Raw genomic sequence first — 54,325 nt, 5'->3', positions numbered from 1 at the left:
GGTGATCAGTGGGAACAAGCTGGTCGAGCGTCACCATCTCGAGAGCTGTCTGGTCGGGGCCGGGCTTCTTCAACATCAAAACAGTGAATCAAAAACCCCCGGCTAACGCCAGGGGTTTGTCAGCAGTCTGAAGGGCGCCCCACGGCGTCCTTTTTTGATTCAGGATCCTTAAAGTATAGAGAATTCGAACAGATTAGCGGCCTGTATTATCTCGCCTTTCGAGACACTCCATGACGACATCGGCCGCCGCCGCGCTCTGGCAACGATCATCGGGCAGGCGCATCAGATGATCCAGATCCCCGAACGCCTCGATCTGCTCCCGCCTTGCCTCGCTGTCGGTCAGAAGGTCGGCGACCACCGGTTCCAGCCGATCCGCATTGACCTCATCATCCAGGAACTCGGGAACCACATTCCGGCCGAGGATGATGTTGGGCAGGACCATCGAAGTGGCGCTGACGATCTGGACGACCTTATTGAGGTCCTTCAGCCGCCGGTAAAACCAGTCGAGCTTGTAGCAGATCGCCATGGGTACGCCGGCAAGCGCCAGTTCCAGGGAAACGGTACCCGATGCCGCCAGGGCCGCATGGGCCCTGCGAAAGGCGGCATGCTTTGCCTCCTCGCCCAGGACGATTTCCGGCTTGACCGGCCAGTCGGCAACATCGCGCCTGATCCGCTCGACCATGTGCGGAACCGCTGGAAGCAGCACTTCGAGGTCTTTGAACCGTGCGGCAAGCCGCGAAACCGTGCTTCCGAAATCCGCCAGAAGGCGATCGACCTCGCTGCCGCGGCTCCCGGGCAGAACCAGCAGCACCTTTTTCTCAGACGAGACCGGCGTCCGTTCGCCGTCCTTCGGACGGAATCGATCCACCCGCTCGATGATTGGATGGCCGACGTAGTGGGTCCGAGGCCCACCGAGCCGCTCGTGAACCTCCGGCTCGAAAGGCAGAAGCGCGAGCAACTCATCCACGTAGACGCTCATCTTGCGCGCCCGTCCGGACCGCCACGCCCAAACCGACGGCGAGACATAGCCGATGATCGGAATATCCGGCGCACGCTTGCGCACCCGTTTGGCGACGTTGTGGGTGAAATCGGGACTGTCGATAATAATCAGCACATCCGGTTTCGCAGCGATCACGCCGGCCACCGTCTGGTAGACCCTTTTGACGATCATCGGCAGCCGGGCAAGAACAGCGGTCATCCCCATGACGGCAATGTCCGACATGTCGAAGAAGCTTTTGAAACCGGCAGCTTTCATCCGCTCGCCGCCGACGCCGCAATAGGTGACCGTGTCACCAAGGCGGCCCTTCAACGCCAGAATAAGCTCGGATCCAAGCAGATCCCCGGACTCTTCCCCCACGACAATACAAATGGTTCTGGGACGGGGCGACACGGAAGACATCAAGACCTGCTCCTCAGCCCTTTTCCGGCCGCTCGATGCCGTAGATAAAAAGACCGGCCTCGTCGGCTTTGCGGACGGTCGCTTCCTGATCGGCGATCAGGGCGCGTCCGGCTTCGACGGCAATGCCCGCGAGACCTGCAGCAGATGCCAATTCGATGGTTCTGGGGCCGACGGTCGGCAAATCCACCCTGAGGTCCTGGCTCGGCTTGGCTGCCTTGACCAGCACGCCGGCAGCACCCTTGGACCGGATCCGTCCGTTCGCACGCAGAACCGCACAGCGTTCCAGCATCGCATCAGTCCCCTCGGCCCCCTCAAGCGCCACCACCCGGCCGCCGACGGCTACCGCCGCCTGACCGATATCCAGTTCGCCGAGCCGTTCGGTCGCCTTGAACGCCAGCTCCATATCTTCCAGAGCGCTATTTGAGGGTGACACCTTGCCCAGAACGCCCAAGCCGGCCAAAAGTTCAGGTGCGATATCCGTCATGCCGACCACCTCAAATCCTTCCGCTTCAAACAGTCCGATTACCTTGGAAAGCAGGCTGTCATCGCCCCCCATAAGCGCTCTGACGATCTTAGGCAGAAGCCTGAGGGTTCCGGCATCCCCGAACACGGACGCAAAATCCGGACGCCTGGAAATTCCGCCGATCAGCAGCAATCTGGAACATCCGTGCCGTTTCAATGTCTTAAGCAGACGCCCGATCTCTCCCCATCCCAATTCCGCGACGGAGCGCGCCAGGGTCTCCGGGTCCGCTTCGCCCTTGATAGCGACGGTCACCGGCGTAAGCCCTTTTTGTGTGAGAAGATCGGCCACCTGATGCGGCAACGCCCCGTTTCCCGCGACAAGACCGACGCGGGTATCAGGCGGCACGACTGCATTGGACGGCGACGCCATAAGCGTCTCAGTCCCCGCTGCGTGGCGTGCAGAACCGTCGGTCTTCCTTGTCCAGAATGAAATCGGTGACGATCTTCACCAACGGCGCGTCCGGATATGCCTGTGCCATGTCCTGGGCCCGTTCCCTCAACGTGCCTTCCTCGCTTTCGAAAAGCGTCTTGTAGGCGGCTCTGAGCGCATGGATCTGTTCACGCGGGAAGTTCTTTCGCTTCAAGCCGATCAGGTTCAATCCCGCCAGACGGGCCCTGTCACCGATCACCGAACCGAACGGAATAACATCGAACTCGACGCCGGTCATACCACCGACAATCGCCCCGGTTCCGATCCGGCTCCACTGGCGGACGGCGCTCAGGCCGCCGAGGATAACGTAATCTGCCAATTCGACGTGACCGGCGAGCGTCGCATTGTTCGCCAGAATGGCATGATCGCCCACCATGCAGTCATGGCCCACATGAGCGCCCATCATGAACAGGCAATTGTCGCCGACCCTGGTCAGCCCACCGCCGCCGGCCGTACCCGGATTCATGGTGACGTGTTCGCGGATCTGATTGTTGGAACCGATCTCCAGATAGGTTTCCTCGCCCGCATATTTCAGATCCTGCGGTTTGTGACCGATGCTGGCGAACGGGAATATATGCGTACCTGCGCCGATTGTCGTATGACCGGCGACGACCACATGGGCTTCCAGGCGAACGCCGTCACCCAGCTTCACGTGGGGCCCGATTATGCAATAGGGTCCTATTTCGACACCATCGCCCAGCTTGGCGCCGTCTTCAACGATCGCCGTTGGATGTATCTCAGCCATCCGTCCTCACGCGTCCACGAGCATTGCGCTGATTTCCGCTTCTGCGACCTTCGCACCATCAACCTTGGCGACCGCCTGGAACTTCCAGATGTTGGACCGCTGCTTGATTTTCTGGACGTGAAAGTGAACCTGGTCGCCCGGAATGACCGGCTTGCGGAACTTCGCATTATCGATGGTCATGAAGTAGACCAGCTGCGGAGGGGTGCCGTCGCCCCGGGAATCCACGCAGATTGCGCCGGCCGTCTGCGCCATGGCCTCGATCAGCAGGACACCCGGCATAACGGGCTGTCCTGGAAAATGTCCGGTAAAATGCGGCTCGTTGATCGTGACGTTCTTGATGCCGATGGCGCTGTTGTCGCCGTCGATCTCGATGATCTTGTCGACCAGCAGAAACGGATACCGATGCGGCAACATCTCCATGATCCGCATGATGTCGGCACTACCGAGTTCCGTCTTCTCAGTTTGTTCCATTCGTCAGCCCCTTGAGCGACACAAAGCGCCCAGTTTAATCTCTATCTTGACAAACCTTTAAGACCCGCCGCCCCGCTCCGCAAGCTTGCGTAACGCGGCCATCTCGCGGAACCATTGCTTTACCGGCTTTGCAGGCGTCCCGCCGTAGCGCCCGCCGGCAGGCACATCCTCGCCAACGACGCTAACCGCGGCAATCTGGGCACCCATTCCGATGCGTACGTGCCCGCGCACCCCGGTCTGTCCGCCGATCGCTACAAAATCTTCCAGGCTGCAGCTTCCGGAAAGTCCAACCTGGGAAACAAGGACACAGTGCCGTCCGATAATGACATTGTGTCCGATCTGGACCTGATTATCGATCCGGGTCCCCTCACCGACAATCGTATCCCGGTTAGCCCCCCGGTCGATGGTGGTGTTCGCGCCAATCTCCACATTGTCCTGGATAACCACGCGGCCGACCTGCGGAACCTTCAGATGTCCACCGGCACCCATCGCGTAGCCGAAACCGTCCTGGCCAATACACACCCCGGGATGCAGGTAGACACGATCGCCCAGAATGGCGTGCTGCAGCGTTGAATTGGCCCCAATGACGCAATCCCGCCCAATCGTGCAGCCCGGGCCGATGACCGCATTGGGCAATATGGCGGTACCCGAACCGATCTGTACCCCTGCACCGATCACAACTCCGGATCCCACAGCAACCCCTTCTTCCAACACCGCGGACGGGTCAATGGAGGCGCGATCGGAAATCCCCTGAAACCCTGCTGGCTTCGGAACCATTGCATCCGGATACAATTGAGCCAGAACCTTGGCCCAGGAACGATAGGCATCTTTCGACACCAGAATGGCGACACCTTCCGGCACCTTGTCCACGTGCTTGCGGGCGATGATGCAGGCGCCAGCCCGGGTCTCGCTCAATTTGTCGAGATAAGCGGTATTGTCGAAAAAGACGAGCACGCCATCATCGGCATCCTCGATCGGCCCCACGCCCGCGATCAACCGCCCGGGCGTCCCGCGAATAAGCTCCGCTTCCGCCCATTCAGCGATTTTTTCGAGTGAGACCGGCTCTACCGGAGGAAAAAAGACGGGATCGGACATGGGTTTTGGCTCCCCTGAGCATCAGGCACCAATAGCAAACGGCCGCCGGCAATGCGGCGGCCGTAGAGGGTTTGTCACGCGGTACGTTAGAAGCGGGTCCCGCCGCTCAGGCGGAACACCTGCGTCTTGTCCACGCTGTTTTTCGCGAGCGGCCATGCGAAATCCGCCTTCAAAGGACCGAACGGAGACCGCCACCTGAGACCGACACCGACGGAAGCCCGAAGATCGAAGTCATTCGAATTCACGGAAGACGCGTTGTTGTTAACCAGGTTCACCAGTCCGGAGTCCGCATCCCAAAGCGCACCGGCATCGGAGAAGACCGCGGTGCTCAGGCCGAACTCCTGGGGAACGCCCGGGAACGGGAACGTAGCCTCAGCCGTTGCGGCGAAGAACAGCTGACCGCCGATCGCGTCGCCGGTGACAGCGTCACGCGGACCGATCCCCTGATTTTCAAAGCCACGAACCAGATTCCCGCCCAGCATAAACTGTTCAGGCACCCGCAGACGGTCGCTGCCCAGAGCCGTGATGTGACCGCCGGTGACCTTGAGGGCACCAACGATGCCCTGATCCGGCAGGATTTCCTTGAAGTACTTAACGTCGGCCGTGCTCTTGATGTAGAAGGAATCGCCACCGAGGCCCGCGAATTCCTGTCCGGCGGCGGCATAAATCCCGTCGGTCGGATCGAGGTTGTTGTCGAGCGTCGTATAGATGAACCGGTAGCCGGCAAGAGACGTCAGGTTTGTCCCAAGCGAGTCACAGATCGCGATCGAAAGGCCGCTGCCTGCGCAGTTCGCAATGCCCGTAGCCTTGTTGTCAGGGTCTTTCAGATCGGTCTGATAGATCTTGTAGAACAACCGAAGCGTCAACTCGTCTTCGCGAAGCGGAAGCGAGAACCCGAAGCCACCACCCGTGGTCGTTTCGTCATAGGCACGGTAGTCGTTGCTGTCATTGACAAGCTTGTAGAGGTCAAGGTCGAGACCGATCCGGCGACCAAGGAAGAACGGCTCCTTGAACGCAAACTGGTAGCTCTGCGTATCGGCGCCCATGCCGACACCGAGCTTCACATACTGCCCGCGACCCAGGAAGTTCTTTTCCGAAATCGAGACATCGCCGATGACGCCGTCGCTCGTGGAGTAGCCCACACCGAAGGAAACTTCCCCGGTCGGCTTTTCCTCAACATTGACATTGATGACGACACGGTCCGGCGCGCTGCCAGGAGATGTCGTAATCGCCACACGCTCGAAGAAGCCGAGGTTTTTCAAACGGCGTTCCGCCTTGTCGATGAGCGCCCGGTTGTAGGCATCACCTTCCACGATATCGAATTCGCGGCGAATAACATATTCGCGGGTACGGTCGTTGCCGATCACATTGATCCGCTCGACATAGGCGCGTGGGCCTTCCTCGATATAGTACGTGAGCGAAATCGTCTTGTTTTCGTAGTCACGAGAGCCGCGGGGACGAACCTGCGCAAACGCATAGCCGTCTTCGGAAATCTTGATCGTGAGATCCTCGACGGTCTGCTCCACACGCAGAGAATTGTAGGTATCTCCCGAATGGGTGCGCAACTGAGACCGCAGGGCCTCCGGATCCACAGCGGAAAGGGACGAAACGACCTCAACATCCGCAATCTTGTATTTCTCACCTTCCTCAACGGTAAAGGTCACATGAAACACATTGTTTTCGCGGTCGAGATCAGCGGTCGCCGAAACGATATAGAAATCGGCGTAGCCCTTCTTGTGGTAGAACTGCCGCAGCAGTTCCTGATCCTGTGCCAGGCGATCGGGATCGTAGGTATCGGTCGACCGAAGCCAGCTGAGAAGCCCGCTCTGACGGGTCCGAATCACGTCACGCAGCTTCCCGTCGCTGAACGCATGGTTGCCGATGAACGTGATCCGTTCGACACCGGTCTTCTTGCCTTCGTTGATTTCAAAAACGAGATCGACCCGGTTGTTGCCGCGATCGATGATCTCCGGATTAACGGACGCGCCGTAGCGACCGGACCGGCGATAGGCCTCCAGAATGTTCTGAACGTCGGCCTGGACCTTCGCGCGGGTCAGCATCGTGCGCTCGGAAGACCGGACAGCCGTCTTCAGCGCATCGTCGTTGATCTTCTTGTTCCCCTCGAAAGACACCCGATTAATGATCGGGTTTTCCGTCACGTTGACGACAACAGTGCCGCCCTGGGGAACGATCTTTACATCTGCAAACAGACCGGTCGCAAAAAGCGCCTTGAGAGATTCGTCGATATCCGCAGGGCCATAGGAACGCCCGACGGAAATAGTCAAATAACTCAGTACGGTCTCGGTCTCGATCCGCGTATTTCCGCGCACCACAATATTGCGCGCGACTGCCGCTTCTGCCGATGTAACCGAAAGCGGCCCGTATGCATTGGGTAGAACGGCGCCGGTGCAAAACACGGCTGCCGCTAGCAATACGGCACGAGTGAATTTCTGCAATCGCTGCATAAGTGCGCTATGCCTTTGTCTTTTTTGTCCTGTGCGAAAAGCCACAGGCCACCCCAGAATCTCTAGAACCGAAATCGTTTTACAGTCTTTTGCCGATTACGCAACAGTCCCTGACAGGCAAAACAGATTTCAATTGAATGCGTTGCGTGGATGCCACGGACCGCCCGCCCTACAAGCGCGTCAGATGCAGCACGTCGTTCCAGGTGGCAAAAACCATCAGAAGTAGAACGATGGCAATCCCGATCCGGAACCCGATATCCTGGACCCTTTCGCTGAGCGGCTTTCCCCGAACCGCTTCCGCGGCGTAAAACACCAGATGTCCGCCGTCCAGCATCGGCACCGGCATCAGGTTCAAGAGGCCGATACTGACCGACAGGATCGCTGCCAGGGAAAACAGGGGAATGATCCCCTGGGTTGCAACCTGACCGGAGACCTGCGCTACGCGGATCGGCCCACCGAGCTGATCTGCCGATTCCCGACCGGAAATCACGCCCCAGATATAATCGAGCGTTCGGGAAGCGATATAGTAAGTTTCCTTGGTCCCTTCGGTAACCGCCGAAACCGGCCCGAATTTCTCGTGAATCAGGTCGTCTTCCTGCACGCTGCGCGAAACGCCCAGAAGACCGATACGCTGCACGTTCCCAAAACGATCCTTCAGTTCGCGGTACTGCGGAGTGACCGTCAGGGTCACGGTTTCGTCCCCCCGTTTCACATCCAGAATCAGCGGCACGTTCGCACTGACGGACACGATGCGCTGAAGGTCGGAAAACGTGGCGATTTCATCCCCATCGACGGAAACGATCAGATCGCCCGGTTTCAGGCCACCGACGGCGGCCGCACTGTCGGGCTGAACGACATCCACAACCGGTGCTGCAACAATTCGCCCGAAGAGCATGAAAATCGTAGCGAAAATCGCAATGGACAAGATGAAATTCGCGATTGGCCCGGCCGCCACCACGGCCGCACGCTGCCAGACCGGCTTGGCTATGAATGCCCCGGCGCGTTCTTCCGCAGGCATGGCCTCGATTCGCTCCCAGTCAGGCACGCTGGCCGCATTTTCATCGCCGGCAAATTTCACATAGCCGCCGAGCGGAATAAGCGACAAACGCCACCGGGTCCCCTTCTTGTCGGTTCGTCCGAAAAGCTCCCGCCCGAACCCGACGGAAAACGCATCCACCTTCACGCCGCACCAGCGGGCGACCAGAAAATGGCCGAGCTCATGAAAGAAAACGACGATCGTCAGAACAAACAGAAACGGCACGATATAGCCAACCACAAGTCCGAAGGCCGAGGAAAGAAGTTCCATTGAGAGTTCCTGTTGTGATGCGCGTGCGCCCGATACGGATATAGTCAGACTAGCAGATTACGAGATTACGGCACGTTAATGGTGGGAATTCGAATTTCCCCAAAACGGGACCGCCGACAGAGCAGCTTTATCGCCCGCCGTGTTCGGCAATCCAATCGGCACAAATGACACGTGCCTCCGCATCCAGTGCCATGACCGTTTCCACACTGTCGGGCTGACCGAGCCGGTCGGCGGCTTCGAGCCGGTTGATTGTCGCCTCGACAGCCACCGGAATGTCCGGAAAGCGCAGACGTCGGTCCAAAAAGGCGCTGACGGCGATTTCATCTGCGGCGTTGAGGGCGCAGGTCGCTCCGCCGCCGCGTTTTAAAGATGACAGCGCCAGTCCGAGCGCGGGAAAGCGAACCGGGTCGGGCTTCTCAAAGGTGAGCGAACCGATTTCGGCCAGATCGAGCCGCTTGAGCGGCACCGACATCCGTTTCGGCCAGGCGAGGCAATGGGCAATAGGGGTCCGCATGTCAGGGGACCCCATCTGTGCCAGCAGAGAACCATCGGCATATTGCACCAGCCCGTGCACGACCGATTGGGGATGAACGAGCACCCCCAATTGGTCCTCTTCGACCGGGAACAGATGAAAAGCCTCGATCACTTCGAATCCCTTGTTCATCAAGGTGGCACTGTCGATGGTGATCCGTTGCCCCATTTCCCAATTGGGATGTTTAAGGGCCTGTTCCGGCGTGATCCCCGCCATGTCCTCCAGGTGGGTCGTCCGGAAAGGTCCGCCGGAGGCCGTCAGGATGACCTTCTCCACTTCGCGACGGTTTTCGGGCTCGAAGACCTGGAAGATGGCATTGTGTTCACTGTCGACCGGAAGAAGCGTTGCGCCAATACGCCGGACCCTGTCCATGAAAAGGTCTCCGGCGGAAACCAGACACTCCTTGTTGGCAAGGGCGATCACCCTGCCCGGCTTGATGGCAGCAAGGGTCGGGACCAGCCCTGCAGCGCCCACGATGCCGGCAACAACCATGTCTGCCGGACGTTCAACGGCTTCCAGAACGGCCTGGCTTCCGGCCGAAACGGCAATACCGCTTCCCGACAGGGCCTGCACCAGTGCGGGACCATGCGCCTCATTGGCCAGAACGGCGGATTCGGCATTCACCAGACGGGCCAGGCGCGCCAGTTCGTCCGCATTGTTGTTGGAAACAAGCGCAACCACCTTGAACCGCTCAGGGTTGCGCGCGACGAGGTCAAGCGTGCTTTTCCCGATCGAGCCCGTCGCACCCAGCACGATCAGGCGCATCGGATTTGTCGTGCCATTCATTTCCATGTCCATCGGTGAGGACGAGGCCGCGTCCATGAAACAGGTCCCTTAGCCAAGCGCGAGGCCGGAAATCGGATCCGCGAAGCTCCCGCCGAACACAAATCCAAGCGCAACAGCCGCGATTGCCGCGGCAACCAACCCGTCGACCCGATCCATGATGCCGCCGTGCCCCGGAATGAGATGACTGGAATCCTTTACGTCGAAACGCCGTTTGACACCGGATTCCAGGAGATCCCCCAATTGCGAGACGATCGACAAGACGGCCGCGAGCAGAGCCCAGTTGAAAAGATCGGCCTTCCCGGCAATCGCTACCGTACCCAGGCCGAGCAAAACCGCGCAGACCAACCCGCCGATGGCACCGGACCAGGTCTTGTTCGGAGAAATTTTTTTCCACAGCTTCGGCCCACCAAGGCTCCTGCCGGTGAAATAAGCCGCAATATCGGTCGCCCAGACCAAGACAAGCAGGAAAAACAGGAATGCCAGACCTTGCTCCCCGCCCCTGATGACAAGCAGCGCATAGAGGGCCAGCCCCGCATATACTACACCTTCGGCCGCCCAACGTCCTGTCCGGCTAAACCCGCTCAGGCCGTAGACGACAAGCGCTCCAACTACGGGACACGCCAGGGAGAGACCGGGATATCCGAAGTGATAGCCAAGCGCGATCCCGACGAGCACCAGATATCCGGCAACCCCGTGCGGCGTCCGAAGACCGGTTCCCGTCATTGCGAACCATTCGTGCAAAAAAAGGATGGCAGCCACCAGCGCAAGCATGCCGAATGCAGGACCGCCTAACCATGCAAGGCCAAGGACGATAGGTCCAAGAACAGCTGCAGAAAGCACCCTTAATTTCAAATCGGACTTGTTTTTCGGGCCCTTGTCCGCCGTGGCCCCTTCCTGACCGGGCATCTTAGAGTGCTTTGGCGGCCAAGCCACCGAACCGGCGCTCGCGTCCCATGAAGTCCGACAGGGCCTGATCGAACGCCGCCTCGTCGAAATCGGGCCAATGGACCGGTGAAAAATGGAACTCCGAATAGGCAGCCTGCCACATCAGGAAATTCGATAGCCTGAGTTCACCACTGGTGCGGATAATGAGATCCGGATCCGGAAGATCCGCCGTATCGAGCCGGCTTGCGATCGCCTTCTCGTCGATATCTTCCGGGGCCAGCCGGCCGGAGGCAACCTCCTCCGCAAGTTGGCGGACCGATCGGGTGATTTCGTCGCGCGATCCATAGTTGAACGCGACGACAAGGGTCATGCCTGTGTTGTTTTTGGTCAGTTCTTCCGCCTCGACCAGCAACGCGCGGATACCGGGTTCCAGCGTAAGCCGATCCCCGATCACCTTGATCCTGACATTGGCATTATGGATTTCAGTAAGGTCACGCTGAACGAAACGGCGCAGGAGCCCCATCAGGAAGCTGACTTCCGGCTGCGGACGGCTCCAGTTTTCCGAAGAGAAACTGTAGATCGTCAAATAGCGAATACCGGTTTGGGCCGCGTGCCGGATCGTGCGGCGCAACGCTTCCAATCCATGACGATGGCCTTCGGTGCGCGGCAATCCCCTGGCCGTTGCCCAACGGCCATTCCCGTCCATGATCAAAGCGACATGGCGCGGCAAGGAACCGGCTGCCGAATCGGTCGCCGTATCCTCGGATTCTCGATCGGGACTGATCGTCATGAGAGACCCTGCTTTCAGCCGATGCGCATCAGACCTGGGAGATTTCCTGTTCTTTTTTCTCCAGCATCGCATCGACCTCGCCGATCATGCTGTCCGTCAGCTTCTGGACTTCATCAGATGCGACCCGGCTATCGTCCTGGCTGATATCACCGTCTTTTTCCAGCTTCTTCGCCGTATCCATTCCGTCCCTGCGCACGTGGCGAATGGCGACCTTGGCCTGCTCGGCGTATTTATGCGCAACCTTGATCAGCTCCTGGCGCCGTTCCTGGTTCAGTTCCGGGATCGGCAGGCGCAGCAACTGGCCATCGACGACCGGATTGAGGCCAAGGTTCGATTCGCGGATCGCCTTTTCAACGGCAGAGACCATGCCCTTGTCCCAGACCTGGACCGCGACCATGCGCGGCTCGGGCACGCTGACGGTCGCAACCTGGTTGATTGGCATGGTCTGCCCGTAGGCCTCAACGTTGATCGGATCCATCATGCTGGCGGAGGCGCGGCCCGTGCGCAGCCCAGCGAATTCGGTTTTCAGGACCGACAAAGCGCCCTGCATGCGGCGCTGTAAATCGTCCAGGTCAATACCTTCTACGGGCATATTGTCCTCACTTCATTCTAATTTGTTCGTTTTAATAGACTCTCAGCCGGCGCCAAGATGGCACACTCGCGCCGAAACACAAGGGGCAGGCCGCGGCTAAAAGGGAAAACTATCAGCCGCCGACAACCGTGTAAGTACCGGTTTCCTGCAAAACACTGACCAGGGCACCCGGGGTGTGAATGGAAAAGACGATTACGGGAATGGAATTGTCACGCGCAAGAGCGATGGCCGTGGTGTCCATGACCTTCAGATCGCGCTGGATCACTTCCTCATAGCCGAGGGTATCGTAGCGTACGGCATCCGGATTGATCTTCGGATCTTCGGAATAAACGCCGTCGACCTGCGTGCCTTTCAAGAAGGCATCGCATTTCATCTCCGCAGCCCGCAGGGCCGCACCTGAATCGGTCGTGAAGAACGGGTTACCCGTGCCGCCCGCAAAGACGATCACGTCACCGTCTTCCATGTAACGCTCGGCGACACGCTGGGTGAACGTCTCGCAAATGGAAGGAACCGGAACGGCGGAGAGCACCCGAGCCTGCACTTTCAGCCGGCGCAGGGCATCGGCGATCGTCAGGCTGTTCATGATGGTCGCCAGCATGCCCATGTGGTCGCCGGTGACCCGGTTGCCGCCCTTGGCGGCCACGGCCACGCCACGGAAGATGTTACCACCGCCCACAACGACCCCGACCTGGGCGCCCAGAGCCACCGCATCGGCTATTTCCTTCGCGATCCGCTGCACGATGGCCGGATCGATACCGAAGGACTGGTTCCCCATAAGAGCCTCCCCAGACAGCTTCAGAAGCACGCGTTTCCAGCGGAGCGGATTGGTCATGGCGGAACCCTATTTCTTGTTGTGGCCTCTCAAAAAAAAGCGCCGGTCAATGCCGGCGCTTTTCGAACTTACTGCCCGGTGGCTGCTGCCACCTCTGCGGCGAAGTCTTGCTCTTCCTTCTCGATCCCCTCGCCGAGGGCGAAGCGGACGAAACCGGTCAGCTTGACGGGCGTGCCAAGTTCCTTGGCCATCGCCTCGACAGCCTGTTCGACCGTCTTGTCCGGATCGATCACGAAGGCCTGTTTAACCAGCGTGACTTCTTCATAGAACTTGCGCAGGCGACCTTCCACCATCTTTTCGATGATGTTTTCCGGCTTGCCGGATTCGCGCGCCTGTTCGGAGAACACGCTCCGCTCACGCTCCACGACTGCCGGGTCGAGCTCGTCGGTATTCAGAGCCAGCGGGCTGGTTGCGGCAACATGCATCGCGATCTGACGGCCAAGGCCGTTCAGTTTGTCCTTGTCGCCGGAAGATTCCAGAGCGACCAGAACGCCGATCTTGCCGAGACCGTCGGAAACCGCACCGTGAACATAGGTGGCAACGACGCCTTCGGAGACAGACAGCATGGCCGTCCGGCGAAGGGTCATGTTCTCACCGATTGTCGCGATCGCATCGGTGATCGCATCGGCTACGGATTTACCGTCGATCGTGGCGGCGTTGACCGCGTCCAGCGAACCATCGGTCGCCACCGCGACACCGGCCACGTTCTTGACCAGGTCCTGGAACCCTTCGTTACGGGCAACGAAGTCCGTTTCGGAGTTCAGTTCGATCACGGCAGCCTTGGTACCTTCAGCGGCGACGCCGACCAGGCCTTCAGCGGCAACACGACCGGCCTTCTTGGCCGCCTTTGCCAGGCCCTTGGTGCGCAGCCAGTCAATGGCGGCTTCCATATCGCCACCCGACTCGGTCAAGGCGGTCTTGCAGTCCATCATGCCAGCGCCGGATTTCTCGCGGAGCTCTTTTACCATCGCAGCGGTAATGCTCATCGATTGCCTCGTGCATGGGGGGTTATTGATACGGCCCGGTGTAACGGTAAATCACCCGTGCCTTTATGACGGGACTGCAACGAATTGCAGCCCCCTCTGCGAATTCAACAGATTTCTGCCGCCGGCATTACAGCGGCAAAACAATCAAGCCTGAGCGGCTGTTTCTTCGGCCGGAGCTTCTTCTGCAGCAACGGCTTCTTCAGCTTCGGTTTCTGCCAGAGCTTCCTCAACCGGAGCCTCTTCCGCAGCACCGACATCCATGCCGGAAGCACCCTGAGCGCGGGAAATGCCGTCGATGGCAGAACGCGCGATCAGATCGCAGTAGAGGGTGATGGCGCGACCGGCGTCATCGTTGCCCGGCACCGGATAGGAGATGCCTTCCGGATTGGAATTCGAATCGAGGATAGCCGCGACCGGAATGCCCAGACGGCGGGCTTCCTGGATGGCAATCGCTTCACGGTTGGTATCGATCACGAAGATCAGGTCCGGGATACCGCCCATGTCCTTGATGCCGCCGAGGTTGCGCTCGAGCTTCTCACGCTCGCGGTCCATGAACAGGCGCTCTTTCTTGGTCAGAGCGTTCGCTGCGTCGGAATTGAGCGTTTCTTCGAGCTTGCGCAGGCGCTGGATCGACTGGGAAATGGTCTTCCAGTTGGTCAGCATGCCGCCGAGCCAGCGGGCGTTGACGAAATACTGCGCGGAGTTGCGCGCAGCGGTCGCCACGGCGTCCTGTGCCTGACGCTTGGTGCCGACGATCAGAACGCGGCCACCACCGGCAACTGTATCGCTGACGGCCTTCAGGGCCTGATGCAGCAGCGGGACGGTCTGGGCAAGGTCGATGATGTGAACGTCATTGCGGACACCGAAGATGTACTGGCCCATGCGCGGGTTCCAGCGGTGCTTCTGGTGGCCGAAGTGAACGCCAGCTTCCAAGAGCTGACGCATGTTGATATCGGGCAGAGCCATGGCCCTTAAACTCCTGATTTTCCGGTTTAACCTCCGCAAGAGGATTTGGACCGAAGGCGCTTCCAGTGAGAAGCTCCAGACGATCACCGGATGGAAGGCCGATAAGCTCGGTTTCCGCCCCTTGCGTGTGGAATGGGCGCCTTATAGTTGGACCGCTTCGTGAATTCAAGGCCTGGAGAGCAGTTTTTCGCGCTTTGTTCGCTGTCAGGAAGCGCGCGCCAGCTGCCACGGATGGACAGCGCATGCCGATATTCCATTCCCGCACGATCCGGCCGGACATCATTGCCCCCGCATGGCAGCTGGTCTACCACGACAGGCGAACCTCACCACCTCTTCCGGCAAGGGTACTGAACTTGACCACAAAAGGCATCAACCACCTCGGCCTGACCGTCCGGGATCTGGATCAGACGACGTCATTTTTCACCGATTTGCTCGGATGGACATTGCTAGGCCGGGACGACAGCTATCCGCGAACGACCGTGTCGGACGGGTATTGCCGTTTCACCCTCTGGCAGGCCGACCGATCCCGGTCCATGACGGAATTCAACCGCAAGACCAACATCGGCCTCCATCACGTCGCCCTCGAGGTCGCCACGAAAGAAGACCTGTTGGAGGTGGCGGACAAGGTGCGCCGCTGGCCCGGCATCGTCATGGAATTCGAACCTGAACCGCTGGGGGACGGACCGCGTATGCACATGATGTTTGCCGAACCCGGCGGGATCCGGGTGGAAATCATCTGGCCGGCCGGCCAATAACCCGCCCTAGATCTTAATTTCGTAAACCCAAGGAAGGCTGTCCAGCCTGTGCCGAAGGATGGGGCTTTGAAGAACGCTGGGGAGTAGGACTATATGGCAGACCGGTTCAATGCTGGACAGATTTGGAGGACGCAAGGACGGCCGCAGGACGGAGACGCGCATATCCTGATCTTGGCAATTACCGACAACAATGTGGTCGGGCCAATCTATTCGACCGCATTAACTGGAGTGCGTATTCGCAATCCCAGAATGGAAGGCGGCTTGCAAACGGTATTGCCGCACGTTCCCGTAACTGAAGAGATGCTGAGAGCCGCCGCGACCGAACTGGTAGCAAGCGATGGGCCAACTGCCGATCATCCTGATTTCTCGGAATCCTATTTGGAGTTCCGCGAGCTCTATGACCTTGGGGAAGCAGGGGTCTTCACGCTAACTTTCCCCGAGATTGTCGACTTAGTTGAAAAAGCGACCGCTTCTACTGAAACTTAGGCATTGCTCGTCATTGGCATTCTGAGGCTAACCTCGGCTTCTCATGCTGCTTCGAGGCTCTGGCTACCTTCTGTTTTGCAGAAAAAAATAAGAAAAACAGAACGCACGATCCGGTACGGCTTCACGCCATCTGCACGTCGGTGACGCCGGGAACCGCCTTGAGCGCTCCGGCGATTTCCGGCGACAGGCGGAACTTGCCCGGCAGCTTGACCTCGACTTCGCGCGCACCGTTATCGAGAAGCACAACGACGGTGACTTCCCCCTCGCCGCGCACCTGCAGATGCCTGCGCAGGCTTTCCACCGGACGCTCGTCCCGCAGGAACACCCGCATGCTCTTCTGCAGCCGGGTAACCACCTTCTCTATCGGATCGACCTGCTCGATGCGGATCGAGGGTTCATCGTCGCGCATGTCCGCGCCAACCAGCAAAACCACGGATCGGCCCGGCTCAAGCTGATCGCGGAACTGTTCCAGCTTCTCCTTGAAGAGCAGGCCTTCATATTGGCCGGTGGCGTCCGACAGACGCACGATGCCCATCCGGCTGCCGGTGCGGGTCTTGCGTTCCTGCTTGGACAGCACCGTTCCGGCCAACCGTCCGGCCGATGCGCCCTTCTTCACGGCTTCGGCGAATTTCGCCCAGGGCTGCACCCGCATCTTTTCCATGAGCGGCCCGAAATCATCGAGCGGATGCGCCGACAGGTAGAACCCGATGGCGGCGTGTTCTCGCTGGAGCCTTTCCTCTCCGCTCCAGGGGGCGGCATCGGGAAGCTGCAACGGCTCCTCGCCATCGCTGCCACCGAAGAGTTCATCCTGGCCGAGGCTCTTGTTCTCCTCGGTGCGTTGCGCCAGGCCCATGATCCGGTCGAGCCCTTCCAGCACCCGTGCCCGGTTCGGCTCCAGTTCGTCGAACGCACCGGCAGCGACAAGGTTTTCCAAGGTCCGTTTGTTGAGGAATTTCGGCGAGATCCGCCGGGCGAAATCGCCCAGGCTCGTAAACGGCGTGTCGCCGCGCACCTCCACGATGTGCTCGACCGCATGTTCGCCGACGCCCTTGATGGCGCCCATGGCGTAGACGATCTTGCCGTCGTCCACGTCGAAATGAACCATGGACCGGTTGATCGTCGGCGGCACGATCTCGATCCCCATACGCCGCGCTTCCTGCCGGAAATCGCCAAGCTTGTCCGTGTTACCCAGATCGAGCGTCATGGAAGCCGCCATGAACTCGACCGGATAGTTCGCCTTCAGCCAGGCGGTATGATAGGAGACGAGCGCGTAAGCGGCGGCGTGGGACTTGTTGAAGCCGTAGTTGGCGAACTTCGCCACCAGGTCGAAGATCGTTCCGGCCTGGCCCTTGTTGATCCCCCGCTCCACGGCCCCGTCGACGAAGCGCGCCCGCTGGATTTCCATCTCCGCGGCAATCTTCTTGCCCATTGCACGGCGCAGAAGGTCTGCTTCGCCGAGCGAATAGCCGGACAGAACCTGGGCGATCTGCATCACCTGTTCCTGGTAGACGATAATGCCGTTCGTCTCCATCAGGATCGGTTCCAGGAGCGGATGCAGGCAGTCCGGCTCCTGCTCTCCGTGCTTCACCGCGTTGTAGACCGGGATGTTTTCCATCGGACCCGGGCGGTAGAGAGCCACAAGCGCAATGATGTCCTCGAACCGGTCCGGCTTCATGCCGGCGATGGCCCGGCGCATGCCCTGACTTTCCAGCTGGAACACGCCGAAGGTCTCGCCCTTGGCCAGAAGCTGGTAGGTCTTTTCGTCATCGATCGGCAGCGAAGCGACATCTACATTGACACCGCGCCGCTCGATCAGCTTCACCGCCGTATCGATCACCGTCAGCGTCTTCAGTCCGAGGAAGTCGAACTTCACCAGGCCGGCATCCTCGACCATCTTCATGTTGAACTGGGCGACGGGCATGTCGGACCGCGGGTCTCGGTAGAGCGGTACGAGTTGCTCCAGAGGCCGGTCGCCGATCACCACGCCGGCAGCATGCGTCGATGCGTGGCGGTAAAGCCCCTCCAGCTTCTGTGCCATTATCAGAAGCTTGTCGACGATCTCCTCATCCCGCGCCGCCTCTCGAAGCCGAGGTTCGTCTTCGATGGCCTGAGCGAGCGTAACCGGGTTGGCCGGATTGGCAGGCACCAGCTTACAGAGCCGGTCCACCTGACCGTATGGCATCTGCAGCACACGCCCGACATCGCGCAGAACCGCGCGCGCCTGCAACGACCCGAAGGTGATGATCTGGGCCACCTGCTTGCGGCCGTATTTCTCCTGAACGTAGCGGATCACCTCTTCACGCCGGCTCTGGCAGAAATCGATATCGAAGTCCGGCATCGAAACACGTTCCGGATTGAGGAAGCGTTCGAACAGCAGCGAAAACCGCATCGGATCGAGGTCGGTGATGGTCAGCGACCATGCGACGAGCGAACCGGCACCCGAACCACGGCCCGGGCCGACGGGAATGTCATGGGCCTTGGCCCATTTGATGAAGTCGGCAACGATCAGGAAGTACCCCGGGAACTTCATCCGCTCGATAATGCCGAGCTCGTAGTCCAGTCGATCCCAATAGTCTTTTTCCTCAAGCTCCGGAGCCAGCCCGTGGGCCTCCAGGCGCGCGATCAGACCTTCCCGCGCCTGGCGCTTGAGTTCTTCCGCTTCCGCCTGCTCCGCTTCCTCCGGGTCCGCATCGGCCCCGGCAAACCGTGGCAGGATCGGATCCCGGCGGACCGGGCGATAGCTGCAGCGTTGCGCGATCTCCACGGTAGAGGCCAGCGCCTCCGGAAGGTCGGAGAAGAGCTCGGTCATTTCCGCGCGTGACTTGAAATAATGTTCCGGCGTCAGACGGCGCCGGTCCTCTTCGATGATGACCCGCCCTTCCGCGATACAGATCAGCGCATCATGGGCTTCATAGTCTTCGCGCTTGGGAAAAAAGGCCTCATTGGTCGCCACAAGCGGCAGGCCAAGTTCGTAGGCAAGATCGATAAAGGCTGGTTCGGTCCGCCGTTCCTCTTCCGTGCCATGGCGCTGGAGTTCCACGTAGCAACGTCCCTCGAACGCCTCAGCCAGACGTACCAGCCGAGCCCGCGCCAGATCCTTCTGCCCCGAGGTTATCATCTTGCCGATCGGCCCGAGGCTCCCGCCTGTCAGCAGGATCAATCCGGCTGACTTTTCTTCAAGGTATTCCCCCGTGACGTGGGGTATCAGACCGGTCTCGGTATCGAGGAACGCGCGTGAACTCAGTTCCATCAGGTTGCCGTAGCCGGTCTCGTCCATGGCCAGCAGGATCACATTGGAAAGCGGCGGCTCGCCGCGCCTTCCGCCTTCGGCGCCGTCCTTGAAATCGACGGAAAGCTGACAGCCGATAATCGGCTGGATCCCCGCCCCCCAGGCCTTGGCGGAAAACTCCTGGGCTCCGAAGAGATTGCCCGTATCGGTAATGGCAAGCGCCGGCTGTTCATCCGCCTTTGCCAGATCGAGCAGTTTCTTGATCGGCAACGCGCCTTCCAGCAAAGACAGGGCCGAATGCACGCGCAGATGGACGTAACCGACGCCACCGTCCTCTTCAGAGGAAGTCCGTTCAGGGGAAACAGGGATCGTCATCACGCACACCACCGCTCGGTCAGGAATCGCGGTTAAGTGAAACGGTTCCAGGAACGGCTGTCGAGGCGGGAACGCGGATATTCACCAGCATTCACCGCCACCGTCGCTCTTTTATTGCCACTCAGGCAAAGCCGCATCACCTGCGGGAGCGATCAGGTATTGGAAAACCACAGGCGCCGGGGCCCATGAAACATAAGGGTCCGCTTAGTGCAGCCCCATCAGCACGTCGCCCCAAACAGCGAGGGTCGCGCAAAAGCAAACAAGAGAACCGAGTGCGGCAAAATCGCGGGCCAAGTAGATCATGTCGTCCTCCAACACGGGAAACTCAACTCAATAAAAACACTATGTTCCTTTTATGTTCTCATTGCAAGCACTTTTTGTTCTCACTTTTTGATCTCAGTCATAAAGCTTGGCAATATCAATGTTCTGTATTGGTTCTCCCACCCCGGTTCCGGTCAAAGGGGAACGATCCTGCCCTCTTCCAGGGTAATCGCCCGGTCCATTCGGCCCGCGAGTTCCATGTTATGGGTCGCAAAGAGGGCCGCAACCCCGGAAGCTCGAACCAGCGCCTGCAACGCATCAAAGACATAATGCGCCGTATGCGGATCGAGATTGCCCGTCGGTTCGTCCAGAAGCAGGATTCGCGGCGCATTGGCCACCGCTCGCGCGACGGCGACACGCTGCTGCTCGCCGCCGGAAAGTTCGGAAGGACGATGGGTGGCCCTTGCCCCCATGCGCATGTATTCCAGAAGCTCCTGGGCCCGTTCCGCGGCCACGTCTTTCCTCAAGCCCCGGATCATCTGCGGCATCATGATGTTTTCCAAAGCGGTGAATTCAGGCAGCAGATGATGGAACTGATAGACGAAGCCGACATCGTTCCGCCGGATCGCCGTTCGCTGGTCGTCGTCGAGCTCGGAACAGTTCCGACCGCCGATGAAAACATCGCCGCTGTCGGGATGCTCCAGAAGGCCCGCGATATGCAAAAGCGTCGACTTGCCCGTGCCGGAAGGGGCGACGAGCGCGACCATTTCGCCGACGCCAAGCCGCAGGTTGGCACTGCTCAGGATCCGCAGTTCGTTGTCTCCCTCCTGGAAGCAACGCTCGATCTGCTTCAGTTCCAGAGCCGCCGGACGGTTTTGAGCCTGTCGTCCCGGTTCCGTTTGCATATCCATCACTCGTACCTCAGCGCTTCCACGGGATCGAGACGCGCCGCGCGCCAGGCGGGATAGAGCGTCGCCAACAGGGACAACACCAGCGCCATCACCAGCACCATGACTGTTTCGCCACTGTCGATATCTGCCGGAAGGCGGGAGAGAAAATAAAGCGTCGGATCGAAGATCTGCGTACGGGTCACCCAGGAAATGAACTGGCGGATGCTCTCGATATTGAGGCAAACGACAAGACCGAGCAGAAAACCGGCGATGGTTCCAACAAAGCCGATACTTGCGCCGGTGATCAGGAAGATCCGCATGACGGAGCCCCGGGTTGCCCCCATGGTGCGCAGGATCGCAATGTCCCTGCCCTTGTCCTTCACAAGCATGATCAGTCCGGAAATGATGTTGAGCGCCGCGACCAGAACGATCAGCGTCAGGATGATGAACATCACGTTCCGTTCCACCTCCAGGGCGGAAAAGAAGGTGACGTTGCGCTGGCGCCAGTCGGAAGTATAGGCCGGGCGGTTGGCGGCGTCCTCGATCGCGGCTTTCATCTCACCGACCCGGTCCGGATCGAGCACATAAATCTCGACGCCTGTCGCCTTTCCGTCCATCCGGAAGAAGCCCTGCGCCTCCGCAATGGGCATGAATACGAACGTGGAATCATATTCGCTCATGCCGATCTCGAAGATCGCCGTCACAGGATAGGCCTTGACCCGCGGCGTCACCCCCATCGGCGTGACGTTGCCCCTCGGCGAAATGATGGTGACATTGTCTCCGATGGTCACACCGAGTTGCTGGGCCATGCGCGAACCGATGGCGATCCCCTTGCCGGAATCGAAATCGTCGAGCGTGCCCTGCAGGATATTGCTCGCGACCAGGGGAACCTTGCGCATGTCGCGCTCGTGGAGCCCGCGCACCAGTCCGCCCAGATTGCCGGCCGGGCCGGAAATCAGCGCCTGGCCTTCCACGAACGGGATGGCGCTGATCACATCGGGAACGTTCTCTAACCTTTTCGCCACCTCGTCGTAATCGGTCAGGGGCTGGTCGATCGGCTGGAGCAGCATATGGCCATTGATGCCCAGAATCTTGCCGAGCAACTCACTGCGGAACCCGTTCATGACCGCCATGACGATGATGAGCGTCGCTACGCCCAGCATGATGCCGGCAAACGAGAACCCCGCGATCACGGAAATGAACGTCTCGCGACGCCTGGAACGCAGATAGCGTCCGGCGATCATCCATTCGAAAGCCGAAAAGGGCTTTGTGCCGGAGACCGCTTCCGTATTATCAGCGGTCTCTGCTGTTCCTTGTGCTGTCATCACACGTCCACTTGCCGTCAGGCCCCCAGATTCCGTTCACGGAATCACCCCTTCGGAGGATCGGCGAGCAGACTTACGCCGTCAATGCCGCAACGAGCTTGTTCAGCGTTGCTTCTGGGGACAGCATTTCCTTTTCGCCGGTAGCCCGGTTTTTCACCTCAAACACGCCATCTTTAAGGCCGCGCGGTCCACCGACCACCTGATACGGCAGGCCGATCAGGTCCATGGTGGCGAATTTCGACCCGGCACGGGCATCCGTATCGTCGTAAAGCACCTCGATGCCCGCCCGTTCCAGCTTGCCGTAGAGATCCTCGCAGGCAGTGTCCGTCAGTTCATCTCCGGCCTTCAGATTGACCAGGCCGACATGGAACGGGGCAACGGACGCCGGCCAGATGATCCCGTCGTCGTCATGGCTCGCCTCGATGATCGCGCCGAGCAAACGCGACACGCCGATGCCGTAAGACCCCATGTGAACCGGAACTTCCGTCCCGTCTGCGGTTGCCACCTTGGCGCCCATCGGATCGGAATACTTGGTGCCGAAATAAAAGGTCTGGCCGACTTCGATGCCGCGGGCGACGATCCGCTTGTCTTCAGGTACCGAGGCTTCGAATTCGCCCTTGTCGACAACGTCTTCCGTCGCCGCGTAATGGGACGTCCAGTCCGCAACGATCGGGCTCAGGTCGCTGTCGAAATCCACGTCGTCGCCGGGGATGGCCTTTTCCAGGTAATCGGCATGGCAATAGACCTCGCTCTCGCCGGTGTCGGCCAGAACGATGAATTCGTGGCTCAGATCGCCGCCGATCGGACCCGTTTCCGCACGCATCGGAATCGCGGTCAGGCCCATACGCTTGTAGGTGCGCAGATAGGCGACGAACATCCGGTTATAGGACTCTACCGCCCGCTCCTGATCCAGATCGAAGGAATAGGCATCCTTCATCAGGAACTCACGGCCGCGCATGATCCCGAATCGGGGACGAACCTCGTCGCGGAACTTCCACTGGATATGATAGAGGTTCAGCGGCAGATCCTTGTAGGAGCGGACATAGGCGCGGAAGATGTCCGTGATCATTTCCTCGTTCGTCGGCCCGTAAAGCATGTCGCGCTCGTGCCGGTCGGTGATACGCAGCATCTCCTTGCCATAGGCGTCATACCGGCCGCTCTCCCGCCACAGGTCGGCGGACTGGATGGTCGGCATCAGAAGCTGGATCGCGCCGGCGCGTGCCTGCTCCTCCTCCACGATCCGCTCGATCTTGCGCAACACCCGATGCCCCAGCGGCAGCCAGGAATAGATCCCGGCGGATTGCTGACGGATCATGCCGGCGCGCAGCATGAGACGGTGGGAGACGATTTCCGCCTCCTTGGGCGTTTCCTTCAAAATGGGCAGAAAGAAGCGGGACAGACGCATGAGTTTCACTCTGGGGTCGAGGGTTACAGAATTCGGATCGCAGTCAAACCGCATGCGCAGACGAATGACAAGTGCAAAGCGGGTCAGCCGGCGACTTTCTCTTCCGAAATGCCCTAAAAAACGGCAGACATGCCAGTTCCTACGCCTGCTAAACTCCTGTGCAAGCAAAAAAAATATGCTTTACGATACAAATAGGTGACAACAGTCAATTGATCCTATAGTGTCTCATCGCATAAGAAAAAGGGCGGTTGGCGAATGCACCACCCCCGATATAGGCATCGCGGTCTGAGTCTTGGGAGGAAGATCCCTCCGGCGCCCGGTAACGGTCGCAGCCGACCCACTGAAATTCGAATGAATGCAGTGAGGCAAGAGGGATATTTAGACGCGGAACTTTAGATAAGGCAGAGCTTGGCTCTGCCTTTTTTTCTGTCCGCGAGCCCGTCTGATATTACATAAGCAGTTTTACTGAGAATTGCAGCGCGACTTTACGCCTCACCTCACAAATAACTACGCGCCGCAGCAAATCAACCGGCCAACGGGTCACGTCAGAACGGCAGATCATCCAGACTGTAACCGGATGTTTTCAGAAAATAGAACCCGGCAAACACCGTCGACGTCACGACCGTGGTCAGAACGATCACCCGCAGGAACTTCGGCTTTTCCGGAGCGCCCGGATCCGAGCCCGGTACGATTTCTCCCGCTTCTTCCTGGGTCCGGTGAAAACCAAATGGTAGAAACGCAAACAACAGGATCCACCACATCATGAAATAGACGGCGATGCCGTAGGTCACGCTCATTGTGTTCGCCTATGCCTCTTCAGCTTATGGGCCGGGATCTTCAAAATCCCTTCGTCAACATCGGATACCAACAGACCGGCTTGCGGGCCACCTCCGCCATTCGGCCGGCGTTTGCCTGCAACGCACCCGGTCTCCTAGCACAGGCGACCGCCACCGGCCAATTCCTTCCTGTCCCGCAGGTTGCCTGACTTTGTCGCACCCATGACTGGACAATCTATTCGAAAGGCGGCGCCTTGGCGGCCGGGACTGCGGCCACGGCAACCGCCCTGGGCTGGGCCGGAACTGCGGCCGCCCGGCCTTCCCGCCGATAAAGCGCAAGTGCCAGCCCCCAGATCATCACCTCCGCAAGGAATGTCCAGTGCAGGATAAAACTGAACAACCAGTGCGGTTTGGCCGGCCGGATCGTAATGAGCTGGTAAAGCGTGTTGTCCCATGGAGAAAGCCACAGAATGCCGCCGACCAGGCTGTCCAGCACCAGATGCAGAAAGGCTGCGGCAATGGCAATGACGACGTAAGGACGAAACCGCGTACGCCAGAAAGCCGCAAGACATACCGTCCCGACGACGGCCCAGAAGGCCGGGATATGAACCCAATACCGGTGATGATGGATCTGGCGGCCATCGACCAGGAAAAACCAGATCAGGTCGAAATCCGGAAGAATCGAGAACAACAAGGCGACCGGCAGCAACAGCGGCGGCCGGTCCTTCATCAGTTTTGTCAGGCAATAGCCGGCGGGAAGATGAGCGGTCAGCATGGGATCCGATGATGCAAAGGGTTAGGTTTGATAACAATCTTACCCAATTGCATAATCGGTTCCGTGGTCCGAATTGGGGCCACAACCTGAAAACTGTATGATCGTTTCAGGGAAAACTCCGAACGGCAAACCTTTTAGGCTTCTTCCAGCTCGGTCAAGGTGCCCAGAAAGTCCTTCGGATGCAGGAACAGCACCGGTTTGCCGTGAGCGCCGATTTTCGGCTCGCCGTCACCGAGCACGCGCGCACCGTCGGCGAGGAGCTTGTCGCGGGCCGCGATGATGTCATCCACCTCGTAACAGACATGATGAATGCCTCCGGAGGGGTTCTTTTCCAGGAACTTGGCAATCGGCGAGTTCTCGCCGAGCGGTTCCAGAAGTTCGATCTTGGTATTGGGCAGGTTGATGAACACCGTCGACACCCCGTGATCGGGTTGCGCCACCTTTTCGGACACATCCGCCCCAAGGGTATCGCGGTAGACAGCAGCAGCCGCCTCTATATCGGAAACCGCAATCGCCACGTGATTCAACCGACCGATCATAAACCTCACTCCCCTACCAGTTTCCGGGCGCCACGCCCCGGACAGACCTCAAACGCGGGTGACCAGCACCTTGCAGAGCGTCTTCTTGCCCCAAACCTCAAGAACGGCGGACCGGGCGGCCCTGCGGGCGGCCTCACCGACCAGATCCTTGTCCTTGCGCCGGGCCTTCGGAATGCTCCGGATCGCACCGACCACCGCCTTGGCGATGATGTTTTCCATCGGCTCGCCTTCATCGTCCGTATCCGGAAGCCCCATCGGCGCGATTTCCGGATCGTCCTGAAGGTCGCCGGCCCGGTCGACCACCAGCGCAACGACAACTGCCCCGGCATAGGACAGTTTGCGCCTCTCCTTGACGCCGGTCACTTCCGGATCGTCAAGAATGTTGCCATCCTTGACCATGATGCCGGACGGCGCCTCGTCGATGATCCCGGCTGAACCGGAAACCAGCCGAATGATATCGCCATTCTTGCCACGGACGACTTCCGGCACCTTCTGCGCTGCCGCGAACTCCGCGTGCGCTGCAAGATGCAACGGTTCACCGTGGACGGGAACCACGACTTTCGGCTTGAGCAACTTGTAGAGCTGTTCCAGTTCGCCACGCCGCGGGTGCCCGGAAACGTGCACCAGACCGTCCCGGTCGGTGACGATCTCCACACCGGTCTTGGCGAAATTGTTCAACACCTCGCCGACCGCTTTTTCGTTCCCGGGGATCGTCCGCGAGGAAAAGATCACCATGTCACCCTTGGAGAGCGCGATGTTGCGGTGATCGCCCGACGCGATCCTGGAAAGCGCGGCGCGCGCTTCGCCCTGCGAACCGGTGCAAAGCAGAACCGTCTTGTCGCGGGGCAGATAGCCGAAGGCTTCCTCGTCGTGGAAGGACGGCAGGCCGTCCAGATACCCGAGCTCGCCGGCGACATCGATCACCCGAAGCATGGACCTGCCGACGACGACCACATCCCGGCCGGCGGCCGCGGCGGCCTCCGCGATCGCCCGAATACGGGCCACGTTGGAGGCAAAGGTTGTCACCGCCACCCGGTGCTTGGCCGTCTTGAGGATCTTCTTCAACTCGACGGCGACATCCGCCTCGCTCGGACTTTCGCCGTCACGAATCGCGTTGGTGCTGTCGCAAACGAGCGCCATCACCCCTTCCCGGCCGATTTCGGCAAGACGGTCCAGATCGATCGGCCGGCCGACACCCGGTGTCAGATCTATTTTCCAGTCGCCGGTGTGAAGGACCAGCCCGGCGGGCGTGCGGATTGCCAGCGCGCAAGGCTCGGGGATGGAATGGGCCATGGCGACGAATTCAACATCGAACGGACCGATCTTGTGGCGTTCGCCCTGCTTGACGACGGTGACCGGAACTTTCTCCGATCCCGGCTCGCTTTCGTATTTGGCTTCCAGAAGGCCTGCGGTGAAGGCGGTCGCATAGACTGGCACCTTCAGGAACGGCCACAAATGGATAATCCCGCCATAGTGATCTTCATGCGCATGGGTGATGACCATGCCGACGATGTTGTTGACTTCCTCTTCGAGGAACTTGATGTCGGGAAGAACGAGATCGATCCCGGGCAATTCGGGACCGGCAAAGGAAACACCGCAATCGACGATAAGCCAGGATCTGTCGTCTTCCGGGCCATAGCCGTAGAGGCCGAGGTTCATTCCTATTTCGCCTACGCCGCCGAGCGGCAAAAAGACGATATCATTGGCTGCTGCCATTCAAAACTCCAAACAGCGGTTGTGTGAGATGCCGAACGAGCCCCGAAAACTCAGAGTTCTGAATTCAGGGCTTCAAGTCCGGCAAAAAGACGTCACCAGCGTAAATGGTCCTTGGTTCACCGCTATCAAGCCTGAGGACCAGATGCCCCTGGGTATTGAGATCCAGGAAAGTTCCCGAAATTTCATCGGAAGCGTTGCGCACGGTTATCTTCTGACCGAGATGGGCAGCCCTCGCAAGCCACGCCGCGCGCACCGGTAGAAAACCGTCCGCCTTCTGCCAGTTTTCAAGCCAATGCGCAAGTCGGGTGCTTAAATGGGCCAGCAACCCTTCGGCGGTCACCCGGTATCCGAGCGCGGTCAGGTCGATACTGGGATAAAGCGACAGCTCCGGATGGGACACGCAATTGACGCCGAAACCGAGCACGACCGCCAGACGCTTGTCCGGAAGGGTCTCCGCCTCAAGCAGGATCCCGGAAAGCTTGGCGCCCTCGATCAGCAGATCGTTCGGCCATTTGAGCTTCGCCAGATGATACGCGCCGGTTTCCAGGTCCACGGCTTCGGCGAGTGCTACGGCCGCAAGCAGCGGCAGCTCGCCGAGACGGTTTGCAGGCCCCGGATCGATCAGCAGGTGACTGGCAAAGAGATTGCCGCGCGGCGATGCCCAGTCGCGGCCGAGCCGCCCCCTGCCCTGTGTCTGCTCTCCGGCGGAAATCCAGAGCCGTCCGGGATCCCCGGCCCGCGCCCGCTCGAAGGCGAGCGTGTTGGTCGAACCGACCGTGTCGTGATGCTCAAAACGAAGACCCGGCGCGGATGGCGCCGGGTTTCCGGTGTCCACGGATGAATGCCCGCCGGTCAGAAGAGCGACCCCGCAGCCACTGTCGCGGCCTGAACGATCGGGCCAGGCAGGACCGCGAAGAAGATCACGAACACGCCGGACAGACCGAGCACGAAGCGCAGCTCCATCGGCATGGCCTCGAAGGCTTCCGCAGGTTCGTCGAAGAACATCACCTTGATGACGCGGAGGTAATAGTAAGCGCCGACGACCGACATCAGCACACCGATGACCGCGAGCGGATAAAGCCCGGCCTCGACGGCTGCGGAGAACACGAACCACTTGCCGAAGAAGCCGACGAACGGCGGAATACCGGCAAGCGACCACATCAGGACAGCAAGCAGGACGGCCATCGGCAGGTTGGTGCGCGACAGGCCGGCAAGCTCGTAAATGTCCTCCACCATGCCATCCTTGCGGCGCATGGACAGAATGCAGGCGAACACGCCGAGGGTCATCGCCAAATAGGCCGTCATGTAGAAGATCACGCCGACGACGCCCGTCTGCGTCCCGGCCGCAAGCCCGACCAGCGCATAGCCCATATGGCCGATCGAGGAATAAGCCATCAGGCGTTTGATGTTGGTCTGACCGATGGCCGCGAATGCGCCGAGCGCCATGGAGGCGATCGAGACGAACACGATCACCTGCTGCCAGTCGGTCGTGACCGGCTGGAAGGCGTCGATGACGATCCGCACCAGCATGCCCATGGCGGCGACCTTCGGCGCAGCCGCCAGGAAGGCGGTCACCGGTGTCGGCGCGCCTTCATAGACGTCCGGCGTCCACATGTGGAACGGCACGGCGGAAATCTTGAAGGCAAGACCGGCGAGAATGAACACCAGGCCGAAGATCAGGCCGATGGATGCGCCCTGATGGGCAAGCACTTCGGAAATCTGGGCGAAGCCGGTGTGGCCGGTAAAGCCGTAGGTCAACGACATGCCGTAAAGCAGCATGCCGGAGGACAGAGCGCCGAGGACGAAATACTTCAGCCCCGCTTCCGTCGAGCGCACCGAATCCCGGTTGATCGCCGCGATCACGTAAAGCGACAGGCTCTGCAGTTCCAGACCCAGATAGAGCGAGATCATGTCGTTGGCGGACAGCATCAGGAGCATGCCGAGCGTCGCCAGCAGGATCAGGATCGGATACTCGAACCGGTCGAACGACTGGGATTTCGCATAGGCCCAGGACATGGCGATCGCAAAGAACGAACCGATCAGCACCAGGAGTTTCATGAAATAGGCGAAATCGTCGAGCACGAAGGCGCCGCCGAAGGTTTCGCCCATTTTCGCCCCGAACGGCAGCACGAACAGCGCGGTCGCCGCGATCAGTCCCATGGACATGCCGTTGACCAGGAAACTGATCCTCGGGCCGCCAAAGGCGCCGATCATCAACAAGACCATCACGCCGACAGCCAGGAAGATCTCCGGCAGGACCGGGAGGAGATCTGGCAAATGGGTCATTTCCGACATGTCTTGTCTCTCGCCTTCGGAACGTTAGTGCACGGCTGCTGCGGCTTGCTGGACCTGGCCAGCCGCCTCAAGCGCTGCGTGATAGGAGTTGATCAGATTGTCGACCGCGCCCTGGGTCACGTCGAGGATCGCCATCGGATAGAAACCGAAGAAGATCGTGAGTGCGATCATCGGGAACAGGATGGCCTTTTCCCGCAGGGACAGGTCGAGGATCGATTTCAGGCTCTCTTTCTCCAGCGCGCCGAAGACGACGCGGCGGTAGAGATAGAGCGCATAGGCTGCCGACAGGATCACGCCGGTGGTTGCGAAGAACGCCACCCAGGTATTCACCTGGAATGCACCCATAAGCGTCAGGATTTCACCCACGAAGCCGGAGGTTCCCGGCAGCCCGACGTTGGCCATGGTGAAGATCAGGAACACGACCGCGTATTTCGGCATCCGGTTGACCAGTCCGCCATAGGCGGAGATCTCGCGGGTATGCATCCGGTCGTAGATCACGCCGACACAGAGGAAGAGTGCGCCGGAGACGATACCGTGAGACAGCATCTGGAAGATGCCGCCCTGCACGCCCTGGGGCGTCATGGTGAAGATGCCCATGGTGACGTAGCCCATGTGCGCCACGGACGAATAGGCGATCAGCTTCTTGATGTCCTCCTGGGCGAGCGCCACCAGCGACGTGTAGATGATCGCGACCACGGACAAGGTGAAGATGAACGGCGCGAACATGTCGGACGCGATCGGGAACATCGGCAGCGAGAACCGCAGGAAGCCGTACCCGCCGAGCTTCAGGAGAATACCCGCCAGGATGACCGAGCCGGCCGTCGGCGCTTCCACGTGGGCATCGGGCAACCAGGTATGCACCGGCCACATGGGCATCTTCACCGCGAAGCTGGCGAAGAAGGCGAACCACAGCCAGCCCTGCATTTCCGCCGGGAACGGATGGTTCAGCAGCTCTACGATATCCGTCGTGCCTGCCTGCCAGTACATCGCCATGATGGCGATCAGCATCAGGACCGAGCCGAGCAACGTATAGAGGAAGAACTTGTAGGACGCATAGACGCGCCTCGCGCCGCCCCACACCCCGATGATCAGGAACATCGGAATGAGGCCCGCCTCGAAGAAGATGTAGAACACCACCAGATCCAGCGAGCAGAACACGCCGATCATCAGGGTTTCCAGAATGAGGAAGGCGATCATGTATTCCTTCACCCGCTTCTGCACGCTCTCCCAGGAGGCGAGAATGCAGAACGGCATCAGGAACGTGGTCAGGATCACGAACAGGATGGAAATGCCGTCGACACCCATCTTGTAGTTGATCTTGCCGCCGAGCCACTCACTGGTTTCCACCATCTGGAAACCCGGGTTCTGGTAGTCGAAGCTGCCCCAGATGAACAGCGACAGGGCGAAGGTGAACAGCGTCGTGACGAGAGCCACGCCACGGATGTTCTTCTTGCCGCCTTCGTCGTCTCCCGGCACCAGGAGGATCGCCAGGACGCCTGCCAGAGGCAGAAAAGTCGTGGTCGTGAGAATTGGCCAGTCGTTCATCAGTGAGCTCCCCCACCGGTACTCACACCGGTGAACATCGACCAGGTGATCAGGGCAGCCACCCCGATCAGCATCGCAAAGGCATAGTGGTAGAGATAACCGGTCTGCAGTTTGACAACCCAGGTGGTCACATTCTGGACGCGGGCAGCGACGCCATTGGGACCAAAGCCGTCGATGATCGTCCCGTCACCCTTCTTCCAGAGCATGCGGCCGACCCACATGGCGGGCTTCACGAACAGGAAGTCATAAAGTTCGTCGAAGTACCACTTGTTGAGCAGGAACTGATAGAGACCGGCATGCCGTTCCGCCAGACGCTTCGGCGATTCCGGAGAGCGGATATAGAACTGGTAGGCGACCAGGAACCCGGCGAGCATCATGACGAAGGGCGAAACCTTCACCCAGGTCGGCACTTCATGCATGGCATGCATGATGTGGTTGTCCGGGCCGAGGAAGATGGCGCCTTTCCAGAACTCCTCGAACGCATGGCCGATGAAGACGCCCTTGAACACCATACCTGCGAGCGCGGCCCCGACCGACAGAAGCAGCAGCGGCACCAGCATCACCCAGGGCGATTCATGCACATGGCTCATGACGTCGACCGGTGCGCGCGGCTTGCCGTGGAAGGTCATGAAGGTCAGGCGCCAGGAGTAGAACGACGTCAGCGCGGCGGCCGCGACCGTCAGCCAGAAACCGTAGAGCGCGAAGTCGTTGTGGCCGGCGTAAGCCGCCTCGATGATCGCGTCCTTGGAAATGAACCCGGCAAAACCGATCGAAGTGAGCGGCAGACCGACACCGGTCAGCGCGAGCGTGCCGATCATCATCGTCCAGTAGGTGAACGGAATGTGCTTCCTGAGGCCACCCATCTTGCGCATGTCCTGCTCGTCGGAAACCGCGTGGATCACCGAACCGGCGCACAGGAACAGGAGCGCCTTGAAAAAGGCGTGGGTGAACAGGTGGAAGATGCCGACGCCATAGGCCCCGACGCCAAGCGCCACGAACATGTAACCGAGCTGCGAACAGGTCGAATAGGCGATCACCCGCTTGATGTCGTTCTGGACGAGACCGACCGTTGCCGCGAAAAAGGCGGTGGTGGCACCGAAGAATGTCACGACCGTTAGTGCCGTATGGGACAGCTCAAACAACGGCGACAGGCGCGCCACCATGAACACCCCGGCGGTCACCATGGTCGCAGCGTGAATAAGCGCGGAAACCGGTGTCGGGCCTTCCATGGCGTCCGGCAGCCAGGTGTGCAGCAGGAACTGGGCCGACTTGCCCATGGCGCCCATGAAGAGCAGCAGGCAGACGACGGTCAGCGCCCCGTGCGGATCGAGATGATAGCCGAGGAACGTCATGACCTCGGCGTGTTCTCCCGCAAGGGCCGGAGCGTTGGCGAAGATCGTCGACATGTCGATGCTGTCGAACAGATAGAAGACGCCGAAGATGCCGAGCGCGAAGCCGAAGTCGCCGACACGGTTGACGACAAACGCCTTCATCGCGGCCGCGTTGGCCGAAGGCTTCTGGTACCAGAAACCGATCAGCAGATAGGAGGCAAGGCCCACGCCTTCCCAGCCGAAGAACATCTGCAGCAGGTTGTCGGAGGTCACCAGAGACAGCATGGCGAAGGTGAACAGCGACAGGTAGGCGAAAAACCGCGGGCGATGCGGGTCGTGATGCATGTAGCCGATCGAATAGACATGCACGAGCGCGGAAACCGAGTTTACCACCACCAGCATGACCACGGTCAGCGTGTCGACCCGGATCGACCAGGTCACGTCCAGAGCACCCGCTGTGATCCAGCGCATGATCTGGATCTGGTAGAGCCCGGTTTCGCCGTAGCCGACCGCAAAGAAGGCATACCAGGACATGAGAGCCGAGAGGATTACCAGGCCACTGGTGATGTATTCGCTCGCCTTGGCACCGATCGCCTTGCCGAACAGTCCGGCGATCAGGAACCCGATCAGGGGCAGGAAGACAATTGCAGAGTACATTCGCCCCTAGCCTTTCATCACGTTGACGTCTTCCACGGCAATCGAGCCGCGGTTGCGGTGGAACACCACCAGAATGGCCAGCCCGATGGCGGCTTCGGCGGCGGCGACCGTGAGAACCAGCATGGTGAAGATCTGCCCCATCATGTCCCCGAGGAAGCTCGAGAAGGCGACGAAGTTGATATTGACGGCCAGGAGCAGGAGCTCGATGGACATCAAGATGACAATCACGTTCTTCCGGTTCAGGAAGATTCCGAAAATCCCGATCGTGAACAGGATCGCCGCGACCGTAAGATAATGCGACAGACCGATTTCCATGGGCGCCTCGCCGTGCTCCCCCTCGTTTAATCCCAACCGGACTGCGGCGCGGAGTGTTCCACCACTGTCCGGATCATCGAATACACGCTGCGAAAGCGCGTTAAATACCCTTGCCGGACTCCACCTTGTGGATCTCGATCGCGGTTGCCTTGTTACGGGCGACCTGCTTGGAGATGTCCTGGCGTTTGACGTTTTCCTTGTGGCGCAGCGTCAGTACGATGGCGCCGATCATGGCCACCAGCAGCACCAGCCCGGCCACCTGGAAGAAGAAGACATACTTCGTGTAGAGCACATCGCCGATCGCCTGGATGTTCGAGACATCATTGAGCGAGGGCATCGGCTCCGCGCCGTGGCCTGCGATTTCCGGGGAAATCACCCAGGCGCCGAGGCCGAGCACCAGTTCGATCAGAAGGACCAGCCCGACAAGACCGCCGATCGGCAGGTACTGCAGGAAACCCTGGCGCAATTCGACGAAATCCACGTCCAGCATCATCACCACGAACAGGAACAGCACCGCGACCGCGCCGACGTAGACGACGACCAGCAGCATGGCCAGATATTCCGCCCCCAGCATCACGAACAGCCCGGCGGAGTTGCAGAACGCAAGGATGAGGAACAGCACCGAACTCACCGGATTGCGCGAGGCAATCACCATGAAGGCGGATGCCACCGTCACCCCGGCGAACAAATAGAAAAAGAGCGCGTTCAGGATCATTTCTAGACCTGCCTGTCCTCTGGCCGGAACCCCGGCCCCCTTCTTTGGGGCTCCACCGGCCGGATTGCCGGATAAACCCCTGTTTGCGTTCTGCCCCTAACGGTAGGGAGCATCCATATCGATGTTGCGGGCGAGCTCCCGCTCCCAGCGGTCGCCGTTCGCGAGCAGCTTCTCTTTCGAATAGAGGAGCTCCTCGCGGGTTTCCGTGGCGAATTCGAAGTTCGGTCCTTCGACGATGGCGTCCACCGGGCAGGCTTCCTGGCAGAAGCCGCAGTAGATGCATTTCACCATGTCGATGTCATAGCGGGTGGTCCGGCGCGTGCCGTCGTTGCGGCGCGGGCCGGCTTCGATCGTGATTGCCTGTGCCGGGCAGATCGCCTCGCACAGCTTGCAGGCAATACACCGCTCCTCGCCGTTCGGATAACGGCGCAGAGCATGTTCGCCACGGAAGCGCGGGCTCACCGGTCCCTTTTCGAAGGGATAGTTCACCGTCGGCTTCGGCTTGAAGAAATAGCGCATGGCGAGAAAGAACGCCGATACGAATTCCTTCAAGAACAGCGATTTGGCGGCCTGATCAAGTCCCATCGCCTGTTGCCTTCCCTTGTGTCTCAGCCGGTCAATCCAGCACCGGCCCAGTACCCGATCACCGGAAACCCGATCACCGGAACCAAAAATACGATCCAGCTCAGGGGCGTCTTGTATTTCGCGGCGAATCCGCCGTCGCCGCCCCCTTGCCTGTTTTTCATTTCAGCCGCCTGGATCACCCCTTTCAGGATTTTCCAGTCGAGCCAGCCGAGGTAAAGACCAATGGCGGCTCCGATCAGCCCGGCGACCGAAATACTCACCTTACGGTGCCCACCCCATGACCATCAGCACGCCGGCTACGACAACCACCATGAACAGCGACAGCGGCAGGAACACTTTCCAGCCGAGGCGCATCAGCTGGTCGTAGCGGTAGCGCGGCACCATCGCCTTGACCATGGCAAACATGAAGAAGCCCAGCAGACACTTCAAAATGAACCAGATGATGCCCGGCACCCAGGTGAACGGCGCAAAATCGAACGGCGGCAGCCATCCACCCATGAAGAAGATCGTCATCAGGGCGCACATCAGGCAGATGGCGACATATTCGCCGAGCATGAACATCATGTACGGCGTGGAGCCGTATTCCACCATGAAGCCGGCGACCAGTTCCGATTCCGCTTCCGCCAGATCGAACGGCGGCCGGTTCGTCTCCGCCAGCGCGGAGATGAAGAACACCACGAACATCGGGAAAAGCGGCAGCCAATACCAGTTCAGGAACGCCAGCCACGGCACGCCGAGCATGTTGGCAAGACCCGTCTGCTGCGACAGGACGATTTCCGTCAGGTTCAACGAACCCGCACAGAGCAGAACGGTTACGATCACGAAGCCGATGGACACCTCGTAGGACACCATTTGCGCAGCGGACCGCAGGGCCGACAGGAACGGATATTTCGAGTTGGATGCCCAACCGCCCATGATGATGCCGTAAACCTCGAGCGAGGAGACGGCGAAGACGAACAGGACGCCGACGTTGATGTTGGCGATCACCCAGCCGTCCGCGACCGGAATCACCGCCCAGGCGGCCAACGCCAGCATCACCGAAATCAGCGGCGCCAGCAGGAACAGGATCTTGTTGGAGCCCGACGGAATGACCGGCTCCTTCAGCACGAACTTCAAAAGGTCGGCAAAACTCTGGAACAGCCCCCAGGGCCCGACCACGTTCGGGCCGCGGCGGATCTGGACGGCCGCCCAGATCTTGCGGTCCGCGTAGAGGACGTAGGCGACGATCACCAAAAGCACGACAAGCAGCAGCACGCTCTGGAACACCATCCAGAGAAACGGAATGCCGTAGGTCGTCATGAAATCCGACATGTCTGTCCCTGCCCCTTATTCCGCAGCTTCCGCCGTCCGCGCCTTGGCGAGCGCGGAACATTCCGCCATCACCGCCGAGGCCCGAGCGATCGGGTTTGTCAGGTAAAACTCGGTCACCGCATTGGCAAAACCGGCGGCTTCCATCTTGCCAGCGCCCTTGGCAAGGGCCGCGATCTCACCGGCCTCGCCCGGCTTGATGCTGTCGATCTCAAGCATGTGCGGATAGGCTTCGCCGAGAAGTCCGCGCAGCGCGCCGAGCGTGTCGAACGGCAGCGTCTTGCCGAGAACGGCCGACAACGCACGCAGGATCGCCCAGTCCTCACGCGCCTCGCCCGGAGGGAACCCGGCCCGGTCGCCCAGTTGCACCCGGCCTTCCGTGTTGACGTAGAGGCCTGATTTTTCCGTGTAGGCAGCGCCCGGCAGGATCACGTCGGCACGGTGCGCGCCCCGGTCGCCGTGGGTGCCGATATAGACCACGAAGGCGTCGCCAAAGGCGGACATGTCCATTTCGTCTGCTCCCAGCAGGAACAGAACATCCAGATTGCCCTTCGATGCCGCGTCCTGCATGGCCGCGATGCTCATGCCGCCGTCGTTCGGCACGAAACCGATGTCGAGGCCGCCGACGCGGGAAGCTGCGGTGTGCAGAACGCTGAAACCGTTCCAGTCGCCGCTCACCGCGCCGACTTTTTCGGCAAGCTTGGCGGCATTGGCCAGAACCGACACGCCGTCGACCCGCGCCAGAGCGCCCTGGCCGACGATGATCAGCGGCTTATGGGCCGCTTTCAGCACATCGGCGAAGCTGTTCTTGCCGGCAACCAGATCGGCCAGCGTTTCGGGACCTGCTCCGAGATAGGTCGTCGCATAGGTGAGATCCGCCGCCTCGCCGACGACACCGACCGGCAGGTCGCCGTGGCGCCAGCGCTTGCGGATCCGAGCGTTCAGCACCGGGGCTTCCAGGCGCGGATTTGCGCCGATGATCAGGACCGCGTCGGCATCCTCGATGCCTTCGATGGTGGAATTGAAGATGTAACTCGCACGGCCCTTGGCCGGATCGAGCGCAGCCCCGTCCTGGCGGCAGTCGATGTTATGCGACCCGAGCGAGGACATCAGCTCCTTCAGTGCGAACATTTCCTCGACACTTGCCAGGTCACCGGCAACCGCGCCGATCTTCGCGCCGTCGGAGGCACAGACCTTGTCGGCAATGGCCCGGAAGGCTTCCGGCCAGGAGACCGGCTGCAGCTTCCCGTCCTTGCGGGCATAGGGCCGGTCGAGACGCTGGGTCTTGAGACCGTCCCAGATGTAACGGGTCTTGTCGGAGATCCACTCTTCGTTCACCGCCTCGTTCAGCCGCGGCATGATCCGCATGACTTCCTTGCCGCGCGTATCGACCCGGATCGCGGAGCCGACCGCATCCATCACGTCGATGCTTTCGGTTTTCACCAGTTCCCAGGGACGGGCGTGGAAGGCATAGGGCTTGGAGGTCAGCGCGCCGACCGGGCACAGATCAACGACGTTGCCCTGCATTTCCGACGAAAGCGCCGCTTCCAGGTAGGTGGTGATTTCCGCATCCTCGCCGCGGCCGATCAGGCCCATGTCGGCAACGCCGCAGACTTCCGTGGTGAAGCGGACACAGCGCGTGCAGTGAATGCAGCGGGTCATGATCGTCTTGACCAGCGGACCGAGGTGCTTGTTTTCGACCGCGCGCTTGTTCTCGTGGAAGCGCGATGAATCGATTCCGTAGGCCATGGCCTGGTCCTGCAGGTCGCACTCGCCGCCCTGGTCGCAGATCGGACAGTCCAGCGGGTGGTTGATGAGCAGGAACTCCATCACCCCTTCGCGCGCCTTCTTGACCATCGGGCTCTTTGTCTCGACGACCGGCGGCTCGCCGTTCGGCCCCGGGCGCAGATCCTTGACCGACATGGCGCAGGACGCGGTCGGCTTGGGCGGTCCGCCCTTCACTTCCACCAGGCACATGCGGCAGTTGCCGGCGATCGACAGCCGGTCGTGGTAGCAAAAACGCGGAACCTCGGCACCCGCTTCTTCACAGGCCTGAAGCAGCGTGTAGTCCGCCGGGACGTCTACTTCATTGCCGTCGATGATCAGCTTTGTCATCACTTCGCCTCTTGTGCCGCGTTATGGGCGGCCAGCAGTTCGGTCACTTCGATACCGTTGATGGTCATGCCGTCCAACCGGCACTGACTGATGGATGCGCCCGCCAGATTGGCGTCGTTTATGCGGATCCCGGCCATGTTCACGTTTTCGTAGCGTCCGCCGGAAAGGTTGACGTCATTGAAGCCGCATCCGGAAAGGTTCACGTCATCGAAGCTGCAGCCGGATAAATTCACGTCGTGGAAGGAAGATCCCGACAGATCCGATTTGCTGGCTTTCAGACAGTGTTTTTCCTGATGGATCTTCATCGCTTCACTCCGCCGCGACCATCGCCGGGGCTTTCGCCTTGGCGACATAGTCATCGATACGCTGCTCGATGACCGGCCTGAAATTCTTGATGAGCCCCTGGATCGGCCATGCGGCCGCGTCCCCAAGCGCACAGATCGTGTGTCCTTCGACCTGCTTGGTCACGTTGAACAGGAGATCGATTTCCTCGCGCGACGACTGGCCCTTGACCATGCGTTCCATCACGCGCCACATCCACCCGGTTCCTTCCCGGCACGGTGTGCACTGGCCGCAGCTCTCGTGCTTGTAGAAATAGGACAGCCGGGCGATCGCCTTGATGATGTCTGTCGACTTGTCCATCACGATCACCGCGGCCGTGCCAAGGCCGGAGCCGAGATTGCGCAGGGTGTCGAAATCCATCGGCGTATCCTTGCACTGTTCCGCCGTCAGGCAGGGCACGGATGAGCCACCGGGGATCACGGCCAGCAGGTTGTCCCAGCCGCCGCGAATACCGCCGCAATGCTTGTCGATCAACTCGCGGAAGGGAATGCCGAGTTCCTCCTCCACCGTACAGGGCTGATTGACGTGACCGGACACGCAGAACAGCTTGGTGCCCGTGTTGTTCGGATTGCCGAGACCGGCGAACCAGGCACCGCCCCGGCGCAGAATGGTCGGCGCAACGGCGATGGATTCCACGTTGTTCACGGTTGTCGGGCAGCCATAGAGGCCGACATTCGCCGGGAACGGCGGCTTCAGGCGCGGCTGGCCCTTCTTGCCTTCCAGGCTCTCCAGCAGCGCCGTTTCCTCGCCGCAGATATAGGCGCCGGCACCATGGTGAACGTAGATGTCGAAGTCGTAGCCGTTCTTGTTGTTCTTGCCGATCAGACCCGCGTCATAAGCCTGGTCGATGGCCGCCTGCAGGCGCTCGCGTTCGCGGATGAACTCGCCGCGCACGTAGATATAGGCCGCGATCGCGCCCATGGCGAAACCGGCGACCAGACAGCCCTCGACCAGTGTATGCGGGTCGTGGCGCAGGATCTCGCGGTCCTTGCAGGTACCCGGTTCGGATTCGTCGGCATTGACGACCAGATAGGCCGGACGACCGTCGGATTCCTTGGGCATGAACGACCATTTCAGACCGGTCGGGAAGCCGGCACCGCCGCGCCCGCGCAGACCTGAGGTCTTCATTTCGTTGATGATCCAGTCGCGGCCCTTGTCGAGCAGACCCTTGGTGTTATCCCACTGGCCGCGCTTCTTCGCCCCTTCAAGACCCCAGTCATGAAGGCCGTAGATATTGGTGAAGATCCGATCCTGATCTTTCAGCATCTCTTCCCCCTACTCTTCGCTTTTGCTCGACGGCACATCGCCGGCGGCCACGCGCTTGGAGAATTCCGTTTCCCCGCCGGATGCGAGGGTCTTGGCCTGTTCGATCCAGCCGTCACGCTCGATCCGGCCCTTGAATTTCAGCCGGGTGTCGACCCAGGCGATTTCCTCAGCCCCCCAGGCAGCAATCTGCTCGAAATGGTAGATACCCAGTTCGTTGAGCGTGCCTTCCAGCTTCGGACCAACGCCCTTGAGCTGTTTCAGGTCGTCCGCATTGCCACCCTTAGGGCCTTCCAGCAATTCGGGTTCCTTTTCCGCGGCCAGCAACGGCAATTCTGCCGGCTTTTCAAGCGCGGGTGCCGCCTTCTTCGCAGCCGCCTTCGGCTTTTCCGCCTTCGCAGGTGCGGCCTTGGGCTTTTCTTCCTTGGCCGGCGCGGGCGCATCGGCCTTCTGCGCGGACTTTGCGGCAAACTCGGCCTTCACCTTGGCAACCGCTTCCTCGGCCGGGACCGGAACGCCGTCGAAATCATTGCCGCCCGCGTTGATCGCAGCGCCGGCAAAGGCATGGGAGGCCTTTTCGGAACCGTCGACCAGATGGGCAACCGGATCGGCCCCCTTGGTGTCGTCCTTGATATCCTTCAGGCTGGTCTGCCCGCCTTCCGGCATGGAGAACCGCCGACCGTTCTGCGGGCCCGGCGTCACTTCCTTGCCGGCGGCAATGTCGTCGATCAGCTTGTTGAAGCTCTCCGGCGTCAGGTCTTCGTAGGTGTCCTTGAAGATCTGCACCATCGGCGCATTCACGCAGGCGCCGAGGCATTCGACTTCCTCCCAGGAGAACATGCCGTCCTCGGAGATCTCATGCATGTGCTTGGCAATACGGCTCTGGCAGATCTTGATCAGGTCTTCCGATCCGCGCAGCTGGCACGGTGTGGTGCCGCAGACCTGGATATGCGCCTTCTTGCCGACCGGCTGAAGCTGGAACATGGTGTAGAAGGTCGCCACTTCCAGCACACGGATATGCGGCATGTCGAGCATGTCGGCGATATAACGGATCGCCGGCTCGCACACCCAGCCGTCGTGCTGCTCCTGAGCACGCCACAACAACGGAATGACGGCCGAGGCCTGACGGCCCGCCGGATAGCGGTCGATCAGCTTCTTCGCCCACGCGAGGTTCTTCTCGGTGAACTCGAAGCTCTCAGGTTGTTCCGCGGCAAGTCTGCGAACGGCCATTACGAAACGCTCCAGTTGTGGCAAATAAACGAATTACGTGATCCGCCTTCTCGAATGGAAAGAATTGGAACGACTTGGTGGGGTTCACTCGCCAACTTTTTCCAATCACTTAAATTCTGTTCGTAGGACTGCCAGCCCTTCCCACAGTACGTCCTATTTGAGCAATCCAACTTTTCGTCGAACTTCTCCTGTTGCCTCCAGGCGACGGCAATAGTTGAGACGTAGTTGCGATAGCGCTCCAAACAGCCTCGACCGATGGTCCGTTCATGTTTCCGGGCCATTTCCGGATCCAGCACGACTGAACTCGATGACCAAATCGGACCGCGCTCAATAACCTCGCATCGAACGTCAGTCTTTACGCCGTCAGGCTGACAAATGATGCTCGCGGAGCGAGGTTGAGCCCCCCATGCGAACACTGCAGCAGACGCACTGCAGCCGATAACGACGCCACCGAGCAAATATGTGAGTTTCCTCACCAGCATCACCGGTCGACCTCGCCGAACACGATATCCATGGACCCGAGCACCGCCGAGACATCGGCCAGCATGTGGCCCCGGCACATGAAGTCCATCGCCTGCAAGTGGGCAAAACCTGGCGCCTTGATCTTGCAGCGGTACGGCCTGTTGGTACCGTCGGAGACCAGAAACACGCCGAACTCGCCCTTGGGCGCTTCCACGGCGGCGTACACCTCGCCGGCCGGCACGTGATAGCCTTCGGTGTAAAGCTTGAAGTGATGGATCAGCGCTTCCATAGAGCGCTTCATCTCGCCGCGCTTCGGCGGCACGATCTTGCCGTCCGTCGAGGAGATCGGACCGGTCTCGATGGTCAGCTTCTCCAGACACTGCTTCATGATCCGCACCGATTGGCGCATCTCTTCCATGCGGATCAGATAGCGGTCGTAGCAGTCGCCGTTCTTGCCGACCGGAATATCGAAATCGAGGTCGGCGTAGCACTCATAAGGCTGAGACTTGCGCAGGTCCCAGACGGCGCCCGAGCCACGTACCATGACCCCGGAGAAGCCCCACGCCCAGGCATCGTCCAGATCGACCACACCGATATCGACGTTGCGCTGCTTGAAGATGCGGTTGTCGGTCAGAAGGCCTTCGATATCGTCCAGCGTCTGCAGGAACGGATCGCAGAAGTCCCAGATATCATCGAGAAGATCGCGCGGCAGGTCCTGGTGCACCCCGCCCGGACGGACATAGGCGGCGTGCATGCGCGCGCCGCAGGCCCGTTCATAGAACACCATCAGTTCCTCGCGCGGCTCGAAGCCCCACAGCGGCGGCGTCAGCGCGCCCACGTCCATGGCCTGGGTGGTCACGTTGAGGAGATGCGACAGCAGGCGGCCGATCTCCGAATAAAGCACGCGGATCAGCTGGCCGCGCATCGGCACGGTAATGCCGAGCAGGCGTTCGACGGCAAGCGCGAAGGCGTGCTCCTGGTTCATCGGCGCCACGTAGTCGAGGCGATCGAAATAGGGCACGGCCTGGAGATAGGTCTTCTGCTCGATCAGCTTCTCGGTGCCGCGGTGCAGCAGGCCGATATGCGGATCCACACGAGTGACCACCTCGCCGTCCAGCTCCAGCACCAGGCGCAACACGCCGTGGGCCGCCGGGTGCTGCGGACCGAAGTTGATATTGAAATTTCGAACCTGCGCTTCGGCCATCGTCGAAAGCCTTAATTCGTGGTTGCTTTTTCATCACCCGGCAGCACGTAGTCCGTGCCTTCCCAGGGCGAGAGGAAATCGAAATTGCGGAATTCCTGGTTCAGGCGGACAGGCTCGTAAACGACGCGCTTCTTCTCGTCGTCATAGCGGACCTCGACATAACCGGTGACCGGGAAATCCTTGCGGAGCGGATGGCCGTCAAAACCGTAGTCGGTCAGGATTCGGCGCAGGTCCGGATGGCCGGAAAACAGGATGCCGTACATGTCATAGGCTTCCCGCTCGAACCATTCCGCGCCCGGAAACAGCGGTGTCAGAGACGCGACCGGCGTTTCCTCGTCCGTTGCCACCTTGACGCGGATGCGCTGGTTCTGCATCGGCGACAGGAAGTGATAGACCACGTCGAACCGTTTCTCGCGGGCCGGATAGTCGACGCCGCAGATATCGGTCAGGTTGACGAACTTGCACGAGCTGTTGTCGCGCAGGAAACGGCACACGTCGATGATGTCCGACGCGCTAACCGTCAGGGTCAGTTCGCCGTAAGCGACGTTCCAGGACAAAAGAGACTCGCCAAGACCAAGCTCGATATGCTCGGCAAGTTCCTTCAATGTCTCGTCCATTTTGACCTCACTCCCCCGGGGGACCTACCGAAGGCAGCGGGGCCGCCTTCGGGGTAATTCCAAAACTAGCGTTCTATGGTGCCGGTACGGCGGATCTTCTTTTGCAGCATCAGGACGCCGTAAAGAAGCGCTTCGGCGGTCGGCGGGCAGCCGGGGACGTAGATGTCCACCGGAACGACGCGATCGCAGCCGCGCACGACCGAATAGGAAAAGTGGTAATAACCACCGCCGTTGGCGCAGGACCCCATCGAGATCACGTACCGCGGCTCAGGCATCTGGTCGTAGACCTTGCGCAGAGCCGGCGCCATCTTGTTGGTCAGCGTGCCGGCGACGATCATTACGTCCGACTGGCGCGGTGACGCACGCGGCGCGAAACCGAAGCGTTCCGCATCATAGCGGGGCATCGACATCTGCATCATCTCGACGGCGCAGCAGGCCAGGCCGAAGGTCATCCACATCAGCGAACCGGTGCGCGCCCATTGAATCAGATTGTCGGTAGAGGTGACGAGAAAGCCCTTGTCGGCCAGTTCGTCATTGACTTCCAGGAAAAACGGATCGTCGGCGCCGACCGGCTTGCCGGTGTTCGGATCGATAATGCCCTTCGGGCTTTCCGCAATGAGCGGACCGGATGTGGTGGTCAATCCCATTCCAGCGCTCCCTTTTTCCATTCGTAGATAAAGCCGATCGTCAGGACGCCCAGGAAGACCATCATGGACCAGAAGCCGAACCAGCCCAGGTCGCCGAATTTCACGGCCCACGGGAACAGGAAGGCGACTTCGAGGTCGAAGATGATGAACAGAATGGACACCAGATAGAAGCGGATATCGAACTTCATGCGCGCATCGTCGAAAGCGTTGAAACCGCACTCGTAAGCGGACAGCTTTTCCGGATCCGGATTCTTGTAGGCAAGGAGAAACGGCGAGATCAAAAGCGCCAGTCCTATCACCAGCGAGATCCCAATGAAGACGACGATGGGGATATATTCCCGCAGCAGCTCTTCCATTCTTTCGCGTCCTTAGCATATCGAGGCCGGACCGGAGGATGGTCCGACCATCAGGGCCTTGCCGCATTGCTCCAGCACGGGAGCCCGCGTCGTAAGGGCCAGTCGGTTAGGTTTTAACCAACATGCGTCCGCACAGGTATCTCACGCTTTGGTGCAACGCAAGGCCTCTTGAGACCAAAGATTTGCCTTCATCTCGCCCGATTGCCGCCCCCCCTTCGCGATCCGCGCTTTTCAGCGGGGTTCAAGGTGGTCAACAGGTTTGCAGGGGGGACAGAAAAAATTCCTCCGGAGAAAATTTGCTCCCGACCCAACACGTCAATTCTGCTTAATATTCAATTCTCCGAATATGCCAGAGCTGGTTAGCCGGCATCCGGATACGACTCGTCTCCACCGCCCCGAATAGACCAAAGGACGTTTGATTGCGGATCGTTAGCGCGAATGAGAGTTCGGCGCACTCGGTCTCCGGAATGCGGAAACACGTGTCTGAATTTATCGGAGAGGAGAAAACTGGAAACCGTAAGTGGCGCGAGTGACGGGGCTCGAACCCGCGACCTCCGGCGTGACAGGCCGGCACTCTAACCAACTGAGCTACACCCGCACACGTTACGGTATTTTGAAGCGCCTTTCCCGTGTCAGTCAGAACTGACCTGGGAAGTGGCGCGAGTGACGGGGCTCGAACCCGCGACCTCCGGCGTGACAGGCCGGCACTCTAACCAACTGAGCTACACCCGCTTGGACCGAAACGACATGTCGTCGTTCCAAGGTGGCGCTGATGTACGGTGGCAGCGGAAGGAAGTCAAGCACTCTGAAAGCGCTAATATGTCGTTTTTGCGAAACAGATGAAAACCGGGTCCAGACCTGCCTTCCGCTTACGCCCGGACATGTGGATAAAACACAGGATCCATGAAAATTTCCACATGCGGGCTGAATTCAACTACGCCTTGCCGAAGCAAAGCCGGTCGCAACAACACTGACAGCGCCCAACTTGATGCAGGTCATACCGGCGGCACAGACCATAGCGTTGTAATGGGCCTCAGACCCAGTGACCTCTCAAATACGCGGCAGACGCCTTGATGCGATTTTCCCTTGTCTTTTTCACGTCCCCGAACTTCCGGCATCGTCGACCCGCCGGACTTGGGTCGATAGAACCCGGAGCTACGGCTTGGAAGCATGCTGCCGTCGGTATTCTGGCTCTTTTCCTCACAATCGCATCGTCGACATCTCCCCTTCGGGCGCAATCGCTCTACGATCCGCAGGATACCGAATTTGAAAAAAGAATTCGGGCGATCGAACCAATCTGCATGCCGGATCGGCCGCCCCTCATCGTCGACAGCTATGCCTACCGCCTTGGCGCGGAACTGGTCGACGAGTGCGTCTCGCAAAACGTGAACAAGACCCAGGCGGTGAAATACGCAGCCCTTGCCCTGGCCTCTTTCACCCCACACCCTGCTGCCCCGGCCGCCTGGAGCTACGCCGGGGGCGAAGTCTCCTCCGATGCCTTGAAATGCGTGGCAAAGGCGATTGTCGATGCGTCGGAAGACCTGACCGCTGCGCAAAAGGCCCAACAGAAATCCCTTATTACCGGGGCCTTTGCCCTCAAGGACTGGAATTCCTTCGCAGACAGCCTCAAGGGGATGAGCAGTCCGAAAAAGGTGGAGCAGACCAAGGCGATTTTCGAAACGGTCGCGGCGACCTATGAACGCGGCTCGGAATTCGCCGACTTGCTGCAGGAGATCAACGACACCATCGAGAGCAACACCAACACCGTCAAGAACTACATTTTCGGCGAGGCGGAAACGCTCTTGGATGCCTATGACTATGCCAAACGTTCCTGCCGCTACGACGAGGCGAAAAGAAAGTTGGAGGAAGCCGAACCGGCAGCGAAGCGGGAATGCGCAGGCTATGGCGACCGGTACAGGCAGGCGGAACTCAGCCTGCGCACGCATATCTATCGCAATCGTCCTGTCCTGACCGATGCCATCACCGATCCCGTAAAGGCCGTGAACCGCAATGCTGCCGAAGACCGTTATGTCAACCTCTATCAAGCTTTGCAGCACCGCAGAACGCAGCTTGAAAGATATGTCCAAATCTTCGACCGCCTAAAAAAGGAAAAGCAAAACCTACGTCGAACGCGCCAGGATTTTCAGGATCAGCAAAAGGAGTACAAATACCAGGTTCGCCTGATCCGGCGGGTGATGGATACACCCGGCATTTGCGAGGACTTCACCAGGCTCGAGGAACTCGACAAGGCAATCGCTCCGGAATGCCGTCCGGCCTTTTTTGCCGATGCCGGCGCTGGCGAGATGTCCCGGGGAGGAGAACTCAGTTTGGAACTCGCCAATGCCTCCAGACTGAAGTCTTCGGCCTGGTGGTCCCGAAGCGACGAGATCTATAAGGACTTCCGGGCCTGTCGGGTCGATGCGGCCAAGAGCAAGATCGCGGCTCTCAAGGCCGAGATTTCATCGAACCCGCCACTCATGATCAGCAACGGCGAATGCAGACCGATCGATCAGGAAGCCCTTATGAAGCGCCTGAATGGCATGAGCACGCCGTCCTACTGCTTTGAACGGCCGGTCCCGCGCATCATCGGGCTCACTTATGACGATGCCGTCGACGACCTCTATGAATCGGGTCTGCAGCCGGGAGATAAAATCCGCACCGCGGCAGCCAAGGACGGCCAGAAAGCTGGCACGGTGGTCGATTCAGATCCCGCCGAAGGCAGCATGCAAAAGGCCGGTACGAAAGTGACGCTGACTGTTGCCAAGGCGGAACCCTCGGCCGAAACCGCAACCATGCCCGAGGTCATCGGCGTCGAAAAATCAGTAGCGGCAGACCGTGTCAGCAAAGCGGGTCTCATTCCGATCGTGGACGACAGCAAGGCTGCAGACAAACGGGAGTATGAACCCGGCAGGATCTACGCTGCCAGCGCTACGAAAGGCGATACGCTCCCGCTCAAGACCGAAATCACCCTCAGTGCCTATGGCCCGCGCCCCATGGTCGTGATTCCGGGTGTGGCCGGCAAATCGCCTGAAACGGCCAAAAGCATCCTTGCCGGCAAGGACTTTGCCGTCGGCGACCCGGTTCCCGGCGACGTCGCGACCGGCGACCAGGTACCAGGCGATATTTACGGCACCAGGCCTCCCGAAGGCGACGAAGCCGAAATGTTCAGCGAGGTGACGATTTTCGCCTTCGACAAACCGAAGGAAGCGGAAGAAGACTTGCGGGCGATTCCCTCCGTAATCGGCCAGACGGTCGGCGGCGCGGAGGGAATTCTGGCAGGCGAAGACAACTTCTTCTCCGTCGGAGGCGTCTATCTCGGCAAACCGGCTCCAGCCGACAAGAAACCCGGCACGGTCTACGAGATGGTGCCGGGTGCCGAAAGCATGGCACCGAAAGGCACGAAGGTGGAACTCACCCTCTATGGCTCCCATGCGGACCAGCCGGTCATGGATGAACCGCCCGCGGAATCCTCGCCAGGCGGGGAACCAGATCTATCCAGCGATGACGACGGCTGGCTCGGGCGCTGGCGGATTCACGGTACCCTTGTCCGCAAGGGCAAACGCAGCGAAGTCAACGCCATCATGGAGATCGCCAACAAGGAAATCGGATTGACCCTGACCCTTTTCACCCGGAAAAGCGGCGAATTGAAAAAAACCATCACCATTCCGATCCGTATCGTTGACGGGGTCATTCAGGCGCGCGCCGAACTGTTGAAGAAGGGAAATCCGACAAATGACACGCAAGGCGGCATCGTGGCAGGCACCCTGAAAAAGCCCCTGTCGAAAATCACCCAAATGCTGCACCAACTGTTCGAAACGCTCAGGATCACGCGCGAGGGTGAGCAGTGCACCCTCACCTTCCAGGACGAGACCGGCCAACAGGTCATGCCCTTTCAATGCGTCCGCATCGCGGATGGCGGGCAATAACGGAGACCCGGCATATGACATTTACGACAAGGCTGGTTTGTCTGATCCTCCTGCTGACGCCCGCCCTCCTCCGCCCGGCATTTGCCGAGGTGGAAATACGCGCGGAAATAGTGGACGTCGACCAAGGCGGCGAAGTTCGGCTCTCCTTGCCTGCGGATGCCGTGGTCACGGTCGGGGACCGCGTTCGTATCGAGGGTGAAGTTCCGGGGGTCGGCTGGCTGGCCATCCGGACGGCTTGGAAAATCTCCTATGTGTCCGCAGAGGTCGTCTGGGCGGCTCCCGATGGAAAAGTAAGCGGCATGCCCCAGGTCGGCTACAGAGCAACCGTCTATGCCACAGCGCCCCAAGTCCAGACGTCAGAACCGCTCAAGCCGACTCCTGCTCCCCCATCTGAACCGAAGATCCATACCGGAGCCCATGAATGTGATCTCCTCGCTGCCCACGAATACGATGACGAGGCCGTCGCTCCGGGTGTGAGTTACACCGACCTCAACGCACAGGCTGTCATCCGCGCCTGTACCGATGCGATTGTGAATTGGCCCGATACGCCACGTTTCCATACGCAGGTTGCCCGCGGCTACCACAAGGCCGGCGAGATGCAGAAGGCTTATGAGGCAGCCAAGGCCGGCGCGGACCGGGGGAGCGCACAGGCGATGGCCTTCCTAGCCATTTTCTACAAGACCGGCGCTTATGTCTCCAAGGACCCAGTGCAGTCGCTCCGTTGGTTCGAAAAGGCCGGCGAAAATGGAAACATCGCGGCTATGGTCTTTGCCGGAAGCATGTACAACATCGGAGAAGGCGCACCGCCCAACCCGTCCCGGGCCGCCTACTGGTTCGGTGAAGCAACCAATCGGGGCAACGGCGAAGCGATGGCCAAACTTGCGATGCTCCACGATGCCGGCCGCGGTGTGCAGCGGGATCCCGGCCTGGCTGCCGGTTTGCTTCTGCAGTCCCTGAAACTCGGCAATGACGCCGGTCGCAGGATCCTGTTTGAAAACGCCCGGACGCTCTCCCCCGCAACCCGGCGCTCGATCCAGATGATGCTGAAGTCTTCCGGCTATTACACCGGTGCAATCGACGGTAAATTCGGCCCAGGCACCCGCAGAGCCCTCGAAGCGCTCGCGCGTTCCTGAATCCCAATTGCCGCAAGAGTGTACCTTGGGGAAAACACCCGGACCCGCAGGACCCGCAAGGCGAACAGCCGCCCGAGCCCATGCGAGGCCCCGACTGGAGCGAAGCGCCTTTGGCGCGGCAGCGTGAAATCAGAAAAGCGCGAAGCAAGAAAAATGGTGGGCGATGAGAGACTCGAACTCCCGACATCCTCGGTGTAAACGAGGCGCTCTACCAACTGAGCTAATCGCCCTGAACCGCAACGGTTGCGTTCGGAGAGCTGCCTTTTAGGAGCTTCGCGCCGACTTGGCAAGAGGACAGTCTGCGAATTTTCCATCTCTGTGGATGGCAGACAACGCCCCCTGTCCCACGGAAGAAACCTGCACTCAAAAATGCAAAAAGCCCCACGCACCATTCCGGCGCGCAGGGCTTTCTGAAGGAAATCAGGATTAGCTGTTCACAGCGTCCTTGAGGCCCTTACCGGCCTTGAACTTCGGCGTCTTGGAAGCCGGGATCTGGATCGTGTCACCCGTGCGCGGGTTACGGCCTTCGGTCGCAGCACGCTCAGAAACGGTGAAATTGCCGAAACCGATGATGCGAACTTCGCCACCGCTCTTGAGCGTCGTGGTGACAGCATCAAACGTTGCGTCAACAGCCTCGCCTGCCTGGGCCTTGGTGAGACCGGTCTTTTCTGCGACTGCTGCGATCAGATCGTTCTTGTTCATAGTAGATACCTTTCTAAGAAACGGCGGTAAGCCAACGATTCCCGTCAGCGCCGTTGCCGGAAATTCGTGCGAAACGAGCCTAAACGCAAGCCATTTTTTCGCAGAAAACCGCCATTTTTGGTGATTATTCAAAAGAAAAGCCCCGGAGACCCCGGGGCTTTGCATTTTTGCAACGGTTTAGGGCGCGCTCAGTGCGCGAGCACCCCTGCCGAATCATCCTCCGAACGGGCCGCTTTTGCGGCCGCGTCGGCGGCAGCTTCGTCCCATTCAATGGGTTCCGGCAATCGGGTAAGTGCCGTTTTCAGCACTTCTTCCATGCTCGAGACCGGGATGATTTCCAGCAAATTCTTCACCGAGTCCGGGATGTCCGCCAGGTCCTTGGCGTTATCTTCCGGGATCATCACCGTCTTGATACCGCCCCTGAGGGCCGCCAGAAGCTTCTCCTTCAGCCCCCCGATCGGCAGGATCCTTCCGCGCAGGGTGATCTCGCCGGTCATGGCAACATCACGGCGTACCGGAATCCCGGTGAGCGTCGAGATGACGGCTGTCGCCATGGCGATACCGGCCGACGGACCGTCCTTCGGGGTTGCCCCTTCCGGAACGTGCACGTGGATGTCGCGCTTCTCGAACATAGGCGGTTCGATGCCGTAGTCGATCGCACGGGACCGCACGTAGGACGCGGCGGCGGAAATGGATTCCTTCATCACGTCCTTCAGGTTGCCCGTCACGGTCATCTTGCCCTTGCCGGGCATCATGACGCCCTCGATGGTGAGCAACTCGCCGCCGACCTCGGTCCAGGCAAGACCGGTGACCACACCGACCTGGTCCTCGAGTTCCGCCTCACCGTAACGATAGCGCGGCACGCCGAGATACTTCTCGACCACTTCCTCTGTCACGACAATCTTTTCCATGTCGCTCATCAGGATGTCCTTGACCGCCTTTCGGGCGAGCGTCGCCATTTCGCGTTCAAGGTTACGCACGCCCGCTTCGCGGGTGTAGCGGCGTACCACAAGGCGCAGGGCATCATCCTCGATCGCAAACTCGCCGTCGCGCAGACCATGATCCTTTTCCGCCTTCGGCAGCAGGTGCCGGCGGCAGATTTCGATCTTCTCGTCCTCGGTGTACCCGGCAATACGGATGACCTCCATCCGGTCCATCAGCGGCGCCGGAATGTTGAGCGTATTGGCCGTGGTCACGAACATGACGTCGGACAGATCGTATTCGACCTCCAGGTAGTGATCCATGAACGAGGAGTTCTGTTCCGGATCCAGCACTTCCAGAAGAGCCGACGACGGATCGCCCCGGAAGTCCATGCCCATCTTGTCGATCTCGTCGAGCAGGAACAGCGGATTGGACTTCTTGGCCTTCTTCATCGACTGGATGACCTTGCCGGGCATCGAGCCGATATAGGTGCGCCGGTGACCGCGGATTTCCGCTTCGTCACGCACACCGCCGAGCGACATGCGCACAAATTCGCGGCCTGTCGCCTTGGCGATCGATTTGCCGAGGGAGGTCTTGCCCACGCCGGGTGGTCCGACCAGGCAGAGAATCGGGCCTTTCAGCTTGTTCGCCCGTGCCTGTACGGCCAGATATTCGACGATCCGCTCCTTGACCTTCTCCAGGCCATAGTGATCGGTGTCGAGTACCGTTTCGGCGAAAGCCAGATCGTGCTTGACCTTGCTCTTCTTGCTCCACGGAATGCCGACAAGCCAGTCCAGGTAGTTGCGCACCACGGTGGCTTCCGCCGACATCGGGCTCATCTGCTTGAGCTTCTTGATCTCCGCATTGGCCCGTTCACGCGCTTCCTTGGAGAGCTTCGTCTTCTTGATCTTCTCTTCAAGTTCCGCGATCTCGTCGCGGCCGTCCTCGTTGTCGCCGAGTTCCTTCTGAATGGCCTTCATCTGCTCATTCAGATAGTACTCGCGCTGGGTCTTCTCCATCTGGCGCTTGACCCGCGAACGGATGCGCTTTTCCACCTGCAGGACGGAAATTTCGCTTTCCATCATGCCGAGAACGCGTTCGAGGCGCTCCGAAATGGAATCGACGCCGAGGATTTCCTGCTTTTCCGGGATCTTGATCGCCAGATGCGAAGCGATCGTATCGGCCAGCTTGGAATAGTCGTCGATCTGGTTGACCGCGCCCAGGACTTCCGGCGAAACCTTCTTGTTCAGCTTGACGTAGTTTTCGAATTCGGCCAGCACCGAACGCGCCAGGGCCTCGATTTCAACGTCTTCCCCGTCCCGTTCCGGTAGAACCGTCGCGGTGGCTTCGTAATAGTCGCTGCGGTCGGTGTAGCCATCGATGCGCGCACGCGCCCCACCCTCCACCAGCACCTTTACGGTGTTGTCAGGCAGTTTCAGCAGCTGCAGCACGGTCGCCAGCGTACCGACCTCATAGATCTGGTCGGATTCGGGATCGTCATCCGCCGCATTCTTCTGCGTCGCGAGCAGGATGTGCTTGTCGGTGGTCATCACCTCCTCGAGCGCGCGAATGGACTTTTCGCGCCCGACGAACAGGGGGACAATCATATGCGGGAAGACGACGATATCCCGCAAGGGGAGCACAGGATAGACGGCGGTTTCCGTCACGTCGAAAGAGCGGGTTTCTTCGTCGCTCATTATCATTCCTTTCTTTGCGCGCCCGCGCCCCTTGGATTAAGGCGGTCGCTGGCGCTGGAAGCCGGCATCGGACGACATCGCCCGCAAGAGCCGGACCGTTCCGTCCCGATGGGCCCGGACCCGGTCCGCATTGCCGGATTAGATCATCTATTAGGTGGACACCTGCCGCCTAAGTGTCAAGGCAGGTGGAACAGTTGTAATCCAATCATTGTTGACGAATCCGCAACCGGTGGAAAACCGGTATGCCGCAATGCACCAACATGACACCGCCAAGACACGGACCGGGCCTGAAACGGAAAATGCCGCCCTTTCGGGCGGCATTCCAAATCAGCGGGCCAGTCCGGCAGCTTAGGCCGGATCAGGCGCTGGTCGCAGAGGTTTCTTCCCGGTCTTCGTAGATGTAAAGCGGACGGGCCTTGCCTTCCACCACTTCCGGAGAGATCACCACTTCCTTGACGCCTTTGAGGCCGGGAAGTTCGTACATCGTGTCGAGGAGAATCGCCTCGAGAATCGACCGCAGGCCGCGAGCGCCGGTCTTGCGCTCGATTGCCCTGCGCGCAATCGCCTTCAGGGCTTCCTCGTGGAAGGACAGTTCCACGTTCTCCATCTCGAACAGACGCTGGTACTGTTTCACCAAAGCATTCTTCGGTTCGGTGAGAATCGTGACCAGGGCTTCCTCGTCCAGATCTTCCAGGGTCGCGATCACCGGCAGGCGGCCGACGAACTCCGGAATGAGACCGAACTTCAGAAGGTCTTCCGGCTCCAACGCGGAGAAGAGTTCGCCGATACGGCGGTCTTCCGGGGCTGTTACCTTGGCCTTGAACCCGATTGAGGTCTTGGTGCCGCGGTCGGAGATGATCTTGTCGAGACCTGCAAAGGCACCACCACAGATGAACAGGATGTTGGTCGTGTCCACCTGGAGGAATTCCTGCTGCGGATGCTTGCGGCCACCCTGCGGCGGAACCGAGGCAACCGTGCCTTCCATGATCTTCAGGAGCGCCTGTTGGACGCCTTCGCCCGACACGTCGCGGGTGATCGACGGATTGTCCGCCTTGCGGCTGATCTTGTCGACCTCATCGATGTAGACGATGCCGCGCTGCGCGCGTTCCACGTTGTAGTCGGCGGATTGCAGCAGCTTGAGAATGATGTTCTCGACATCCTCACCCACATAACCGGCTTCGGTCAGCGTGGTGGCATCCGCCATCGTGAACGGCACATCGAGAATGCGCGCCAGGGTCTGGGCGAGCAGCGTCTTTCCGCAGCCGGTCGGTCCGACGAGCAGAATATTCGATTTCGCCAGCTCCACGTCGTTGTTCTTGGATGCGTGGTTGAGGCGTTTGTAGTGGTTGTGGACCGCGACCGACAGGACCTTCTTCGCGCTGTTCTGCCCGATGACATAGTCATCGAGGACATCGCGAATTTCCTGAGGCGTCGGGATCCCGTCCCGAGATTTGACCAACGAGGACTTGTTCTCCTCGCGGATGATATCCATGCACAGCTCGACACATTCATCGCAAATGAAAACAGTCGGGCCGGCGATCAGCTTGCGAACCTCATGCTGGCTCTTGCCGCAGAAGGAGCAGTAGAGCGTATTCTTGGAATCGCTGCCGCTGGCCTTTGTCATT

At 59.9% G+C, this 54,325-nt stretch carries 46 protein-coding genes and 3 tRNA genes; 4 read left to right on the top strand and 45 right to left on the bottom strand.

The features are described 5' to 3' along the window. Nucleotides 1–193: 193 nt before the first annotated feature. The 14 genes from lpxB to rpsB form a co-directional block, all read right to left on the bottom strand. Nucleotides 194–1,399: a lipid-A-disaccharide synthase gene (lpxB, locus tag ACN0SO_RS17820; RefSeq protein ID WP_417680063.1), complete on the bottom strand. Its 1,206-nt coding sequence runs from the start codon at nt 1,397–1,399 to the stop codon at nt 194–196. A gap of 13 nt (nt 1,400–1,412) precedes the next feature. Next, nucleotides 1,413–2,291, bottom strand: a complete 879-nt coding sequence (locus tag ACN0SO_RS17815; RefSeq protein WP_417680062.1) for an LpxI family protein — start codon at nt 2,289–2,291, stop codon at nt 1,413–1,415. A gap of 7 nt (nt 2,292–2,298) precedes the next feature. Beyond that, nucleotides 2,299–3,096, bottom strand: a complete 798-nt coding sequence (gene lpxA / locus ACN0SO_RS17810; RefSeq protein ID WP_417680061.1) for an acyl-ACP--UDP-N-acetylglucosamine O-acyltransferase — start codon at nt 3,094–3,096, stop codon at nt 2,299–2,301. Between the two features lie 6 nt (nt 3,097–3,102). Continuing rightward, the gene (gene fabZ / locus ACN0SO_RS17805; protein ID WP_417680060.1) at nt 3,103–3,567 is read right to left on the bottom strand and encodes a 3-hydroxyacyl-ACP dehydratase FabZ; all 465 of its coding nucleotides are present in this window, start codon (nt 3,565–3,567) and stop codon (nt 3,103–3,105) included. Between the two features lie 57 nt (nt 3,568–3,624). Further along, on the bottom strand, nt 3,625–4,662 hold the full coding sequence (gene lpxD, locus ACN0SO_RS17800) for a UDP-3-O-(3-hydroxymyristoyl)glucosamine N-acyltransferase (protein WP_417680059.1): 1,038 nt from the start codon (nt 4,660–4,662) through the stop codon (nt 3,625–3,627). Between the two features lie 86 nt (nt 4,663–4,748). Further along, a complete protein-coding gene (gene bamA, locus ACN0SO_RS17795) occupies nt 4,749–6,992 on the bottom strand; it encodes an outer membrane protein assembly factor BamA (RefSeq protein WP_417680058.1) in 2,244 nt (747 codons plus the stop codon). 304 nt (nt 6,993–7,296) lie between these two features. Then, nucleotides 7,297–8,433 (bottom strand): RIP metalloprotease RseP, encoded by a 1,137-nt coding sequence (rseP, locus tag ACN0SO_RS17790; protein WP_417680057.1) that lies wholly within the window; start codon nt 8,431–8,433, stop codon nt 7,297–7,299. A 127-nt stretch (nt 8,434–8,560) separates the two neighbouring features. Next, complete coding sequence (gene dxr / locus ACN0SO_RS17785) at nt 8,561–9,787, bottom strand: 1-deoxy-D-xylulose-5-phosphate reductoisomerase (protein WP_417680056.1); 1,227 nt, start codon at nt 9,785–9,787, stop codon at nt 8,561–8,563. Between the two features lie 12 nt (nt 9,788–9,799). After that, nucleotides 9,800–10,657, bottom strand: coding sequence for a phosphatidate cytidylyltransferase (locus ACN0SO_RS17780; RefSeq protein WP_417680055.1), 858 nt, complete (start codon nt 10,655–10,657; stop codon nt 9,800–9,802). Nucleotide 10,658: 1 nt separating this feature from the next. Then, complete coding sequence (locus tag ACN0SO_RS17775) at nt 10,659–11,426, bottom strand: isoprenyl transferase (protein ID WP_417680054.1); 768 nt, start codon at nt 11,424–11,426, stop codon at nt 10,659–10,661. A 28-nt stretch (nt 11,427–11,454) separates the two neighbouring features. Further along, nucleotides 11,455–12,018: a ribosome recycling factor gene (gene frr / locus ACN0SO_RS17770; RefSeq protein WP_346912211.1), complete on the bottom strand. Its 564-nt coding sequence runs from the start codon at nt 12,016–12,018 to the stop codon at nt 11,455–11,457. A 112-nt stretch (nt 12,019–12,130) separates the two neighbouring features. Further along, a complete protein-coding gene (gene pyrH, locus ACN0SO_RS17765) occupies nt 12,131–12,850 on the bottom strand; it encodes a UMP kinase (protein ID WP_417680053.1) in 720 nt (239 codons plus the stop codon). A 68-nt stretch (nt 12,851–12,918) separates the two neighbouring features. Continuing rightward, entirely contained in the window at nt 12,919–13,836 is a 918-nt protein-coding gene (gene tsf, locus ACN0SO_RS17760) for a translation elongation factor Ts (protein ID WP_417680052.1), read from the bottom strand. A gap of 144 nt (nt 13,837–13,980) precedes the next feature. Then, nucleotides 13,981–14,802, bottom strand: a complete 822-nt coding sequence (gene rpsB / locus ACN0SO_RS17755) for a 30S ribosomal protein S2 (RefSeq protein ID WP_417680051.1) — start codon at nt 14,800–14,802, stop codon at nt 13,981–13,983. A gap of 242 nt (nt 14,803–15,044) precedes the next feature. Here rpsB and ACN0SO_RS17750 point away from each other — a divergent pair, with 242 nt between their 5' ends. Then, the gene (locus ACN0SO_RS17750) at nt 15,045–15,557 is read left to right on the top strand and encodes a VOC family protein (RefSeq protein WP_417680050.1); all 513 of its coding nucleotides are present in this window, start codon (nt 15,045–15,047) and stop codon (nt 15,555–15,557) included. 93 nt (nt 15,558–15,650) lie between these two features. After that, on the top strand, nt 15,651–16,043 hold the full coding sequence (locus tag ACN0SO_RS17745; protein ID WP_417680049.1) for a hypothetical protein: 393 nt from the start codon (nt 15,651–15,653) through the stop codon (nt 16,041–16,043). 121 nt (nt 16,044–16,164) lie between these two features. On the opposite strand, the gene dnaE is transcribed toward ACN0SO_RS17745, so the two are convergent. The 27 genes from dnaE to ACN0SO_RS17610 all read right to left on the bottom strand — a co-directional run bounded on the left by dnaE (nt 16,165) and on the right by ACN0SO_RS17610 (nt 45,053). Then, nucleotides 16,165–19,647, bottom strand: a complete 3,483-nt coding sequence (gene dnaE / locus ACN0SO_RS17740) for a DNA polymerase III subunit alpha (protein ID WP_417680048.1) — start codon at nt 19,645–19,647, stop codon at nt 16,165–16,167. 455 nt (nt 19,648–20,102) lie between these two features. Continuing rightward, nucleotides 20,103–20,819, bottom strand: a complete 717-nt coding sequence (locus tag ACN0SO_RS17735) for an ABC transporter ATP-binding protein (RefSeq protein ID WP_417680047.1) — start codon at nt 20,817–20,819, stop codon at nt 20,103–20,105. Continuing rightward, nucleotides 20,819–22,123 (bottom strand): lipoprotein-releasing ABC transporter permease subunit, encoded by a 1,305-nt coding sequence (locus tag ACN0SO_RS17730; protein WP_417680046.1) that lies wholly within the window; start codon nt 22,121–22,123, stop codon nt 20,819–20,821. The genes ACN0SO_RS17735 and ACN0SO_RS17730 overlap by 1 nt, the downstream gene beginning before the upstream one ends. A gap of 73 nt (nt 22,124–22,196) precedes the next feature. Then, entirely contained in the window at nt 22,197–23,528 is a 1,332-nt protein-coding gene (gene proS, locus ACN0SO_RS17725; protein ID WP_417680045.1) for a proline--tRNA ligase, read from the bottom strand. A gap of 545 nt (nt 23,529–24,073) precedes the next feature. Continuing rightward, a complete protein-coding gene (locus ACN0SO_RS17720; protein WP_417680044.1) occupies nt 24,074–24,325 on the bottom strand; it encodes a DUF1467 family protein in 252 nt (83 codons plus the stop codon). Between the two features lie 214 nt (nt 24,326–24,539). Next, the gene (locus ACN0SO_RS17715; RefSeq protein WP_417680043.1) at nt 24,540–25,079 is read right to left on the bottom strand and encodes a metal-dependent hydrolase; all 540 of its coding nucleotides are present in this window, start codon (nt 25,077–25,079) and stop codon (nt 24,540–24,542) included. Between the two features lie 134 nt (nt 25,080–25,213). Further along, on the bottom strand, nt 25,214–25,618 hold the full coding sequence (gene mce, locus ACN0SO_RS17710; protein WP_417680042.1) for a methylmalonyl-CoA epimerase: 405 nt from the start codon (nt 25,616–25,618) through the stop codon (nt 25,214–25,216). A gap of 48 nt (nt 25,619–25,666) precedes the next feature. Continuing rightward, nucleotides 25,667–27,334, bottom strand: a complete 1,668-nt coding sequence (locus tag ACN0SO_RS17705; protein WP_417680041.1) for a ribonuclease J — start codon at nt 27,332–27,334, stop codon at nt 25,667–25,669. 64 nt (nt 27,335–27,398) lie between these two features. Continuing rightward, on the bottom strand, nt 27,399–28,169 hold the full coding sequence (locus ACN0SO_RS17700; protein WP_417680040.1) for a biotin--[acetyl-CoA-carboxylase] ligase: 771 nt from the start codon (nt 28,167–28,169) through the stop codon (nt 27,399–27,401). A gap of 17 nt (nt 28,170–28,186) precedes the next feature. Then, nucleotides 28,187–29,629, bottom strand: a complete 1,443-nt coding sequence (gene nuoN, locus ACN0SO_RS17695; RefSeq protein ID WP_417680039.1) for an NADH-quinone oxidoreductase subunit NuoN — start codon at nt 29,627–29,629, stop codon at nt 28,187–28,189. Between the two features lie 24 nt (nt 29,630–29,653). Next, nucleotides 29,654–31,174 carry an NADH-quinone oxidoreductase subunit M gene (locus ACN0SO_RS17690; RefSeq protein WP_417680038.1) on the bottom strand — a complete coding sequence of 507 codons (1,521 nt, stop codon included), beginning with the start codon at nt 31,172–31,174 and terminating at the stop codon, nt 29,654–29,656. Beyond that, on the bottom strand, nt 31,174–33,162 hold the full coding sequence (gene nuoL, locus ACN0SO_RS17685; RefSeq protein ID WP_417680037.1) for an NADH-quinone oxidoreductase subunit L: 1,989 nt from the start codon (nt 33,160–33,162) through the stop codon (nt 31,174–31,176). Before nuoL ends, ACN0SO_RS17690 begins: the two co-directional genes overlap by 1 nt. A 6-nt stretch (nt 33,163–33,168) precedes the next feature. Continuing rightward, on the bottom strand, nt 33,169–33,477 hold the full coding sequence (gene nuoK / locus ACN0SO_RS17680; RefSeq protein WP_417680036.1) for an NADH-quinone oxidoreductase subunit NuoK: 309 nt from the start codon (nt 33,475–33,477) through the stop codon (nt 33,169–33,171). 100 nt (nt 33,478–33,577) lie between these two features. After that, nucleotides 33,578–34,192: an NADH-quinone oxidoreductase subunit J gene (locus tag ACN0SO_RS17675; RefSeq protein WP_417680035.1), complete on the bottom strand. Its 615-nt coding sequence runs from the start codon at nt 34,190–34,192 to the stop codon at nt 33,578–33,580. 96 nt (nt 34,193–34,288) lie between these two features. Then, entirely contained in the window at nt 34,289–34,777 is a 489-nt protein-coding gene (gene nuoI / locus ACN0SO_RS17670; protein WP_417680034.1) for an NADH-quinone oxidoreductase subunit NuoI, read from the bottom strand. 23 nt (nt 34,778–34,800) lie between these two features. Then, on the bottom strand, nt 34,801–35,037 hold the full coding sequence (locus ACN0SO_RS17665) for a hypothetical protein (RefSeq protein WP_417680033.1): 237 nt from the start codon (nt 35,035–35,037) through the stop codon (nt 34,801–34,803). 1 nt (nt 35,038) lies between these two features. After that, nucleotides 35,039–36,088: an NADH-quinone oxidoreductase subunit NuoH gene (gene nuoH / locus ACN0SO_RS17660; protein WP_417680032.1), complete on the bottom strand. Its 1,050-nt coding sequence runs from the start codon at nt 36,086–36,088 to the stop codon at nt 35,039–35,041. 15 nt (nt 36,089–36,103) lie between these two features. Then, complete coding sequence (nuoG, locus tag ACN0SO_RS17655; RefSeq protein WP_417680031.1) at nt 36,104–38,200, bottom strand: NADH-quinone oxidoreductase subunit NuoG; 2,097 nt, start codon at nt 38,198–38,200, stop codon at nt 36,104–36,106. Next, on the bottom strand, nt 38,200–38,505 hold the full coding sequence (locus ACN0SO_RS17650; RefSeq protein ID WP_417680030.1) for a pentapeptide repeat-containing protein: 306 nt from the start codon (nt 38,503–38,505) through the stop codon (nt 38,200–38,202). The genes nuoG and ACN0SO_RS17650 overlap by 1 nt, the downstream gene beginning before the upstream one ends. A 4-nt stretch (nt 38,506–38,509) precedes the next feature. Next, nucleotides 38,510–39,808, bottom strand: coding sequence for an NADH-quinone oxidoreductase subunit NuoF (gene nuoF, locus ACN0SO_RS17645; protein ID WP_417680029.1), 1,299 nt, complete (start codon nt 39,806–39,808; stop codon nt 38,510–38,512). 9 nt (nt 39,809–39,817) lie between these two features. After that, nucleotides 39,818–41,035 (bottom strand): NADH-quinone oxidoreductase subunit E, encoded by a 1,218-nt coding sequence (locus tag ACN0SO_RS17640; protein ID WP_417680028.1) that lies wholly within the window; start codon nt 41,033–41,035, stop codon nt 39,818–39,820. Between the two features lie 481 nt (nt 41,036–41,516). After that, complete coding sequence (locus tag ACN0SO_RS17635; protein ID WP_417680027.1) at nt 41,517–42,701, bottom strand: NADH-quinone oxidoreductase subunit D; 1,185 nt, start codon at nt 42,699–42,701, stop codon at nt 41,517–41,519. Between the two features lie 11 nt (nt 42,702–42,712). Continuing rightward, nucleotides 42,713–43,318 carry an NADH-quinone oxidoreductase subunit C gene (locus ACN0SO_RS17630; RefSeq protein ID WP_346912187.1) on the bottom strand — a complete coding sequence of 202 codons (606 nt, stop codon included), beginning with the start codon at nt 43,316–43,318 and terminating at the stop codon, nt 42,713–42,715. A 65-nt stretch (nt 43,319–43,383) separates the two neighbouring features. Further along, entirely contained in the window at nt 43,384–43,965 is a 582-nt protein-coding gene (locus ACN0SO_RS17625; protein ID WP_190293591.1) for a NuoB/complex I 20 kDa subunit family protein, read from the bottom strand. Then, nucleotides 43,956–44,321, bottom strand: coding sequence for an NADH-quinone oxidoreductase subunit A (locus ACN0SO_RS17620; protein WP_417680026.1), 366 nt, complete (start codon nt 44,319–44,321; stop codon nt 43,956–43,958). Before ACN0SO_RS17620 ends, ACN0SO_RS17625 begins: the two co-directional genes overlap by 10 nt. Before the next feature lie 521 nt (nt 44,322–44,842). Then, a tRNA-Asp gene (locus tag ACN0SO_RS17615) sits at nt 44,843–44,919 on the bottom strand. Nucleotides 44,920–44,976: 57 nt separating this feature from the next. After that, nucleotides 44,977–45,053: transfer RNA gene (locus ACN0SO_RS17610), tRNA-Asp, on the bottom strand. Between the two features lie 569 nt (nt 45,054–45,622). Here ACN0SO_RS17610 and ACN0SO_RS17605 point away from each other — a divergent pair. After that, complete coding sequence (locus tag ACN0SO_RS17605; RefSeq protein WP_417680025.1) at nt 45,623–48,247, top strand: PASTA domain-containing protein; 2,625 nt, start codon at nt 45,623–45,625, stop codon at nt 48,245–48,247. Between the two features lie 14 nt (nt 48,248–48,261). Further along, nucleotides 48,262–49,380: a peptidoglycan-binding protein gene (locus ACN0SO_RS17600; RefSeq protein ID WP_417680024.1), complete on the top strand. Its 1,119-nt coding sequence runs from the start codon at nt 48,262–48,264 to the stop codon at nt 49,378–49,380. Between the two features lie 154 nt (nt 49,381–49,534). On the opposite strand, the gene ACN0SO_RS17595 is transcribed toward ACN0SO_RS17600, so the two are convergent. The 4 genes from ACN0SO_RS17595 to clpX all read right to left on the bottom strand — a co-directional run bounded on the left by ACN0SO_RS17595 (nt 49,535) and on the right by clpX (nt 54,324). Beyond that, a tRNA-Val gene (locus tag ACN0SO_RS17595) sits at nt 49,535–49,610 on the bottom strand. 196 nt (nt 49,611–49,806) lie between these two features. Beyond that, nucleotides 49,807–50,082: an HU family DNA-binding protein gene (locus ACN0SO_RS17590; RefSeq protein WP_190293593.1), complete on the bottom strand. Its 276-nt coding sequence runs from the start codon at nt 50,080–50,082 to the stop codon at nt 49,807–49,809. Nucleotides 50,083–50,270: 188 nt separating this feature from the next. Beyond that, complete coding sequence (lon, locus tag ACN0SO_RS17585; RefSeq protein ID WP_417680023.1) at nt 50,271–52,700, bottom strand: endopeptidase La; 2,430 nt, start codon at nt 52,698–52,700, stop codon at nt 50,271–50,273. Between the two features lie 358 nt (nt 52,701–53,058). Then, entirely contained in the window at nt 53,059–54,324 is a 1,266-nt protein-coding gene (clpX, locus tag ACN0SO_RS17580) for an ATP-dependent Clp protease ATP-binding subunit ClpX (protein WP_417680022.1), read from the bottom strand. Nucleotide 54,325 lies beyond the last annotated feature (1 nt).

Source organism: Roseibium sp. (assembly GCF_048260565.1).
Classification (GTDB): Bacteria; Pseudomonadota; Alphaproteobacteria; order Rhizobiales; family Stappiaceae; genus Roseibium.
This window is presented reverse-complemented; position numbering and strand designations above follow the sequence as displayed.

What these genes read in the sequence shown, in the direction of transcription:
- ACN0SO_RS17775 (WP_417680054.1), bottom strand. Translation starts at nt 11,426, where the DNA reads ATGACGATCAGTCCCGATCGAGAATCCGAGGATACGGCGACCGATTCG.
- dnaE (WP_417680048.1), bottom strand. Translation starts at nt 19,647, where the DNA reads ATGACGATCCCTGTTTCCCCTGAACGGACTTCCTCTGAAGAGGACGGT.
- nuoN (WP_417680039.1), bottom strand. Translation starts at nt 29,629, where the DNA reads ATGTCGGAAATGACCCATTTGCCAGATCTCCTCCCGGTCCTGCCGGAG.
- mce (WP_417680042.1), bottom strand. Translation starts at nt 25,618, where the DNA reads ATGATCGGTCGGTTGAATCACGTGGCGATTGCGGTTTCCGATATAGAG.
- ACN0SO_RS17590 (WP_190293593.1), bottom strand. Translation starts at nt 50,082, where the DNA reads ATGAACAAGAACGATCTGATCGCAGCAGTCGCAGAAAAGACCGGTCTC.
- ACN0SO_RS17745 (WP_417680049.1), top strand. Translation starts at nt 15,651, where the DNA reads ATGGCAGACCGGTTCAATGCTGGACAGATTTGGAGGACGCAAGGACGG.
- nuoI (WP_417680034.1), bottom strand. Translation starts at nt 34,777, where the DNA reads ATGGGACTTGATCAGGCCGCCAAATCGCTGTTCTTGAAGGAATTCGTA.
- ACN0SO_RS17650 (WP_417680030.1), bottom strand. Translation starts at nt 38,505, where the DNA reads ATGAAGATCCATCAGGAAAAACACTGTCTGAAAGCCAGCAAATCGGAT.
- pyrH (WP_417680053.1), bottom strand. Translation starts at nt 12,850, where the DNA reads ATGACCAATCCGCTCCGCTGGAAACGCGTGCTTCTGAAGCTGTCTGGG.
- ACN0SO_RS17635 (WP_417680027.1), bottom strand. Translation starts at nt 42,701, where the DNA reads ATGGCCGAAGCGCAGGTTCGAAATTTCAATATCAACTTCGGTCCGCAG.
- ACN0SO_RS17815 (WP_417680062.1), bottom strand. Translation starts at nt 2,291, where the DNA reads ATGGCGTCGCCGTCCAATGCAGTCGTGCCGCCTGATACCCGCGTCGGT.
- nuoF (WP_417680029.1), bottom strand. Translation starts at nt 39,808, where the DNA reads ATGCTGAAAGATCAGGATCGGATCTTCACCAATATCTACGGCCTTCAT.
- dxr (WP_417680056.1), bottom strand. Translation starts at nt 9,787, where the DNA reads ATGGACGCGGCCTCGTCCTCACCGATGGACATGGAAATGAATGGCACG.
- ACN0SO_RS17675 (WP_417680035.1), bottom strand. Translation starts at nt 34,192, where the DNA reads ATGATCCTGAACGCGCTCTTTTTCTATTTGTTCGCCGGGGTGACGGTG.
- rpsB (WP_417680051.1), bottom strand. Translation starts at nt 14,802, where the DNA reads ATGGCTCTGCCCGATATCAACATGCGTCAGCTCTTGGAAGCTGGCGTT.
- ACN0SO_RS17600 (WP_417680024.1), top strand. Translation starts at nt 48,262, where the DNA reads ATGACATTTACGACAAGGCTGGTTTGTCTGATCCTCCTGCTGACGCCC.
- lon (WP_417680023.1), bottom strand. Translation starts at nt 52,700, where the DNA reads ATGAGCGACGAAGAAACCCGCTCTTTCGACGTGACGGAAACCGCCGTC.
- ACN0SO_RS17640 (WP_417680028.1), bottom strand. Translation starts at nt 41,035, where the DNA reads ATGGCCGTTCGCAGACTTGCCGCGGAACAACCTGAGAGCTTCGAGTTC.
- ACN0SO_RS17630 (WP_346912187.1), bottom strand. Translation starts at nt 43,318, where the DNA reads ATGGACGAGACATTGAAGGAACTTGCCGAGCATATCGAGCTTGGTCTT.
- lpxA (WP_417680061.1), bottom strand. Translation starts at nt 3,096, where the DNA reads ATGGCTGAGATACATCCAACGGCGATCGTTGAAGACGGCGCCAAGCTG.
- ACN0SO_RS17620 (WP_417680026.1), bottom strand. Translation starts at nt 44,321, where the DNA reads ATGGAAGAGCTGCTGCGGGAATATATCCCCATCGTCGTCTTCATTGGG.
- tsf (WP_417680052.1), bottom strand. Translation starts at nt 13,836, where the DNA reads ATGAGCATTACCGCTGCGATGGTAAAAGAGCTCCGCGAGAAATCCGGC.
- fabZ (WP_417680060.1), bottom strand. Translation starts at nt 3,567, where the DNA reads ATGGAACAAACTGAGAAGACGGAACTCGGTAGTGCCGACATCATGCGG.
- ACN0SO_RS17705 (WP_417680041.1), bottom strand. Translation starts at nt 27,334, where the DNA reads ATGGCAGCAGCCAATGATATCGTCTTTTTGCCGCTCGGCGGCGTAGGC.
- rseP (WP_417680057.1), bottom strand. Translation starts at nt 8,433, where the DNA reads ATGGAACTTCTTTCCTCGGCCTTCGGACTTGTGGTTGGCTATATCGTG.
- nuoH (WP_417680032.1), bottom strand. Translation starts at nt 36,088, where the DNA reads ATGTCGGATTTCATGACGACCTACGGCATTCCGTTTCTCTGGATGGTG.
- proS (WP_417680045.1), bottom strand. Translation starts at nt 23,528, where the DNA reads ATGCGTCTGTCCCGCTTCTTTCTGCCCATTTTGAAGGAAACGCCCAAG.
- ACN0SO_RS17715 (WP_417680043.1), bottom strand. Translation starts at nt 25,079, where the DNA reads ATGCTGACCGCTCATCTTCCCGCCGGCTATTGCCTGACAAAACTGATG.
- ACN0SO_RS17625 (WP_190293591.1), bottom strand. Translation starts at nt 43,965, where the DNA reads ATGGGATTGACCACCACATCCGGTCCGCTCATTGCGGAAAGCCCGAAG.
- ACN0SO_RS17730 (WP_417680046.1), bottom strand. Translation starts at nt 22,123, where the DNA reads ATGACAGCACAAGGAACAGCAGAGACCGCTGATAATACGGAAGCGGTC.
- lpxB (WP_417680063.1), bottom strand. Translation starts at nt 1,399, where the DNA reads ATGTCTTCCGTGTCGCCCCGTCCCAGAACCATTTGTATTGTCGTGGGG.
- ACN0SO_RS17750 (WP_417680050.1), top strand. Translation starts at nt 15,045, where the DNA reads ATGCCGATATTCCATTCCCGCACGATCCGGCCGGACATCATTGCCCCC.
- ACN0SO_RS17605 (WP_417680025.1), top strand. Translation starts at nt 45,623, where the DNA reads ATGCCGGATCGGCCGCCCCTCATCGTCGACAGCTATGCCTACCGCCTT.
- nuoG (WP_417680031.1), bottom strand. Translation starts at nt 38,200, where the DNA reads ATGACAAAGCTGATCATCGACGGCAATGAAGTAGACGTCCCGGCGGAC.
- lpxD (WP_417680059.1), bottom strand. Translation starts at nt 4,662, where the DNA reads ATGTCCGATCCCGTCTTTTTTCCTCCGGTAGAGCCGGTCTCACTCGAA.
- clpX (WP_417680022.1), bottom strand. Translation starts at nt 54,324, where the DNA reads ATGACAAAGGCCAGCGGCAGCGATTCCAAGAATACGCTCTACTGCTCC.
- ACN0SO_RS17780 (WP_417680055.1), bottom strand. Translation starts at nt 10,657, where the DNA reads ATGCCCGGTCAGGAAGGGGCCACGGCGGACAAGGGCCCGAAAAACAAG.
- ACN0SO_RS17735 (WP_417680047.1), bottom strand. Translation starts at nt 20,819, where the DNA reads ATGGATATGCAAACGGAACCGGGACGACAGGCTCAAAACCGTCCGGCG.
- nuoK (WP_417680036.1), bottom strand. Translation starts at nt 33,477, where the DNA reads ATGGAAATCGGTCTGTCGCATTATCTTACGGTCGCGGCGATCCTGTTC.
- ACN0SO_RS17690 (WP_417680038.1), bottom strand. Translation starts at nt 31,174, where the DNA reads ATGAACGACTGGCCAATTCTCACGACCACGACTTTTCTGCCTCTGGCA.
- nuoL (WP_417680037.1), bottom strand. Translation starts at nt 33,162, where the DNA reads ATGTACTCTGCAATTGTCTTCCTGCCCCTGATCGGGTTCCTGATCGCC.
- ACN0SO_RS17720 (WP_417680044.1), bottom strand. Translation starts at nt 24,325, where the DNA reads ATGAGCGTGACCTACGGCATCGCCGTCTATTTCATGATGTGGTGGATC.
- frr (WP_346912211.1), bottom strand. Translation starts at nt 12,018, where the DNA reads ATGCCCGTAGAAGGTATTGACCTGGACGATTTACAGCGCCGCATGCAG.